Genomic DNA, 57,671 nt, shown 5'->3' with positions numbered 1-57,671 from the left:
GAAAAATTTAACGGAAGGAAAACTTTCCAACGGCATGAAATATGGCTTGATCAACAAGGAAATCAAGGGCGATAAAGTAATGGCGAACTTTAAATTATTGGCAGGAAACGAAAAAGATTTGGCAGGCAAAAACGCCATCGGAAATTTAACCGCACAATTGTTGAATGCAGGAACCAAAACGAAAACCAAGGAACAGATTCAGGATCGTTTGGATCAACTGAAATCGAGCATCGACACAAGAATTAATGGACAAAATCTATACATTTCTCTAAACACCTACAAAAATTCTTATCAGGAAGTGATGGATATTTTAAAGGATATGATGGCCAATTCCATATTCCCACAAAATGAAATCACCAATAAGGTAGCTGAACAAAACACCTATTTGGAGGGACAATTGAAAGATCCGCAAGCAATCGCTCAAAACGAGCTCGAAAGATTTTCTTCACCTTATCCAAAAGAAAGCGTTTTTTATACCGCTTCGTTACAGGAACAGATTGATAACAACAAAAAAATTACTAGAGACCAGATCGTCAATTATTACGAAAACATTTTGGGTGCAAACAATGGCGTGGGAACGGTGATAGGAAACGTGGATCCGAAAATTGCCGCAGCCTCTATCGAAAGTACTTTCGGGAAGTTTAATTCTAAATCGAAATACTCCGAAATTAAACCTACCTATTTTGAGACCAAAAAAGCAGATAAAATCTTTCTGACTCCCGATAAAGAAAATGCGATGGCTTTAGGGGTGGAAAGTTTCAAGATGGATCAAAAAAGTGCAGATTATCCCGCGCTACTTTTAGCCAATGAAATTTTGGGAAGTGGTGGTTTTCTTTCTGCAAGACTTCCGATGAGATTGCGTGAGAAGGAAGGAATCAGTTACGGAGTCGGCTCATTCATTGATGTTCCCGTTTCCAATGATGTGGCAAATTGGGGATATTACGCCTTATTAAATCCTACAAAACGTGACGCGGTGGAAAAAGCCGTAAAAGAAGAAGTTGCAAAAGCTTTGAAAGACGGTTTCACTGCTGAAGAATTGGTGACCAACAAAAAAAGTTACGCCAATATTCAGAAAACCATGTTGGGAATGGACAACACGCTCATTAATATTGTAAACAAGAAATTGCAATACGGCGTTTCTCTCGATGAATACGATGCTTTGAATGCAAAAATTGAAGCCTTGAAATTAGAGGAAGTTAATGCGGCACTTCGCAAGTATTTGAGTTTGGATAAATTGACTTCGGTTTATGCAGGAGATTTCAACAAAAAATAAATTTTTTATAATTGATAATCAGTCCGATGCAGAAATGTGTCGGATTTTTTTGTAGAACCTTTTAAATTTTTTTTCCTATTTTTAGATCAAATTACTCAAGATGAACCGCAAAGATTTTCTTGCCACCACATTTTCCGCAGGTTTAGGATTGGCTTTGATGCCGACTTTCCTAAGTTGTAAAACTACAAAACCTATTAATAGAAGTGTTTTTGAGCCCTTAAATTTAAGTACAGGAAATTTAGAAAGAGTACGAGGAAATGTTTTCCGGTTTACGAACCGTGGAGGAACGGTAGGTATTTTGGAGACGAAAGATGGTTTTATAATTGTGGATTCTCAGTTTCCCGACACTATAAAACCTGTTTTGGATGGAATTTCTGCTAAAGGCAAACCGATTGAATTTCTTTGCAACACCCATCATCACGGAGATCATACTTCGGGAAATATTTCTTTTAAAGATTTAACGAACAAAATCGTCGCGCATCAAAGAGTTCCCGAACTTCAAAGAAAAGCTGCAGAAAAAAGCAACAAGTTGAATGAGCAACTTTACGCCAATATTTTGTTTGAAAAAGAGTACAAAATCAATTTGGGAAATGAAAAAATCACAGCTTATCATTTCGGAAACGGACATACTTTTGGTGATGTGGTGTATCACTTTGAAAATGATAACGTGGTTCATGTCGGAGATTTAATGTTCATCAACATGATTCCTGTGTATCGAACTTCAGACGGAGCCGATTCTTTCAATTGGATAAAAGTTTTAGGAAAAATTCAGGAAAAATTTGATGATGACACGCTGTTTATTTTTGGTCATGCCAACAAACCTGAATTGACGGTGGGAAACAAATCGAATTTGAAAGAAATGTCGGAGTTTCTTGCAGCGAGCAATGATTTTATGATGAAGGCAATCCGCGAGTCAAAATCGAATGAGCAGCTACTTACAGAAAACGCATTCATTCCAGGCTTTGAAAATCGAACTACAAAAGAAAGATTTCCAGATTATTTAAAAGGATTGCGAGAAACTTTGGCGGGCAAATATGAATGAGTTTTTAGTGAATAAATTTTGGCTAAAGCCACGATGCATGAATTTATTTTCCAAATGGGCTAAAGCCCATTCCTATTGAATTTTTCATTTATAGAAACATTTACTGCAAAAAAAGACCAATTGCAACTTTGCACCAATATGCATCAACTGCAACTTTGCAACAATCTGCATCAAATCTTAATCATCTCTTTCCTCAATTCAGCGACCGAACTTTCAATCGCATCCGTTAATTTTTTCACTTCTTTGTGTGGGATGAAAATCGCATCTTTTCCTTTGCTTTCATCGGCAATATTGGACAAAATAATTACGGAAGTTTTGGTTTCGGGATAGTAAATATTCAGCGACGGCGAACCTTTCACGTAACCTGTATGAAAATACGCGACCGGTTTTTGCGGATTCATCATAATTCCAAAACCGTAACCCATTTTTCCTAAAATCGGATGATTTCTACCGGAAGATTTTTCCATGAATTTTTGAAGTGATTCGGGTTTTAGAATTCTGCCGTTGTAAAGCGCATCATTCCATCGGTGAAGATCGGGAACGGTGGATAAAATTCCACCTGCAGCAACTGAAATCTCTTTGTCAGCAAGTCGTTTCGGCATGTTTTCTATCTTCTGAAAATTATTGGAATTTCCTGTGTACGCCCCTGCAAAATCCTTTCCCTGAAATAAATTTGGGGTGGAAGAATTTTTCATTCCCGCTTTTGCAAAAAGTTCTTTGGCATTTTCATCGTAAGATTTCCCTGAAACTTTCTCGACCAACTCCCCTAAGTTCCGGAAACCTTTATTGGAATAATTGAATTCTTTTCCAGGCTTTGAATGCAAGCCGCTTCCGAAATCGTTCAATCCGGAAGTATGATTTAACAGTTGTTGAATCGTGATATTTTCAAATTCTTTCGGCTGAAATTCAACCAAATACTTTGAAACCTTATCGTTAATTTTCAATTTCCCCTGCTCTTCTTGAAGCAAAACTAAAACCGCTGTAAATTGCTTCGACAGCGAACCAATCGCAAAAACCGAATTGCTGTCGATTTTGGATTTTGTCTTAAAATTTTCGAAACCGTTTTCCTTTTCATACAATTTTTCACCATTTTGAAAGACCGAAATGCTTCCGTTAAAATGATTTTTCTCAAAAACCGAATTAATCTCTGTTTTCAATAATTTTTTTTGGAAAGCGATGATCGTGGAATCTATAATTAAGTTTCTTTCTGAAATTTTTTCTGCCTCGGATTTGCAGGAAATAATGAAAATTGGGATTAAAAGCAAGAAAACTCTGTTGAAAATCATATTTGTGTTTTGATTTGTCAAAGATAATTATTAGCAAAAAAATCTCCCGAATTTTCGGAAGATTTTCTGTTTATTTTATTTTTTCACCTCTCTTATTGGTATTGGGGCACCATTCAGGTAATCTAGTTTCATGTCAAATTTTGCACTTGCGTCAGAAGCAATCAAGCCGCCAATAATTCCAAAAAATGCACTCGCCATAACCACATTTCCTGTTTTTGCAGTCGCTTTTGCTCTTGCCTGATAATACAACTCATTTCCCTCACCCCGATTCATTTTAAGAAAACCATTGTCCAAATCCGAATAAATGTACGGTATGCCTTTATCAATCAATGCATAATATTGATCTTTTTGTATTTCTTTATCTTTTCCGGTTTGGTTGGTATATATTTTTACAATTTTGCTGTTATCCGGACCGAATTTCACGCTTGTAAAAGTTTCCGACGCAGGAATTTGGTTTCTGAAACTTTCAAATCCGGTGTAAAGTCCGTCGGTTAAAGTGCTGTTCGCATAAAGTGGATATTTCCCCTTTACAATCTGGTCATAATTTTTAATTTCGGCATAAGTATATTTATCTGCTGTAGCCGGAGTTTTGGTCGCGTTTTTTGCGATGAAGTTGGAAATCATTTCGCTGCCTTTCTTCATCGTCGCTTTCGTTACATCCAATGATGAATGTAAAATAACCTGATCAATTTTATCAAGCGAACTGTATGTTCCGTCGGCATTTTTTCCAAAAAGAAAACCTTGAACGTAGCAATAACCTTTCTCGCTAACTGCGCCCGTTACTTCTGCAAACGAAAATTGTTTTAAATATAGGAGCATTTCACCATTTTGGGCATCAGTTCCGTTTTGGGCATCCAACACGCTCTGCAATTGTTTGCGCAAAGAAACTGTAGGAACAACTTTCGCTTTTGCGTTGAATGCGCCTTTCTGTACAATTCCCATGTTGGTAGAGTCAATTCTGGCATCAACAAGTTTCAAGGTTTTGTAGAGGCTGTTCGGAACTTTTGTTTCGGGTAAAGTTACTTGGAAATCTTCGATTCTGTTTTGTGAAAAGGTAAAACCTGTAATTAATAAGGCAAAAATTAAACTAAATTTTTTCATAAAATCATTTTTTCTTAATCGTTAAAGATAAAAATTATTCCGACATTGTTACAAAGAAGAAATATGATCTTTGGCAGAAAAATCTCCAGAAAATTTTCTGGAGATTTTATCGTAATTAAATTCTATAATTCGAAATTCAAAATTACATGTTACGGCGATACTTTCCGCCCACTTCAAACAGCGCATTGGTAATCTGTCCGAGTGAACAATATTTTCCGGCTTCCATCATCACTTCAAATAAATTTTCCTGATTGATGGCGGCTTTCTGTAACTTTTCCAACATTTCACCCGATTTGTCGGCGTGGGATTTCTGGAAATTTTCCAAATTGGAAATCTGCAATTGCTTTTCTTCTTCGGTAGAACGAATCACTTCTCTCGGTAAAATCGTTGGCGACCCATCTTTTCCAAGGAAAGTATTCACGCCAATGATTGGGTATTCTCCGGTGTGTTTCAGCCATTCGTAATGCATGGATTCTTCTTGGATTTTCGAGCGTTGATACATCGTTTCCATCGCTCCAAGCACGCCGCCTCTTTCTGTAATTCGGTCAAATTCCGCATAGACTGCTTCTTCCACCAAATCTGTTAATTCTTCAATAATGAAAGAACCTTGTAACGGATTTTCATTTTTCGCTAAACCGAGTTCTTTGTTGATGATCAACTGAATCGCCATTGCTCTACGAACGGATTCTTCGGTTGGAGTTGTAATGGCCTCATCGTACGCATTCGTGTGAAGCGAGTTACAGTTATCATAAATCGCATACAACGCTTGAAGTGTGGTTCTGATATCGTTGAAATCAATTTCCTGTGCGTGAAGCGAGCGTCCGGAAGTTTGGATGTGGTATTTTAACATCTGACTTCTTTCGTTGGCGTGGTATTTTTCCTTCATCGCTTTTGCCCAAATTCTACGAGCAACACGACCAATTACGGCGTATTCCGGATCAATTCCGTTGGAGAAAAAGAAGGATAAATTCGGAGCAAAATCGTTGATATTCATTCCACGGCTCAAATAATATTCCACATAAGTAAAACCATTGGCAAGTGTGAACGCGAGTTGCGAAATTGGATTGGCTCCTGCTTCTGCAATGTGATAACCGGAAATAGAAACCGAATAGAAATTCCGAACTTTTTCTTTGATGAAATATTCCTGAACATCGCCCATTAATCTCAAGGCAAATTCCGTAGAGAAAATACAGGTATTTTGCGCTTGGTCTTCCTTCAAAATATCGGCTTGAACCGTTCCACGAACCGTTGCAATGGTTTCAGCCTTTATTTTGGCGTAAGTTTCCACATCTAAAATTTCATCACCGGTAATTCCTAATAATTTTAATCCTAAAGCATTATTGGAAGGCGGTAATTCACCATTATAGGAAGGTCTTTTCAAACCTTTATCATCAAATTTTTCTTTGAGTTTTTGTTCAACTTTATCCCAAAGATTATTTTCTTCGATGTATTTTTCACAGTTTTGGTCGATTGCGGCATTCATAAAAAATGCCAACAACATCGGAGCGGGACCATTAATCGTCATCGAGACCGAAGTCATTGCATTAATCAAATCAAAACCGGAATAGAGTTTTTTCGCATCATCCAAAGTCGCGATGGAAACTCCCGCATTTCCAATTTTTCCATAAATATCGGGCGGAAAAGCTGGATCTTGTCCGTATAAAGTCACGGAATCAAAAGCCGTAGAAAGTCTTTTCGCAGGCATTTCTGCAGAAACATAATGGAATCTTCGGTTTGTTCTTTCTGGACCGCCTTCTCCGGCGAACATTCTCGTGGGATCTTCTCCAGTTCTTTTAAAAGGGTAAATTCCGGCGGTGTAAGGAAATTGTCCGGGAACATTTTCCTGTCCTTTCCAACGGATAAGGTCGCCCCAATCCTGAAATCTCGGCAAAGAAATTTTTGGAATTTTCAATCCTGAAAGCGATTCGGATTTTGTATCCACTTTAATTTCCTTTCCACGAACGAGGTAAGTGAAAGTTTCTTCTTTCATTTCCTCCTTGAATTTATGCCAACCTTGCAGGAAAAAAACATTTTCCTCAGAAAGTTCTTTTTTTGCTTTGATGAAAACTTTTTCAAGTTTGTCGTGCGTATGTTCGTCATCGGTAATTAGCGCTTTTGCTCCGTCGATGAGATACATTTTTTTAGCAACTAAAGCCTGTTCTTCAACTTGTTTGTCATATTGTTTATTATTTTCTACAATTTCAGAAAGGTAACGAACTCTTTTCGGCGGAATAATCGTGGATTCTTCCTGAACATTGTGTTCTACATATTCGTTAAAATATCCTTCGACCTCGCTCAGGATGAGATCGTTCTTATTATCACGCTGAGCGGAGTCGAAGCGTGATTTCCGAATAACTTCATTAACTTTTTTAATCAGCGAATTATACAGTTCCGTAGTTCCCCAATCGTTGAACTGATTTGCTTTTGTGGAAAAAACCGGCATTTCTTCCAAAGTTTTATCAAAAAACAAGTGATTTCTTTGATACTGTTTTCTCACGGCTTGAAGTGCGTCCAAAGCACCGCGTTTGTCTGATTTATTTAAAGCGATTAAATCGGCATAATCCAACATATCAATTTTTTCCAATTGCGTGGAGGCACCGTATTCCGGCGTCATTACATACATCGAAACATCGGCAATTTCAGTTATTTCCGAACCGGACTGTCCAATTCCCGAAGTTTCTAAAATAATCACATCGGGTTTTGCAATTTTTAAAATATTAATGGCGGAATGAATGTAAGGCGAAACCGAAACATTGTTCTCACGTGTCGCCATAGAACGCATATACACACGAGAATCGTTGATGGAATTCATACGAATTCTGTCGCCTAAAAGTGCGCCTCCCGTTTTCTTTTTGGAAGGATCGACGGAAATAATGGCAATTTTTTTATCTGGATTTGAACGCAAAAATCTACGAACTAATTCATCGGTCAATGAAGATTTTCCTGCACCTCCAGTTCCCGTGATTCCTATAATGGGAATCATTGAACCATTTGCTTTTTCATCGATCGCGTTTACCAAATCTGGTTTTTCATCAGAAAAATTTTCCACTGCTGAAATCACTTCTGCGATGGATTTTGAATCTTCAAATTTGATTTTATCTAAACTTTCAACAGTAACATTTTCTCCCGTTGCGAAATCGGATTTTTTCACCAAATCATCAATCATTCCCTGCAAACCAAGTTCGCGACCATCGTCCGGAGAATAAATTCGATCAATTCCGTAATTCATTAAATCTTTGATTTCTTCCGGCAAAATTACACCGCCTCCGCCGCCAAAAATTTTGATTTGTGAAGCGCCTTTTTCACGCAAAAGGTCATAAATATACTTGAAATATTCGTTGTGTCCACCTTGATAAGAGGTTAAGGCAATCGCATTCGCATCTTCCTGAATTGCCGTATTTACGACTTCTTCCGCAGATTTATCGTGACCGAGATGTATCACTTCGCAACCTGTTCCTTGGATGACGCGGCGCATAATATTGATTGCGGCATCGTGACCGTCGAAAAGCGATGCCGCAGTTACGATTCTTACTTTGTTTTTAGGTTCGTATTTTGAGGTTTCCATAAAGAAAATTGAAATTTTTGTGGATTTTTCAAAGATAAGGATTCTTGTAGAAGTATTAAAAATTTGGCTGAAATTTGACTATATGACATTGACGGAAAAGAGTATTTTTGCAGAAACAATACAATAATGCAACGCGCAATCATCTATTTACTATTAGGAACAGCCATCAGTTTTTTACTGAATTATTTTCTTTTGGGAAGCCAAGGCTGGAAACTTGATTTGTACTACGGACTTTCCTTCGGTTCAGCTTGGGGAATTGCTTATTTTTTAGATAATGAGAAATTCTCTTTGCCGCAAAAATTTTTGATTTCCTTTTTAGCGATGGCAGTTTTGGTTGCGGTAGGATTGTTGATTTTTGATTTTGAACAAGTTGTTCCATCGGTCATCAAATTTTCAACCGTTTTTGTTGCGTATTATTTGATTGCGAGTTTCAGAACATCGAAGTCGCTTCGAAAATAAAATCAAAACAATTTTCTAGGTTTAAAAAAAATCCATACCTTTGCACACCCTTAAAGGGAAAATTATGTTTAACCGTAAACGATAAAGTGTGAATACATTAAGTTACAAAACCGTTTCAGCTAACAAAGCTACCGCTAATAAAGAATGGGTTGTGGTAGACGCTGAAGGACAACCTTTAGGAAGACTTGCTTCCAAGGTTGCAAAGATTTTGAGAGGAAAGCACAAGACGAATTTTACGCCTCACGCAGATTGTGGAGACAACGTAATCGTTTTGAATGCTGGGAAAGTTACCCTTTCCGGAAACAAGTGGGCCGACAAAACTTACATTTGGCATACTGGTTATCCAGGTGGTCAAAAGTCAATGACTGCTCTTGAACTTCAGAAAAAAGATTCTTTGAAAGTATTGGAAAAATCTGTGAAAGGAATGCTTCCGAAAAACAGATTGGGATCTACATTGTTCAAAAACCTTTATTTATATGAAGGAACTGAACACAAACATGAAGCTCAACAGCCAAAAGTAATTAATATTAACGAATTCAAATAATTAATATGTCAATAGTTCACAAAATCGGAAGAAGAAAAACTTCTGTAGCAAGAGTTTACGTGAGACCAGGTTCTGGAAACATCACGATAAACAAAAAAGACTCTAAAGAGTACTTCGGAACTGACGTGTTGGTGTACAAAATCAACCAGCCATTTTTGCTAACTGAAACTGTAGGTCAGTACGACGTAACAGTGAACGTTTTCGGTGGTGGAATTACAGGTCAGGCTGAAGCAATCAGAATGGGACTTTCCAGAGCATTGTGCGATATCAACGAAGAATTCAGAGGGTTGTTGAAACCTCACGGATTGCTTACAAGAGACGCTAGAATGGTGGAAAGAAAGAAACCAGGACAGAAAAAAGCAAGAAAGAGATTCCAATTCTCGAAACGTTAATATTTGCAATCGGCTTTCAGCAAACAGCTGTTGGCTTTACAAATATTATTCAAAAATTTTTAAATTATTACGCTCAAGCTGAAAGCAAATTGCCGAAAGCTGAAAGCATTAACAAAATTGCCCCGTTTAGTTTAGCATCCAAACTTTTCTCCCATCTAAAGAAAAGTTGATTGCAAAAAGCGGAACGTAAACTAAAAACAAAAAAGAAACATGGCTAAAGCAAATGTTAAAGACCTTTTAGAGGCAGGTGTACACTTCGGTCACATGACCAGAAAGTGGAATCCAAATATGGCTCCATACATTTTTATGGAGAAAAACGGTATTCACATCGTAGATTTACATAAAACAGCAGTGAAATTGGACGAAGCTTGTAACGCTTTGGAAAAAATCACTTCTGCAGGTAAAAAAGTTCTTTTCGTAGCAACTAAGAAACAAGCGAAAGAAGTAGTTGCAAAACACGCTTCAGAACTGAACATGCCTTATATTACTGAAAGATGGCCGGGTGGAATGTTGACGAATTTCGTTACCATCCGTAAAGCGGTTAAGAAAATGAACCACATTGATAAAATGAAGAAGGACGGAACTTTCGAAACTTTATCTAAAAAGGAAAGACTACAAGTTGACCGTCAAAGAGCTAACTTGGAGAAAAACTTAGGTTCAATCGCAGACATGGTACGTCTTCCTTCAGCACTTTTCGTAGTGGATATCATGAGCGAGCACATCGCGGTAACTGAGGCTAAAAAATTGGGAATCCCAGTTTTCGCAATCGTTGATACCAACTCTGACCCAAGAAAAGTAGATTACGTAATTCCAGGGAACGACGATGCTTCAAAATCAATCGACATGATTTTGAGCGTGGTATCTGATTCGATTAAGGAAGGGCTTTCTCAAAGAAAGGCAGACAAAGAAAAATCTAAAGAAGAAGGAGAAAAAGTAACTGCTGATGCAGATGCTGATTTCGACAACGCAGCGGAATAATCCTCTAGGATATTTCAAAAATAATAGGAAACCGTCTCAAAAGTTTTGAGACGGTTTTTGCTTTTAGCGATGTACGTTAAAAATACCTCTTAATCTTTAAACAACGTAAAAGATGGCGTTATCGACCGGGAAATTATACGTTCCAAACCCTAAAATACATATACCGAACCCCAAATTTGACGTTATGCAACGCTAAATTTAACGTTCGGAACCTGATCGATAATCTAAAAGACCGAACAGGTACAGTAAAAGACTCCAATTTTATACTTCACTGAAAAAGGCTCAGAAAATTTTCTGAACCTTTTTTTATGTAGAGGAATTTGGTTAATTTATTTCTGCCAAGCGGCAGGATTGTTTTTCTGTACATAACTGTTGGGCGAATTTGAAACAACGGGATTATTTAAAATCACCAACATGTTTTTCCCAATATTTTTTAAGGAAGAATACTTTGCGTCACAAACATTGCTTAACAGTTGATAATCCCCTTTCTTTACCACCAACGAGTTTTCACCGTGAGCTGGGACAGCCAGATTATAAAATTCCGCTCCCTGAATTCTTACAATCATATTGCAGTCGGAATTATTTTGAACGAGCAGAATAGCTTCCTTTGAAGTGATATCGTTGTCAAAAAGCTGGTTAAGTAACTTTACCGTTTTTTCTTTATGGGCGGTGGATGACAATGTGATTAGTCTTTTAAATTCCTCGGTCTCGTCGTTATTTTGTTGTTTAACCACGGTTTTCGGAATTTCAAGAATTACGGGTTTTGCCGTCTTGTAGGGGTTTTGTCCGCTTTTCATCCACGACGAATTTTTAAGGGCAATGAGTTTTGATTTCAAAACTATTCTTCTGGGATCATCTGGATGTGAGCTTTTCAGAAAATTCTCAATTTCGGTAATATTGGAGCTTTCTAAAATGTTATTATTTTTTTTCTGTGCAGAAACTGACATCAGAGTCAGAAAAGCTACGGCAAAAAATGTTTTTTTCATGTACGAACGGGACTGGTGTTTCTTGTATTTATTTAATTCTGAATTTAATATAGGTAATCGTTTTTCCTTTTGCGGAAAACAAACCTTCATAGTATGTTTTTATTTCCCTTAAAAGCGGAGTTCCCGGTTCATATTCCGGCGCTCCGTAAATATCGTGGTGTGCTGAAATAATTTCGTGTCCTGCTCCCTGAAGCAAACCCAAAGTATAGCCATGCAGAAATTCGGAATCGGTTTTCAGGTGCATGATTCCATCCTTCTTTAAGATTTTTTTGTAGCGTTCCAGGAAATCGGGATGCGTCATTCTGTGCTTTGTTCTGCGGTATTTGATTTGCGGATCGGGAAAAGTAATCCATATTTCATCCACCTCATCATGATCGAAAAAGCAATCAACAAGTTCTATTTGAGTTCTTAAAAATGCTGCATTATTCAGATTATTCTCAACAGCTTCTTTAGCGCCGAACCAAAAACGGGCACCTTTAATATCAATTCCGATAAAATTTTTCTCAGGGAATGCTTTTGCCAAACCTACAGAATACTCTCCTTTCCCACAACCAAGCTCTAAAACGATCGGGTTGTGGTTCTTAAAGACTTCGCTTCTCCATTTACCTTTTAAATGAAAATTATTGAGTGCCTCATCCCGTGTAGGCTGAAAAACGTTAGGAAGTGTTTTGTTTTCGGCAAATCTTGCCAGTTTATTTTTACCCATTTATTCTTTAAAGAACGTACAAAAATAGAAAAAATTGTTGCTATATGAAAAGCGCAATTGTTAGAAAATTTACTTACCCTTTCCCTCACCTAGGGAAACCATAACCGCCTTCTGTACCGTTTTTTGTGAGGCATATTGCGCTCCGCACACCAAGCTGGAGAAAAGATAATCACCTTTGGTTACAACTACTGTATTATCGCTGTGCGCCGGGATTGCAAGTCTGTACTTTGTGTTGCCCACTCCCTCGATCCTCATAATCATATTACAGTCCGATTTATTTTCAATCATCACAATACTTTCCTTACTGTTTGGATCGTTATCAAACAGTGAATTAAGTACTTTTACTGTATTGTTCTTATGTTCGGTAGGATTTACATTCATCAACATTGCAAATTCTGCTTCTTCGTCGGCAGTCATTCCTGAAGCGGTTAAACCAGTGGCACTGTTTACTGCAGCAACATTTGGATTCGACGCTGTTCCATAAGTTTTTGTTACATAAGTGGTTCCTCCTTCCTTTTTTAATAGTTCTTCCTTAAATTTCGCAATCTGCTTTTGCCGAATAAGATCATTCATTTCATCAAAGGTAATTCTCGTGGATGGTTTCTTTCGTAAAAGCGCAATTTTTTCCTGAAATTCCTTTACTCTCTGATCTGCAGGATGTGCATTTTTGATGTATTCTTTGAGCATCTTAATCAGTCGGGGCTTCAAAATGAGACGTTTCGGATCATCGGGATGTGCATCACGCAAATAAGCATCAATCTCATAAATATTGGTGCTTCTCATGATTTTGGAATAATCTTTCATTTTTTGCTGGCTAAAAAGCATACAAAAACTGGAAAACGTAAGCAGCAGTAAAAATCTTTTATACAAATTCATTGCTTATTTAATTGTTAACAACTGTAAATAATCTGCCAAAATTAAATATATTTTTAGTATTAATAAAGCATTATTTTGCAACATCCATTAAATGAGAATTACGAAGCCTGCGCTGATAAACCGGCAAATATTTTTCTATATAAACCCCAACTGCCTCAAAATTATTGTTCGAAACATATTGGTAAATGTTATCAGACGAATATACGAACTGTAGAAAATTGTCGATAAGGTTCACCGGTATTTTCAAGTTTGCGAAATACTCTGTGCCGTAGTATTTTTTTATTGCCGTGACCGAATTGTTCATTCGCTCATATTCGGTGGCCCTTTCTTTCTTCTTCCGTTCCCCGGAAAGGATATCATAAATGCTTTCCAAACTGAATGTTAAACCTCCGCCAGAAAAACCTGCAACGGGCAATGTTGGAGAAAGACCGTCACCTTTCGGACTAGGAAGACCAATCATTCTTTGTAACGCCATTGTTTTTTCTCCATTTTTGAGTGAGCTCACATCTTTACGGAGATTTCCAGTAGGCTTAAATCTGCTGATTACAACTTCCTGAATATCATAATAAGCAACCTTTAGCTCTACAATATTGTTGGTGCTCTGTAAATTTTCGGCATTTACGGCAACATCTTTTCTGTCTGTAATAATGGAGGTGAAACGTATGATGTCTCCAGGTTTTGCCGGAATTTTGAAGCTTCCATAATAGTCGGTATAAACAGTATTTTGAGAAGTTATATTGGTGACATAAATCTGATTGAGATAATAGACGGAATTGTCCCTAATTAGGATTTGACCAGAAAAATATTGGGCATTAACTTCCGATAACATCAATAAAGTTAACAGTAATAAAAACTTCTTCATATAGTGCGCAAAAATAAAAGAAATAACACAGGAACACATTCTATTGGATGCGCTTTCACGGTTAAAGTTTGGTTAAACTTTACCTATTATTGTTAAAAAAACAAAAAAATCCCCGGAAATTTCCGGGGATTAATTATAGATGGGAAGTAATTTTTATTTTTTGATAAATTTCACTTTCTCCACATTTCCTTTATCTTCAATTGAAATCATGTAAACACCTGACTGCAATTTAGATACTGGAACTTTGTTGTCCGCAATTTTACCTTTAGAAACCATTTGTCCTGCGATGTTATAAATAGTGTAAGTTGCGTTGCCGGAAACTTTAGTAATATTTAATACATCAGTTGCTGGGTTTGGATACACTTGAAGATTTGCCAAAGCATTCTCGCCTGTAGCAAGTACTCCAATATTTAAGGTGTAATCTTCAACTTGTCCGTAAGTTGACGTACCACATGGTGTCGTGTTAGGACCTAATGAACTGTCGTGCAATCTTACTCTCATTCTAGTATTTCCAACAAGAGCATCTACTGGAATTGTAATAGTACCTGTCCAAGGTGATAATTTCTTAGGAGTAACCAATGCAAGTTCACCGGCATCATCAAAATCTTTGTCACCGTTCCAGTCGATCCAAACTCTTACTTCATCAGAAGAGTAAGATGTTCCTGTAAATGATGCAGTAAAGTTATAGGTTTCTCCTTTGTTCACATTTCCAATTTTAGAAGTAAAATCTTCATAACCTGCTGTAGAGGTCGAGTTATTATTAATGTTTGCGAACGTAACGTTAGAAATTTTCTCGAAACTTGTAGAAGTTGCACCCGCTGTACAATAAGTAGGCACTAAAGTGGTAAAGTTAGCTGAAGCGGTGTATGAACCAGTAGTACCTGAACATACCGCAGCTACCTGAACTTCATAAGCAGTACCTTCTACCAAGCCGGTAATGGTGTAACTGTTGGTGGAAACCGGAACTTGAGTCCAAGTTGCATCAGCTGTTTTCTTGTATCTTACGATATAAGTTGCATTAGCAATTGGATCCCAGTTTACCTGTGCAGAAACATTGGTAATTCCGCTCACTGCTAATCCAGCTGGAGCAGTACCATCACAAGCAACAATTGCAGAAACAGTAACAGGAGCTACCGCGTAGAAAACATTTCCAATAGCAGAAATTCTTATTTTTAACGCAGTGTTTGTTGCGAAAGAAGAAAAACTAAAATCTTCTGTTCCATCGTTTGGAGTGGATGCTGCGAGAACAGTCCAGGTTGCTCCGTTATCAGTAGTATAATCAATTTTAACGTTTGCTACATTGAAAGGTGCAGCGTTAGTTCCCACTACATCCCAAGTTAATGGACCAGGAGCGTTGTTGTAAACTTTTGTAGAAGTAATCTTGAATGGTCCGTTTGCATGTACAGTAACTTTCTGTAAAGCTTCCTGTGTTTGTTGCTGAAGCGGATCAGGATTATTATCTCTTACGGTAACTCTGTAGTTTGAAGCTCTTGCAACGGTTGAAACCGCTTCCCAATCATTAAGGTTAACCAAGCTTCCTGACATTACCGTTGAAAATTTAGGGAAATATCTTGTTGGACTTGCTGTTCCAGTAAAAGAACGGAAACTCGCACCACTAGTTGTATTACCTAAATTGGTTTTAGATATAGTTACCGAAGCGTTGTCAACCTGCTCCCAAGTATAGGTTAGTGGATTATTTTCAGCATCCGTGGCTTGAGCTGTCAAAACAAAAGCTGTTCCTTTAGGAATTGTAACATCAGGCATTGCCGTAATTACAGGAGGATTGTTATTAGTAGCCGTTTCAATATCGCAGGTTTTCGCAATTAAATTGTTTTGTACCTGAATAATGGAGTTGATATGGAAGTACGCGTCAGAATGTGGTTGTACATCAGTAGCACCAGTAATTCCCGCATAACCCATAATGGTAGATCCGGATCCTGGTTCAACATTCTGTCCTGTTCCTTCAAGACTCATTGAGAAAGTGTGGTTCCCACCCAATTGGTGACCCATTTCGTGCGCTACATAGTCGATATCAAAATTATCTCCCTGTGGAATTCCATCAGCTGGAGAAGTGATTCCTGAACCTTTTGCATTATTTGTTGGTCCAGTAGGGTTTACACAAACACAACCAATACAGCCTGCATTACCACCACCACCTGATGCTCCGAACATGTGTCCGATATCATAAGCGTCATTTCCAATGGTGTTGGTAAGGGTCTGTTGCAATTGATTATTCCACGCACCAATTGTGGTATATGGATCAGTAGCAGGATCAGTGTAAATTAACTGAGGAAAGTTCTGAAGAATTAATTTCAATGCGAAATCTTTCTCGAACACGAAATTACAACGGGTCAACGTTGCATTTATTGCCGTTAATGCTCCCGCTACTGTTCCTCCAAAATATTGGGTATATTCACCGTTTACCGACATGGCAAGACGCAACGTACGATATTTTTTATCAGAAGATTTGTTGAAATCACTTGGATTATTGGTGAATGATTTTCCACCGGTGTAAAGTTTGTCAATTTGAGCTTTGGTAAGCGGAGTTTCTGCAGTGGAGCAAATGAATGCTTTATCCGCTTCAGACTTATTGGTTTTTGGATGAACTCCGTAAACTGTTCTGGAATGATTTTGTGGCTCAATAAACTCGTACGAACCATTCTTAAGAATCATCGACTGGAAGTCGTTTGGCGCCACACTGAATCTTACATAAGCAGTTGGATCATCAATACCTACTCCCACATAAGAATGCAAATCATACTTATCTGCTAGTGATTTTACTACAACCGGAGAACTGTAAACAGCGAAACGCTCAATTTTCCCATTAAGTGTCGGTAATTTAACTTCAACGGCTACTGCACCTTTTCCAGTTTCTTGCGCATTGGCAAGTTTAGATCTCATTGCATCAAGATCTAATGAATAATAACTAGTGACATTAGATGTCGGACGGATTCTCTCCCCTTGCATTGATGTAGGGCTCCATTGCGCAAATGCAGCTGTACTCATCAATCCACAAAGTAAAGAAGTAAAAATTTTCTTCATAAGATTAATATTAAAGTTTTTTGAATGTCCCAAAAGTAGCTCTTTTTATTTTTTCCACAAAACAAAAACATCAAATATTTTGATAATTTATAAATGAAAAAATATTTTTTAACTGCTTTTAATAAAGAATCATTAATTAAAAAGAGAATTTTTAACTAAAATGTTATTTTAAAAAAATATTGGGAAATTTTTAGCAATAAATTTCTTAAAAAATTATTAAAAAGAGAATTATATTATTTAAAACATAGTATTGATTACCGTTAAAAATAATAGGCAATATTCCATGCAAATCCTATATTAAATTTTCCAGAACTTTTGCCAAATCCGGGCACGATCATTGGCTTAATATCTTCTTGCTTTGTAGAAAAAACCAAATATTTGGGTTGGATATTTACATCGATATAAAAAGGCGATTCAAATAACTGAACTCTTCCACCAACAGTTCCCTCAATCCAGTAAGAACTTTGATTTGAGGAGGGAAAAGCTACAGAAGTCTCACTTCCACCATATCCGCGTACAGGAACTGCTTTATATTCTTGGTTATAAAATGAACCCGCCAATTTTCCGCCGGCATAAAAACCGTTCATTGCATTTTCAGCATCGTTTGCCAACATATAAAAAGCTCCCAACTTTAAAAAAGGTCCGTTTACCGTTGCATCATAACCGTTTTTCTGGTAGACATTTTTTTCAAAACCTGCATTAGCAGCAGCATGAAGATTTTTCTGAATTCTGGACGAAACAAATCCCTGAAAAATCTTTCTGTGCGAAAACAAACCAATTCCCGCATTTAACACATCGAAACCAACCAGAAAATTGGGTTTGTAATTCCATTTAGCTTTTACTGAATCTTGTTTCTGCTGTGCAAAATTGATGATGAACAGAAAACTAAAAAAGAAGGAAAAGATGTGTTTTGCTTTCATCGATAATTTGGGTTTGATTCTGTTCCGTCTCTAAAACAGGATTTGGTGTAATTACGGTAGAACTTACATTCTCATAGATTCGCTTAATTCCACAAGCTGGAGACACATATTCTGATGCGGTGGTGTAGTTAATTTTTATTTTAGAGGTGATCGCTTCTTTTGAAGTTCCCACATAAATCTCGGTAAAAGGATTTTCATCCACTCGAAGCGGAATAAAAACCGAATCGGTCTTCCTTTTATTCGCAATCACGGGAATCTGCCCATTTCCATAATCCACGTTAATGTAGATGGAATCCATGGTTTTGAGTTTTCCGGTGGATTTGGTTTTGAATTTCATTTTTAATCTGGGAGTTGCTTCACCACCTATACAAATGTCGTCATCACTTGTACATGAAAACAGTGAAGTTAAAAAAACACACAGAAAAAATATTTTCAGGAATTTCATCTTTCAAATGTAGTTAAATCTTCACCAAAAGTGCAATATTCTCCACATGATGCGTTTGCGGGAACATATCTACCGGAAGAATTTTCAGTAATCGATAATGCTCTTTCATCAAAGCCAAATCTCTTGCTTGAGTCGCGGAATTACAGCTTACGTAAACGATCTTATCCGGAGAAAGTTTCAGAATCTGTTCCACCACTTTTTGATGCATTCCGTCTCTTGGTGGGTCGGTAATCAAAACATCTGCTTTTGGATGATGGGCCAAAAAATCGTCATTGAAAATATCTTTCATATCGCCGCAATAAAAGGTACAGTTCGAAAGTCCGTTCAATTCAGCATGCTCTTTTGCAGCGTCAATCGCTTCCTGAACTGATTCGATTCCGATGACTTGTTTTGCGTTTCTTGCTACATATTGTGCAATCGTTCCTGTTCCGGTGTATAAATCATAAACTACTTCATGTCCTTTCAAATCGGCAAATTCCAAAGTTTTTCGGTAAAGATTTAAGGCTTGTTTATAATTGGTTTGAAAGAAAGATTTTGGTCCGATTTTAAATTTTAACCCATCCATTTCTTCCATCAAAAATCCGTCGCCAAAGTAGGTTTGAACATTTTGATCATAAATCGAATCATTTGGTTTTGAATTTATGACGAAAACCAAAGTCTTAATTTGCGGAAATTCCTTTAATATAAAATTGAAAAGTTTTTCACGATTTTCTTTTTCCTCACGGAAAAGTTGGAATAAAACCATCCACTCTCCTTTGGAGTTTTGTCGCATCATCAAAGTTCGCAAGAAACCTTGCTGATTTTTCACGTCGAAAAACTCCAATCCGTTTTCCACGGCATACTTCTTAACAGAAGGCCGGATGGAATTGGAAGGTTCTTCCTGAAGCCAACATTCCTTTAGATCAAGAATCTTGCTCCACATTCCGGGAATATGGAAACCGAGCGCATTTTTATCTCCAAAATCTTCACCGGAACTTACCTCATCGAAAGTTAGCCAACGTGCATTGGAAAAGGAGAACTCCATTTTGTTTCTGTAAAAATACTGTTCCTCGCTTCCCAAAATTGGCAACGTTTCGAAATCAACAAGTCCACCGATTCTTTTGATATGGTTGTAAACCTCGTCCTGTTTAAATTCGAGCTGCTTTTCATAGGAAAGATTTTGCCATTTGCAGCCGCCACAAACTCCGAAGTGAATACATTTTGGTTCCACTCTGAAAGGAGATTTTTCAACGATTTCCAAAGCTTCACCTTCTGCGTATTTTGACTTGGATTTTTTGACACGAACATTTACAACATCACCCGGAACTGCGCCAGAAACCAAAACCGTTTTTCCTTCCTCGGTTTTACCTACTGCAACGCCTTTTGCTCCTGCTGAAACGAGTTTGATGTTTTCTAAAACAATATTTTTATTTTTCTTTCTCATTGGAAATTTTAGTGGAACAAAAGTAAGGTTTTAAAATAAAATCCGCAGAATACCCACTTTAATAATGTAAAAACTTTTGAATTTTTCGTGACATTCAAAATTAGAAGCAGCCAGGACAAGCGATGGTAGCGGAAATCCTTTTTTGCGGCGGCTTCGCCGCCGCAAAAAAGATTGCAGTGTACAGCGCGGTCCCGAAAAATTTACCTCGGATGAAGCGTCGGCAAATTTTTTCGGGATGGCCCATAAAAAAACCCCTGAAAATTCAGAGGTTTCAATTTGTTGGTTGTCGAGAATTAAGCTCTCAAGTATCTTGCATAAGCATAACCTTCTTCTCCATCGGCAGTTTTTACTTTCCACCAATCGTCGGATGTTTGCTCTACCAAAGTTACAGACTCCCCTTTTGCCGCTTTTCCTACGATTGCAGCTTCTGTTGAAGGCTCTTGTCTGATGTTTAAGTTAGAATCTTCTGTAGCAACAGTTAAAGCGGCTCCTGCAGCTAAACCTGCAACTTGCACGTCAACATTGATATCGGAAGCAGAATACGTGGAATCGATTGCTCCAAGTGCGTTCCAAACTGCGTCTTTTGCAGCGGTAGAACCTGCATTTCCTGAAACATAAAGAATTCCGTCCTGTTCTGAAACCTGAAGGTTAGAAACTCCTGCAGACTGCGCTGCAGCGATTACGCTTGCGTATTTATCTTGTAATGCACTCATTTTCAATTATTTTACTGTGTAATTATAGTTTACTTTTCCTGCTTTCAAAGCGTCAACCGACATTTTTATTTTTCTTGCTTGCTCTGGAGAAACGTTTCCTGTCAAAGTCAACTCACCATTTACCACTTCTACTTTTACTGAAGGGAAATCTTTAACAGCGTCAGTTACTTTTTGCTGAACAGCTGGATCAACTGCAGAAACTGTTTCTACCACTACAGGAGCAGCGATTGTTGACATATCCATTACATCTTTAATTCCTGGAATTGCCTTCAAAGAAGCAATCATTGCATCTTTAGAAGCTTGGTCAGCGAAAGTTCCGCTCAAGTGAGCTGTTCCGTCTTTTACCTCAACAGAAGCGTTTGGATTAGAAGTTACTACTGTTGTAGCTTGAGTTTGAAGTTCTGCATCAGAAACTTTTTTCTTACAAGCGATTGAACCGAAAGACACTGCAAGTGCCAAAGCTGCCATTGCGATTGTTTTTTTCATAGTTGAATTATTTAATGTTTATAAAAAAATTTATGCTCAAATTTACTAATAAATTATATGCCGATTTCCTAAAAAAATATAAATTTTTCTTAAAATTTTTACAAATGATTCAGAATCAAGAGGAATGTTTTTGCAGGCAATCTTTTCAAATATAATGAATTTAAAATTAAAGAGTTGATGTTTGAAAATTCGTATAATTTTTATTGAGATTTTTCACAAGAAAATGTTTTAGGTGAAAATTCCTTCCTCCATTTTCCCTGATCCTAAAGAGAGCAAAGAAAGGAATTTTCTTAGCGTTAATTAACTTTAAAGTGTGTATTTTCTATAGAGTATGACCGTTGATAAAATTAAAAATTCAAACTCCCTTTAGGGTTAGGGAAATTTTGAATTTTTAACTGATGTTAAACCCTTTATTTAATAGTTTACAATCGTTCGGAAAGTCAGATTTATTCTTGGTGTGAAAACTTTTTTGGTTGGTGGAAGTCGATGCAGCCAAAATGATTGCGTTTCGTCTTTCATGACAAGCAAGCTTCCGTGTTCTAGGATGAGTTCTACTTTTTCCTTCGTTTCTTTATGTTTGAAGGAAAATTTCCTTTCCGCTCCTAAACTTAAGGAAGCGATTGCGCCGTCTTTCTTTAAATCTTTTTCGCCGTCACTGTGATAAGCCATTCCTTCGCTGCCGTCGTGGTAAAGATTGAGAAGGCAGGAATTGAATTTTTCTCCCGTTTTTTCTTCCGCCATTTTTTTTAATTGAAGAAGTTCTTTCGTCCACGGAATTGCTTTTTTGGTGGAGTTGGAATAAGTGTATTCAAAATTTTCGTCACCGTACCACGCGACTTTTCTTTTGGTTAAAATTTTCTTCCCGAAAATGACTGCTTCATCATTTTTCCACTCAATCGTTTCTAAAAGAGTTTGATAAAATTTATCCGATTGCTTTTGGTCTAAAATTTTTCCGTAATAATTCACGGTTCCACCTTTTGGGAGGAGATTTATTTCAGCATCAAAATTTTGGTCGAATAAAGTTTGCATGTTCAAAACTAAAAAAATCGTGCATTTGCGACAGAAAATTTTCTTGCCACTAATGTACGAATTTGCTGTTTTATTTTTTGGAAAAACCTGCGGTTTTGGACAGATCACGATCTGTACTTACAAAAATCGCAATTTGTCCTTACACCAATCACGATTTGTCCTTACAATGATAATACGCCAACATTTTATAATACAGTTTCGCCGCCAAAAACGCAGTCGGTTTGGAATACGGCGAATCCATTAATTCCACAATATCGAATGCGACAACGTTGCATTTTTCGAAAACTTTTCTCAACAATTCCAGAGTTGGATACCATTGTAATCCACCCGGTTCAGGAGTTCCTGTTGAGGGCGCAATTGAAGGGTCGAAAGCATCCAGATCAATCGTGATATAAACGTTTCCTGAAACTTTTGCCAAAACATCATCTATCCAATTGGGATTCGTAGCAATTTCGTGCGCCCAAAAACATTGTCCTTTCGGTACGTATTGCATTTCTTCAACATCGCAAGAACGAATTCCAACCTGAACCAAATTATGTTTTTTGTTCGCCTCAAAGACCGCACATGCATGATTGGAAGTGGAACCGTGAAAATCGGGACGCAAATCAGTGTGTGCATCCAATTGCAAAACGGTAAGATTTTCAAATTTTTCACCAACTGCACGAATCGAACCGATGGAAACCGAATGTTCCCCGCCGAAAAGTGTGAAAAGCTTTCCTTCATGCTGCAACATTTCCTTTGTTTTTTGGTAAACTGCTTCTGTCATTGCTTCGGGTGAAGAATTTTCAGAAACTTCTCCCGCCATCCAAACTCCTTCCAAATAAGGTTCTGTTCCAGTTTCTATGTCGTATAATTCCATATTTTCGGATGCGTCTAGGAAAAGTTCGGGACCTTTGTCGGCTCCTTTTCCCCAAGTTGAAGTTCCGTCGTAAGGAACCGTGACCAACATTACTTTCGAGTTTTCAAGGGTTGCGTTTTCTTCGGGAATTCCTGCGTAAGTGTTCATGAGTGATGATTGATAAAAGATGATTGATATTTGAAAGGCTCAAAGATAAGAAAATGTTGGATTTGATTGGGTTTGAAATTATTTTCAAAAGTTCAAAAAAAATTCCGATTTTTACTAAAATGTATTTAAAAAAATTATGAAAAAAATTCCTGTAAAATACGGCATAGACACATTTATAATTATTTTGCTGCCCTTTTTGTTTATCATTTCTGAAAGCATTCCGAATGAAAAATTTTCGGGGATTTTAGTTTCTTTCGCAGTTTTAGCGTTTGTTTGTTGGGTGATTTTTGGAATTCAGTATTTTGTGGATGGACAACTTTTAATCATCAAAAACAGTTTTTTTGGGAAAACGAAAATTGATATTAATGAAATCACCAAAGTTGAAAAAACTTCAAATATGCTTTCATCTCCCGCTCCGTCGCTTACAGGGAGAATTGAAATTTATTACGGAAACAAAAGCATCGTGATTTCTCCAAATTTTTTTGAGGAATTTAAAAATGAGTTACTGCGAATAAATCCTAATATTAATTTTTAAGATTAAACAAGCAAAAGAAAATTTCAATGATTATGAAAACCAAATTCTTTTTCCTTCTACTTTTAACCTACTTTTTAGTAATTCCCGCTCAAGAAATTACAGGTTCTTGGAAAGGTGAACTCGAAATTCAAGGTGCAAAACTTCCGCTGATTGTTCATTTCTCAAAAAATGATTCAGTTTATAAAGGAACATTGGACAGTCCGAATCAAGGCGCAACAGGAATTCCGATGGATAAAGTAGAATTTAATGACAAGAAAGTTTCATTTGAAATAAAAAGTATTGGGTTGCAGTACAATGGAACTTTAAAGGATAAAAAAGTCGATGGAACTTTTTCGCAAAACGGTTTCAGCACCAATTTAAGTTTCGATTTTTATGAAAATAAAATACCAACAAAAACAGTTTCTTCTCTCGGTGAAAATATTGAACCTCAACTGAACAAAGTCAATAATTTTCTCGACTACCTTGAGAAAAATAATATGGAAGCAGGTGGAATTTCGATTTTTAAAAACGGAAAGGAAGTTTTGAAAAGAACTTTCGGACAAAAAAATCTTCCTGATTATAACACCGAAAATCACCTCTTTCAAATTGGTTCCATTACCAAGACTTTCACTTCGGTAATGCTGCATCAACTTGAGAAAGAGGGAAAACTAAAACTTTCGGATAAACTTTCCACATATTTTCCCGACCTACCAAATTCCGAAAAAATTAGTCTTACTCAATTGCTGAATCACACTTCAGGAATGGCGGATTATGTGAAAAAAGAGGAAGACTATTTTTGGTTAATCCATCCTGCAACCGAAAAACAGATTATGGATAATATGAAATCCCAAAAATTGTTGTTTAAACCTGGAATATCTTATTCTTACTCGAATTCAGGATATTATTTGTTGACCAAAATATTGGAACAAGTCTCCAAAAAATCATTCGCTTCTAATTTGGAAAAGAGAATTTTAAAGCCTTTGAAATTAAAAAATATTTACAGCGTATCGCATAATCCGAACGGAGTATACCCATCTTTTTCGTTTGAAAATGGTTGGAATAAAGTGGAAGATTTTGATTTCAAAAACGTTATCGGAGTTGGAGATATTGCTTCTGAACCGACTGATTTAAACATCTTCATCACTGCACTTTTCGAAGGAAAAATTTTGGATAAATCAACCGTTGAAAGCATGAAACCAGCAAAAGACCAAAAATTCGGAAGCGGAATTGCAACCGTTCCTTTTTATAACAAACCCTTTCTCGGGCACAGTGGCGGAACTTACGGAACCAACTCTTTGATGATTTTCAATGCAGAAGATAATATCGCAATTTCCTGCTCCTTAAATGCGAAAAGAATTACTTCCAACAAATTTATTACAGGAATTTTGAGTTCACTTTACGGTCTGGAATTCGAGTATCCCGATTTTAAAAACAAGGAAATTTCAGCAGCCGAACTTCAGAAATATGTGGGTGAATACGTGTCAAAGGAAATTCCGCTTGATTTGAAATTCTTTGTTGAAAATGGAGTTTTGAAAGCACAAGCAACGGAACAACCTTCATTTCCGCTTGATTACAAAGGAAATAATGAATTCACTTTCGATAAAATTTATGTGAAAGTTATTTTCAATCCTGAAAAATCCACCTTAATAATGGAACAAAACGGGTTGAAATATAATTACACAAAAAAGTAAAAATTTCACGGAAAAAGAATTACAGATAACGCATTCGTATTTCGGATTTCGTAATTCCTAATATCCCAACAATTTCAAAACCTCTTCCGGTTTCTGTTCCTCTCGGAAAAGGGTGTACACAAAATTTCCATCTTCATCTTTGTCGATGAGAATATGTTTCGGTTGCGGCATCAAACAGTGATGAACTCCGCCGTAACCACCGATGGTTTCCTGATAAGCTCCTGTGTGGAAAAATCCGATGTACAAAGGTTTTGTGTCGCTAAAAACAGGAAGATAAATGGCGTTCGTGTGTTGTTCAGAATTATAATAATCGTCGGAATCGCAAGTTAATCCACCCAAGAAAACTCTTTCATAAGTATCGTCCCATCGATTCAATGGAAGCATGATGAAGTGTCGGGAAATCGCCCAAGTATCGGGTAAAGTCGTCATGAATGAGGAATCAATCATGTTCCATTTTTCTCGGTCGTTTTGGCGTTTTTGGGAAATAATTTTGTACAAGTGACCACCACTTTCACCCACCGTAAAACTACCAAATTCGGTATAGATATTGGGTTCTTCAACACCTTCTTCCTCGCAGAATTTTTTGATTTGCGACACAATTTCATTCACCATATATTGGTAATCGTAATCGAAATTTAAAGAAGTTTTTATCGGGAAACCGCCACCAATATTGAGGGAATCAACTTCCGGCGCAATTTTTTTCAAACGTGCATAAACTCGGAGACATTTGTAAAGTTCGTTCCAATAATACGCCGTATCCTTAATTCCGGTATTGATGAAAAAGTGCAGCATTTTCAAACGTGCATTCGGATGTTCCGCAATTTTTTGGCTGTAATAAGGAATGATGTCTTTGTAACCAATTCCTAAACGGGAAGTATAAAATTCAAACTTCGGTTCTTCTTCTGAGGCGATTCTGATACCGATGTTGAAATTCACGTCAATGCTTTCCGTAAGTTTGTCCAGTTCACGGTAGTTATCGAGAATTGGGGTGATATTTTCAAAACCGTTGTTGATTAAATCTGAAATTTTCTGAAGATAATCATCGGTTTTAAAACCGTTACAGATTACTTCAACGTTTTTATCGAATTTTCCTTTGTCATAAAGCGATTTCACAATATCCATGTCGTATGCAGAAGAAGTTTCAATCGAAATGTCGTTTTTCAAGGCTTCTTCCAAAACGAAGGCAAAATGGCTGGACTTGGTGCAGTAGCAATAACGGTAACTCTTCTTGTAATCATTGATTTCAAAAGCTTCTTTAAACCAAGCTTTCGCTCGTTGAATGTTCATTGAAATCTTCGGCAGATAATTAAATTTCAGCGGTGTCCCAAACTGTTCGACAACGTCCATCAAAGGAATTCCATGAAATTGAAGTTGATTTTCCGCCACACTAAATTCTTCGGTCGGAAAATAAAGGGTTTGGTCAATAAGTTCTGAATATTTAATTTTCATTCTTTAAGATTTGAAATTTGAAGTTTGAAATTTGAGATTAAAACTGCGTTGCAAATTTGGGAAAAAAAGTTGGTATTATTGGTGGATGGTTCTTTAATATTTCTTCATAAAATCCAAACAGATTACCTTCCCACAAAAACCACCAAATCACCCTTTTCAAATTCAATCGAAACCTTTTCTGCAACAGCGAAATTTCTTGTTCCGATTCTTGAAGTGACGTCCAAATCTTCTTTGTTTAAGGCCCAATTCAAACCTTTTGTAGCAACGTTTTTACATTTTGGAAAAGGGTAAAGCGAAATCATTTTTCCTTTTACCTTTTCTAAAACTAAAGATTTCGGTGAAAAGAAATAGGTGGAATACTCATCGAAAAAAGTGAGTTCTAAATCATTTTTGAAGCGAAAAGCAACGGTTAAATTTCCGAGAAAGTGATCCATTTCTCCGCCACTTCCGCCGTAAACATCCACTTTTCTACAACCTTTTTGTTGAATGATTTCTAAAGATTTTTCAAAATCGGTTTTGTTTTGGTCGGGTGTGTAAATGAATTTTTCCTGATACACTTTTTCATCATTTCCGGTATGCGAATCAAAGTCTCCGGAAATGAAATCAAGTTTTTCAACTGGGAAATTTTTCTGTTTCAAATAGTGAAAAGCTCCGTCGGAACAGGCGATTAAATCATAGCCATCTGTTTCGGGTAGGTTTTTTGGAGGTAGTCCGTTGATGAATAATATTGCTTTTTTATTGTCCACAGATTTTCACGGATTTTTTTTAAATTCTTTTCTGATGGTTTCACCAACGGCTATTCAAATTGAAAACCTTCGGTTTTCGGACAATTGACTCCGTCGAACCACTTCGTTAGGTTTCACGCTTTGTCCCTACCTGTCATTGGGATTCCAATATTCTTCTTTTTCTTTGTTTAATTTTGAAACATATCTCGCCAAAACAAACAGATAATCAGAAAGTCGGTTCAGATATTTGATCAGTTCTGGACGAACTTCTTCGCTTTCATTAAGGAAAACCAAACTGCGTTCTGCTCTTCTGCAAACGGTTCTGCACACATGAAGAGCCGTTGCAGATTTTCCGCCACCGGGAAGAATGAAATATTGCAAAGGCTCTAATTGAGTTTCATATTCATCCATCCAATTTTCCAATTCTTCGATTTCAGTTTCGGAAATCATTAATGTTAACCGTGATTTTCCGTTTGCTAAAGTGAGTTTGTCGGTTGGTGTAGCCGATTCAGAACCAAGTGTAAATAAATCAAACTGAATTTTTTTGAGCTGATTCAAAACCTTTTCATCGGTGATTTCGCTTTTAGCCAATCCGATAAAAGAGTTCAGCTCATCAATATTTCCGTATGATTCAACTCTTGCAGATGCTTTGGAAACTCTTTTTCCGCCGTAAAGTGCGGTGGTTCCCTTATCGCCCGTTTTGGTGTATATTTTCATTAGAATTTACTTGGATTTTCTTCAACGGTAAATTTAGTGATTTAAAACAAGATGAAATTTTAGAACCTGTTTAAATTTGTATCAAAAATGATTTGTTGCTTTATTTTTCTCGCAGATTACGTAAATCTCGCAGATACATGATGTTAAAATCTGCTAAATCTGCTGATCTGCGAGATTTTATAGATCAAAGACAGAGAAATAGCATTATAAGAGATACAGGATTAATTTAACGAAATCTAAACAGGTTCTTAATACGCATTAATTGACCTCTATTTAAAATCCTTACCTCCAAAAAAATAGCTCTAAAAGCTAAGTTAAAGATTTTAAATTCGACAACGTTAAAGTTCATCCAAAACAATATTCCACAAAATTTTATTAAAACTTCTGAAAAAATTGATATGACCGATTTCCCTTTTTGGTGACTCTGAAACTTTTACTTCACGATAGGTTTTCTTCAAATTAGGATAGCCTTTGTTCATCAAACTTTCCATACCTTTTTTGGTTACCCAAGGATCGTCTTCGGCGTGAATAATAAATGCTTCCTGGGTTAAAGTTTTCGAGTAATCGTTCTCAATTTTTTCAAAAAGTCGGCTGGTTGACTTTTTATTGAGAATCAAAGTTCGCCAATCGTAAGCGACTCCTTTCGGCAAAGATTCGCCCAATCCGAAAAAATGTGCCGGAAAATAACCAAGCAATTTCGTGGTAGCCGGAAGCGCAACTCCAAAACCAAAAAAAGCGGTAACCGCGACTTTCCAGGGGAGATTTCCGATGTAGGCATCTTGAGTACCGACAAAGATGAATTTTTCGAATATGATAGAATCTTCATTCATCCCCAAAATTAAGGCACCGACAGAATGACCGAGACAGAACTTCCTATAATTTTGATAATTTTGTTTAATGAAATTGGTAAGCGTTTTATAACCTTTGGTTCCCCAAATTCTCATAGAAGCATTGAAGCCTTTTAGATTTTGAGGTTTTGATTCGTTGATTCCTCGATAATCGTAAGTGAGTACGGTATAGCCGTTTTCCGCCAGATATTTGGCAAACGAAAAATAAACCTGTTGTTTAACTCCCGTTGCTGAATTGATGAGCAACACTTTTCCATTGGAAATTTCAGGCTCAAAAAGCTTTACAGAAAGTGGAAAGTTGTCTGAAGTTTTTAGCGTTAGTTCTTTCATTTCAGAAAAAATCCACTTCAAATAAAGTGGATTATTATTTTTTTAAAATTAAGAATTTCCCTTTGATTAATAGAAATTTTCGGTATGTGGAAAATAGGATTTAACTCTCAATAAAATCTTTCAGATAAGGCAAACCTCTTTGTGAACCTCTGTTTTTGGCAACTTTTAAAGAGACATCATTTCCAAATTTCACACATTCATCAATGGAGTTTCCGTGACAAAACGCGACTGCAAAACCCGAAGTGAACGCATCTCCCATTCCCATTTTATGCAGCACAGAATCGTGGTCGTTTCGGTAATACTTCATTTCCGAACCGTTGAAATAAGTCGTTGAGTTGGAATCATCCCGCACAAAAAGTTTGTTGGGATATTTTCGCAAAATTTCTTCCCTTGGCTCATCACCAAATACAATGGAAAGTTCGTTGCTTTTAGAAACAATGAAATCTACGCTTTCTATAATTTGCTGTGATAATTTTTTTGCAGGAGCCGCATAAATTCCGATTTTCTTTTCGTGTCGTTTTGCAAGTTTCACGGTATATTCAACCACATCCATCGGAATCTCAAGTTGCAGTAAAACTAAATCTGTAGTTGAGAAAAACTTTTCAGCAACTTCAACGTGTTTTGGTTGTAAGCAATAATTGGAAGCGGGAACTACAACGATACTGTTTTTTCCGTGTGCAGCAGTTACATACGCTGTTCCGGTTGCAGCATCTTCCGTTTCAACAACATAACCAACATTTACGCCTTCATCCACCAAATTCCGCAAAATTTGTTGACCGAGCGGATCCATTCCGACGCAGCCGATAAAATAAACACTTGCTCCAAGTCGCGAAGTTCCCACCGCTTGATTCGCACCTTTGCCGCCGAAGAAACTCTCGGATTTTTGAGCCATTACGGTTTCATTCGGGAGCGGATGATGTTCAGTATTGAGTACCAAATCTATGGAGGAACTGCCTACAACTATGATCTTCGGTTGCTCTGAAGAGATTTTCATTCTTGCTTTTTTAAAGATTTTTCAAGTATAACAAATATATATCTTAAATGCGATTTACAAAATCATTTAACTTTCATCAACTTGAATTTCGATAAACTCGGTGATAATTTTTATGGGTTGATTATCTTTTCCGAAACCGATATAACTTGCATAAAACCCTTCACCATAACCTGTTTCGAACGCAAAAATATTTCCGTTTTTCTCTTCATCGGGTTTTAAAAATGCATATTGGTCAATTGCTCCGTTTTCGTCAAAAAAATGCTGATGGAAAAACTCCTCATAAATCCCCATGAAATCCGCACCCTTCCTGTGAAATAATTTCTTTTCTAAATGGTTCAAACAATCTTGTGTTTCCACGTCCATGAAACAGCCCATCCCGCTTTGTACGGGATAGCCGAAGATTTCTTCTCCTTTCAACTCATCGATATTTTGACCTTCTGTGGTCGCCATATTCCACTCGGAAATTTCGTCGCTTCCGAAAATAATTTCAACGTAAGCAATACAATTTGACTCCCTTTCTTTATGTACAAAAACAGGAAATTCACCCATTGGAAAATTTACTTTGAATGCATTCATTTCGCTTGTAATCAGCGGATCACAAGCAACTAGTTTTCCGGTGGGAAGATTGATTTTCCCGGCTTCAAAGGTTTCTAAAAGTGGTGATTCGATGAAGTTTTTTGAGAATAATTTTGCAATATTATTAATGTGGTTCATTTTTATGAATTTGTAGATTTGTCAGGCTGAGCGGAGTCGAAGCCTTTTTCAATTTTATCTTTTTCAAAATTTTTATGATGACTTTCGTTTTGACAAATTGAAAGAGAAGGCAGCAAATGCCAATTATTATTAATAATAGCTTCCTTCTTCTTTCTACTCCATCCTTTTACTTGTTTTTCAAAAGAAATCGCTTCATTGATATTATTAAATTCACAATAAAAAACCAATTCTACAGGTCTTCTATTGTGAGTATAACTCTCGGGAAAACTTCCAGATTGATGTTGAAACAGCCTATTTTCGATATCACTTGTAACTCCGGTATAATATGAGTTATCTGAACATCTCAATATGTAAACATAATAAGTTTCCATTTTTTTTAGCTCAATATAAAAACGCTTCGACTCCGCTCAGCGTGACACTTTTCAACAACTTTGCACCATTGAACAAGTTGAACAAAATTGAACATTACAGCGTTCTCAATTTTTCTTCAAGCAGCGAAATCTTTTCCATCGCGTCGCGTTTTTTTTTCAATTCTACATCGACTACATTTTGTGGAGCTCCTGCCATGAATTTTTCGTTGGAAAGTTTCTTTTCAACGGAGTTTAGAAATCCTTTTAAATGTTCGAGTTCTTTTTCCGTTTTTTCTTTTTCTTCCGCTAAATCGATATTTTCACTTAAAGGAATGGAAACTTCTGTGGCTCCAACCAAAAAGGTGAAACTTGGTTTATCGGTTTTTTGTCCGAAATTAATGTCAGAAATATTGGCTAATTTTTTCACTAATTCCTCATTGCTGAAATTTGCAGCATTGGTAAAAATTTCCACATTTTCTCTTGGCGAAATTCCTTTTGACTGACGGTAATTTCGCACCCCTGAAATCAGTTCTTTTGAGGTTTCGAAAGCTAAAATAATATCATTGTTAAAAGTTTCTGCTTTTCTTTGTTGTGAAATGACCAAAGCATTTTCTGGTGTTCTTTCCGAGATATTTTGCCACAATTCTTCCGATAAAAACGGCATGAAAGGATGTAGCAATTTCATTAATTCCTCGAAATAGGAAATTGTTTTATCATAAACTTCTTTAGAAATCGGCTCACCGAAATTTGGCTTAATGGCCTCCAAATACCATGAACAGAAATCGTCCCAAATGAGTTTATACACCAAATGCAAAGCATCTGAAATTCTGAATTTCTCAAATTGGTCGGCAATTTCGACAATGGCTTTATCCATCTGATTTCCGAACCATTCTATCGCTTGATTGTCTGAACTGTTTGCTTTTATATTTTCGTCTTTTTTCCAACCTTGAATTAATTTGTAGGCGTTCCAGATTTTGGTGGCAAAATTTCTTCCCTGCAACATCAAATCTTCGTCGAAAAGCAAATCGTTTCCTGCAGCGGAACTCAACAAAATACCTACACGAACTCCGTCTGCGCCGTATTTTTTAATCAATTCAATTGGATCGGGTGAATTTCCGAGTGATTTCGACATCTTTCTTCTTTGTTTATCCCGAACAATTCCCGTGAAATAAACATTTTTGAAAGGAACTTCTTTTCTGTATTCCAAACCTGCCATAATCATTCTCGCTACCCAAAAGAAAATAATATCGGGACCAGTCACCAAATCTGAAGTCGGATAATAGTAATTGATGTCCTTGTTTTCAGAATCGAGCATTCCGTCGAAAACCGAAATCGGCCATAACCAAGAAGAAAACCATGTGTCGAGTGCGTCTTCATCTTGCTTTAAGTCCGAAGTTTGAAGTCCGAAATCCGAAGTCTTTTGCTTCGCCAATTCTAAAGCTTCTTCAATCGTTTCGGCGACTACGAAATCATTTTCGCCATCTCCATAATAATAAGCAGGAATTTGCTGCCCCCACCAAAGTTGACGAGAAATATTCCAATCACGGATGTTTTCCATCCAATGTTTATAAGTGTTTTTGAACTTTTCGGGGTGAAATTTCACCTCATCATTCATCACCACATCCAATGCAGGTTTAGCGATTTCCGACATTTTCAAGAACCACTGAACGGAAACTTTCGGTTCAATTACCGCTCCTGTTCTTTCTGAAGTTCCTACTTTATTGACATAATCTTCAGCTTTTAAGAGCAGACCTTTTTCCTCTAATTCTTTGGCAATTAATTTTCTTACCTCGAAACGATTTTTTCCGTTATAATGAAGTCCGTGTTCATTTAAATTCGCGTCATCATCAAGGGAATCAATCATTTGCAGATGGTGACGCTGCCCGATTTCGTAATCGTTGGTGTCGTGAGCAGGTGTAATTTTCAACGCTCCCGTTCCAAATTCAATATCCACATAATCATCCTCGATAATTGGAATGACACGATTCGCGATAGGAACGGTAACTTTTTTACCCTTTAAATGAGCATATCTTTCGTCATTTGGATTGATACAAACTGCCGTGTCCCCGAAAATCGTTTCAGGACGGGTTGTTGCAACGGAAAGGAAATCTTCAGACCCTTCGATTTTATATTTTAAAAAGTACAGTTTTCCGTTTTGTTCTTTAAAAATAACCTCTTCATCGGAAATGTTGGTTTTAGCTTCCGGATCCCAATTGACCATTCGGTAACCTCTGTAAATCAATCCTTTATTATACAAATCGACAAAAGATTTGATCACTTGCTGTGAAAGTTTGGGCTCCATTGTAAAACGGGTTCTTCCCCAATCGCAAGATGCGCCAAGTTTTTTCAGCTGTTCCAAAATGGTTCCCCCGTATTTATCGGTCCATTCCCAAGCATGCTTCAGGAATTCTTCTCGAGTAATGTCGGATTTGTTGATTCCTTCCTCTTTCAGTTTTGCCACCACTTTTGCTTCCGTCGCAATGGAAGCGTGATCGGTTCCCGGAACCCAACAAGCGTTGAAACCCTGCATTCTGGCTCTACGAACCAAAACATCCTGAATCGTGTTGTTCAACATGTGTCCCATGTGAAGAATTCCCGTCACGTTTGGTGGCGGAATTACAATCGTATAAGGTGGTTTTTCGTTGGGTTCGGAGTGGAAATAATTATTTTCGAGCCAGTAACTGTACCATTTCTGCTCAGTTTCCTGTGGATTATATTTGTCTGAAATCTGCATGAAATATTAAATAAATATTAAAATATGTGCAAAAATAGGGTAAATAAAAATTTTTCTAATGATTAATAAAATAATTTTTAACTTTGTCTCTCAAAATTTATCAAACATTTAATCAAAAACAAATTAAGAATATGAAAAAGATTTTCGCAGGTTTATTTTTAACCGCATCTTTCGCATTGGCTTCGGCACAAACAATTTCATTCGATAAAACGACAATTGATTACGGGACAGTAAAAAACGGTGCTGATGGTCATAGATTTTTCACTGTGAAAAATACCGGTGACAAACCTCTTATTATTTCTAAGGTTCAGGCTTCTTGCGGTTGTACAACTCCCGAGTGGAGCCAAGACCCGATTATGCCGGGAAAAACTTCTCAAATTAAAGTGGGATACAATACGACAATCGTTGGTCCTTTCCAAAAATTGATCCAAGTTTACTCTAATGACCCTGCAAATGTTACCGCTGCAATTAACATTAAAGGAACTGTAGAAGCACCGGGACAAGCTCAAGCTGCAGAACTAAAGAGTGATGTTGCCGTTTCAAAAACTGCAGCAGTAGAAGAAGCTGCAAAAGCAGCTAAAGCAAAAAAGGCAGTTAAGAGAGAGGCAAAAAAGGCAGCAGCTCTATAATTCTCAAGATTAAAAAATAAAATACAAAATCACTTCGTTATTGGAGTGATTTTTTTTATTTTTAATAAAAATTAAATTATGGATTTAGATTTCAGCGACAATTACATAGTGAATAACAAGTTTTCAATTTCTGATGCAGATACAGAATACAAAGGGAACCTTTCCAAAGATGACGGCAAAAAAATTCTTGAGGAAGAAAAAGTAAAACTTCGTGAGCTTCAGGAAAAACTCTATGCAGATGGAAGCAAGTCTTTATTAATTGTCATTCAGGCGATGGATGCGGCTGGAAAAGATTCTTTGATTGAGCATGTTTTCGGTGGCGTAAAATCCGCAAGGATGTGAAGTGACGAGTTTTAAAGCACCGAGTTCAAAAGAATATTCCCACGATTTTTTATGGCGTCATTATATCGCACTTCCTGAAAAAGGCAAAATCGGAATTTTCAACCGAAGTCATTATGAAAGTGTCTTGGTCTGCAAAGTTCATCCTGAATATAATCTGAGTGAGAAAGTTTGGAAGTCGGTTTCAGATTTTGATGACAAATTTTGGGAGAACCGTTATGAAAGCATTAGAAATTTTGAAAAACATTTGGCGGAAAACGGAACCACAATCGTAAAAATATTCCTAAATGTTTCTAAAAAGGAGCAGAAAAAAAGATTCCTCGACCGAATTGACGAGCAGGATAAAAACTGGAAATTTTCTTTGGGCGACTTACCTGAACGTGCATTGTGGGACAAATACATGAAAGCGTACGAAGAAGCCATCAACGAAACCTCAAAAAATCATGCACCCTGGTTTGTAATTCCTGCGGATGACAAATGGTTTGCAAGAGTTGCCGCAATTCAGATTATTATTGATGCTTTGGAAAGAATGGATTTGAAGTATCCTGTACTTTCGGAGAAAGATCAGGCAGCGTTGCAGGAAGCGAAGGCGAAGTTGGAGAGTGAGTAGTTTTTTTGTTTGTATTTTGGTATGTTGGTGAGTTTAATACTGAGTAGAGCGTGAAGAGTGTGAAGTAACTTGAAAGTAAAAGAGAAAAACCCACAAGAAAAACTGTAAGCCGGATTCTGTCTCCCGCCGAAACGGGACGCTTGTTATTTATCTGCGTTTTACATTGCTGCAAAACTTGAGCTGTTTACCCCTCGGTTTTTGGAGCGAGCAACTCCTATTTTTCATTGCTGAAAAAAATCCGATATACTTAACATTGCACCGCAAAGAGTTTACCTGATTTCACTATAAATGAATATACATTCTTTCTGTTGCACTGGTCCTGATCTTGCGACCGACGGATGTTATCCGCTTTGCTGCTCTTTGGTGTCCGGACTTTCCTACCCTCGAAAATTCGAGAATCAACAAGCCATTTTTCTTGTGGAATGCAAAGATACGTTTTTTGTGGGTGTGGTGGTGAGTGGGTGTGTTGGTGAGTTTTTGGAGAGAATTTTGCTGATAAGAAAAACTTCAACAAGAATATTTAAATTTGTGGTATGAATTATTTTAGTGTTGTTTCCTCGGTTCTTGAAAGATGGTATTTGAAATTTGCCCAGTTTACTCCAAAACTGATTGTGGGCCTTATCGTCTTCACTTTCTTTTTAATGGCCAGTACCTTCTTAAGCAAAGTCACTGTAAAACTTTTTAACAAACTTTTTCCAAAAAGCAGAAATTTTGAAACCGTTGCAAGTTTGGCGGGCTTTTTCCGATTCATGATCATTCTTTTCGGAACTTTTGTAACACTGGAAATCATGGGATTGAGCAGCTTTTTCATGAAGCTTTTAGGAAGTTTGGGAGTTGCAGGTATTATTGCGGGTGTCGCGTTAAAAGATTTGGTTTCATCAATGTTTTCCGGAATTTTAGTGGGAATCGACAAGTCTTTTAAAGCGGGCGATGTGGTGCAAATCAGCAATATTACAGGAACTGTTGAAGAAATTGGTTTTCTCACCACCAAAATAATTGCCGACGACGGAAAAAAAGTTTATTTACCCAATCAATTGATTTTCAATTCACCGTTCATTAATTTTTCAGCTTCAGGAAACCGAAAAGTATTTATCGATATTGAAATTCCGAACACTCAAAATCTTGAAAAAGCGAAGGAAGTTATTTTGGATGAAGTAAAGAAATTTGATTTCGTGGATAATTTGAATTCGGCTCAAGTGGTATTATTAAAGCAAAACTTAGGAATTTTCACCGTTGAAGCCCAATTTTGGATGAAACAGGGGAAAAACATTACTTTAATAAGAAGTGAAGCACTTTTGAGGATAAAACAGCGACTGGATGATGAAAAAATTTCGATGGTGAATCCGGATAATAAATCAGGAAATTCTTAACAAGATTTGTCTCAAGTTAAAAAAGGATGCCTAAAACAGACATCCTTCAGAATATTTATAGATTTAAAAATTATTTTTTAATTATGAGTTTTTCAGAGAATTTTTCTCCGTTTTTCAATTCAACGCTCAAAATATAGTTACCGCTGGAAATTTTTTCTAAACTGATTTTTCCATCTGTTGCTAAATCTCCCTTTTTCAACATTCTTCCCGTTGCGTCATAAATCATGTAGATTCCATTTTCTGATTTATTTTTAAGTGAAACATTCACTTCGTTCTTTGCAGGATTAGGGAAAATGGCAAAACTCTTTACATTGCTATTTGATACAGCAAGAGTCTTTTTTATTGAGAAATTGGAAGGATTTACAGCAAAATAAATATTTCCAACCGGTTTTACCATCAGTCTCGCAGATGCGATATCTTCATTTGGCAAAGAAACTGTTGCAGTACCGTTATTTGGTACACTTGCCGCAAGAACGGTATCGAAAGTTGTCCCTCCGTTTTTAGATAATACAACTGAAACGTTTGCGGTATTTATCGTACCTGCATTAGTTCCAGCGACATCCCATGTTACCGTAATTGGCGTTGCAGCATCATATTGCACATTCGTTGTTTGAGAAGTTACTTTGAACGGTCCATCATTCGTTACCGTTACAAGCATTAAATCTCTTGCAGCCTGATTTCCAGTTGCTTTATTATCGTTCACCAATAAAGAGAAGTTTAAAGTTCTCGCCACACTTGGAGTTACTTCCCATTTTGGTATAAGATTGTTTGCCAAAACAGAAGACATTACTGGAAAATATCTTGATGGTGAAGTTGAAGGGAACAATGATCGATAAATAGGACCGCTGGTTGCCGTAGCTACTGGTGGCTGTGTGCTTGTTTGATTGTCCATTTGCTCCCACAGGTAGGTAATTGAATCGTTGTTAGGATCTGTACCAGTTCCTGTAAGGACAAAAGCAGTTCCTTTAGGAATAATATAATCTATACCTGCATCCGCTGTTGGAACTTGATTGTTATTGGAAACTTTTACAGAGCAGTCGGATGCTCTTCTAATCACAGTATACATTTCATTCACACTTGCAGAATGGAAATAGGCGTCACTATTAAGCTGAACATTATTTGTACCGCAAATTCCCGCGTAAGCCATAATTGTTGATCCGCTTCCGGGTTCAAATGCAGTTGAAGAATTTGCATTTCCTGAACACGAACCTGACGATGCACGAAACGTATGATTTGCACCAAACTGATGACCAATTTCATGGGCTACATAATCAATATCAAAAGGGTCGTTTATTGGTGCTGCAGAACCAGTTACGCCTCTTGCTTTGCTGCTTGTACAAATTACACCCAATCCAGCTAAACCACCACTGTTGGTTCCTACAACGTGCCCTATATCATAATTAGCTGTACCAATTACAGTGTTAATATTGGTTTGGTTTTCATTAATCATCGTTCCAGGATTCCCATTAGTGTAAGGATCAGTGGCGGCATTGGTATAAACAATGAGATTATTGTTGGCCACCATTACCATTGTTGCAGAAATGGTTTTTTCGTAAACTCCGTTTACTCTTGTCATGGTTACAGCCATTGCTGCTAAAGCTTTTGCGACAGTACCGCCGTGAAAAGTTGTATATTCTCCTGTTGCAGCCATTGCAAGTCGGTACGTTCGGAATTGCCCATCTGAAACTAAAGGTGCTTTTCCTGTAACATCGACCATCTCATCTTTAAGTCCCTCCACATTACATTCAAAAAGTCTTTGATTTAAAGGTAAATCGCTGCGTTTATAGAAAACATATTGGTTATTGTCGTTGGTAAAACGATCCAAATAGCTCACCTCCCAACCGTCAAAATACATGGCACTCACTCCTACCTCCGGAGTTACACTGAATCTTATGGAATTTTCTGGATTATTTTTCTGCCATCCTACATAAGAACGAATTTCGGGATATTTTGCCTGTAATTCAGCTTCCATTACGGGTGCTTCCTGCACGATATATTCTCTGAATTTCCCATCAGCTGTGGGAAAGGTTATGACGTGACTTTGGTCTTTAGAGAATCGCATGGGAACTTTTGAAAGATCGTCTTTAATCTTTTCAAGTTTGAGGCTGTACAAAGAAAATTCCTTAGGTTGCACTTGTCTGTGAGACAGATTGTCTTTTGGAACGGCGTTCGTCTTGCTCCAAAAGTTCTGACCGAAACCGAATGCTGCAAATAAAATACAGGAAAGGGTAAAGATTTTTGTTTTCATGACTTTTAATTTTGTTTTATTTGTAATTAATGTTTATTTTTTTATCTGTTATTTTTTTTAAGATTTTAACCAAGACATTAGGAGAAATTCTACTTCCAGCTCGCAGGTCTGGGTTTTCAAGAGGTTTTACATTTATATTAAGGATGTTATTTTGCAGATAAATCTCCGTGATTTCGATATCATTTGAGTTTTTGAGTGTTGGTTTGAAAATGAGGTAGGATGAATCATCCATAATTGTCGGAATTGGAGCCAGTCTTAATCCGCCGCTCTGTTTATGAATAATCGAAAAAATTTCATCCATCTTTTCCTGATCATCAATCCAAAGATAATTTTTAGAGGTTAGAGAATAAGGATAATGATTAACTTCCTCAAAGCTTAAGATTTCCTTGGTTGCAGAAACAGTACTTGTCACTTTGCTTACCTTATCAACTGAAGTGCTAAAATCAACAGTTGATGCATTTTCAACCGGTTGCGCACTATTCTTTTCAGATTTTAAATCTTCTTGTTTTCTATCCTCATTTTCTTTTATTGTTATACTTGGTTTAGACTCGTTTAATGATGCCGATGACGCTGGATTTTTCATCTGTTTGGTACAGTTGAGGATGAAAACAAATACTGAAATCAGAAGAAACTTCATCATTGAAAAATAGGTTATGGTAAATATAATAAATTTTATCGGAAGTGTTATTAAAAAAAAATCCGCCCAAAAACTGAGCGGATTCATTATACTATTTTTAATAAATTTTAGTGTCCTAAAACCTCTTTCACTTTATTCGCAGCTTCTTCCAACGTAATTGCAGAATGAACAGGCAAACCAGAATTATCAATCAACTGTTTAGCTTCCACGGCATTTGTTCCCTGAAGACGAACGATCAATGGAACCGGAAGTGAACCCATCGCTTTGTACGCATCCACAACACCTTGAGCAACTCTGTCGCAACGAACGATTCCACCAAAAATATTAATCAAAATCGCTTTCACATTAGAATCTTTCAATATAATTCCAAAAGCTTTCTGAACTCTTTCTGCATCTGCAGTTCCACCCACATCCAGGAAGTTTGCGGGATTACCACCAGAAAGTTTGATGATGTCCATCGTCGCCATCGCCAAACCAGCGCCATTTACCATACAGGCAACATCACCATCTAATTTCACGAAGTTTAGACCAGCTTCTCCTGCCTCAACATCAGTTGGATCTTCTTCTCTTGTATCTCTCAACGCCGCCAAATCTTTGTGACGGAACAGTGCGTTATCGTCCAGAGAAACTTTCGCATCAACTGCAATAATTTTATTGTCAGAAGTTTTCAAAACCGGATTGATTTCAAACAAAGAAGCATCAATTCCTACATAAGCGTTATATAGGTTCGTGATAAATTTTGTGAAATCTTTGAAAGCATCACCGCTCAAACCAAGATTAAAAGCAATTTTTCTCGCCTGGAAACCTTGCAAACCAACTCCCGGATCAATCACTTCGTTATGAATCAAATGTGGAGTTACTTCGGCAACGTGCTCTATATCCATCCCACCTTCCGTAGAGTAAACAATCATATTTTTACCTTTCGCTCTGTCCAAAAGAATGGAAACATAAAACTCTTTCGTTTCAGTTTCACCAGGATAATAAACATCTTCCGCAACCAAAACAGAATGTACTTTTTTACCTTCCGCAGAAGTTTGAGGCGTTACCAACTGCATCCCGATGATATTGTTCGCGTTTTCTTTAAGTTTGTCCATGTTTGGGGAAAACTTTACACCGCCACCTTTTCCACGACCACCTGCATGAACTTGGGCTTTCACCACCCAACCTTCGTTTCCGGTCATTTCCTTTAATTTATCGGCTGCAGCAACTGCTTCATCCACATTGTTTGCAACGAAACCGCGCTGAATATTAACGCCATACTTTGCTAAAATCTCTTTTGACTGATACTCGTGAAGATTCATAATATTTAATTAGATTTAATTTTTCAATAAGATTTACAAATTTACGAAAAGTTTGGAAGATGGACGATGGGAGATGGAAGAAATTTATTGAGGTGTGTCCCTTTCCTTTGCAAAACCTTATAGGTTTCCGAAACCTATAACGTTTACCAACAGCGTCGGGTCGCTACGTCCGCTCCTACTCCTCGCTCCAACGCTATTGCATGGGCTTGCTGTGGCGTATCCGCTACCATCGCTCACACAAATTTAACGCGCAATCAAAATTTTGGTTTGAAATCAAAAATCAACATCATTTGGACAAAAAATGATCTGAATGCACTTGGAACATCAGTAGGAGCGGGCTTTAGACTGCTTAAATAAGGATGAATTAATTTGGCTTTAGCCGAAATTTATTAATGAAAAGCCACTTAATGCCGTTTGAACTTGTATTTTTTTGGTAAAATATTAATTCAAACACATCTCAAAAAAACGTTCGGCTCCTACCGAGCCGCCTTTCGTCATGGTAACATTACGCTACAAACTTTGCGCTCCTACGGAGCGCCCTCAGAATCCTCCCCCAAAATCCCAAAATAGAAATTCAATTTTCAAATCCTTTTTTCTCATAAAACGTCGTCGCAATTCCAATCATGATAATTATTCCTCCAACAATCTGCGGAACCGTAATTTCCTCATTCACAAAAATCGCGGCCAAAATTGCGGCAAACAAAATTTGGCTCAGCAAACTCAAAGAAACCCTTGTAGCTTTCATTCGCTTCGTTGCATAACTGATTAAAATCCACGCAATCAACTGACAAACAATCCCTTGAATAAATAAAGAAATCCACGCGCTCTGAGAATAGCCTAAAAATTTTTCTCCGTTGATCCAACAAATCACGAAAAGAAAAATACTGCTCACCAACATGCTGTAGCTGAGAAAAGTAATAACGTCGATTTTTTGCAAAGAATTTTTGCTTACCAAAATATAGAGCGCATAAAAAATTCCATAAAGTACACCTAGGAAAAATGCGAAATCAAAATTCAATTCTAATATAGTTTTCATCCCCACAAAAACTATCATTCCGAATATGACAATCAAAGTTCCCAACCAAAAAGATTGCTTTGGACGAAAATTTAGAAAAAGAAAAGAAATCACTCCGACCCAAACCGGCGAAAGATTCGTCAGCAAAGTCGCCTGAGTAACAGAAGAATTTTGAATCGCAATATTCCAAACCGCAATACGATTCCCATCAATTCTTTTCCTTTAACAATTTTGATTTTACCTAAAAGTAAAGCGAACGGAAAAATCAAAGCCGTCGCAATCGCCATTCGGTAAAATGCGGATATCAAACTTGAAGTCAAATTCATACGAACGATGACGGGAAAAATCGAAATACACAGAATTCCGAGAAAAAGGGCGGTTTTTGCTTTGTTCATCAGTAGTTTCTTCCGACTTGTTTGCAAATTTCCAGTAAATTTTCCGGCATTTTGGAGAATGCTCCTTGCTCAAAATATTCATCAGAATGCGGAATATAGACGGAATAACTTTTCCCTAGTGGAATTAATGGAATAAAAAACAACTCGAAATACCTTTTGTAAACCGTAATCACAGCATTCACCTCAAAACCGTTTCTCATGATTTTACGATTATTTTTTCCGATTGATTTTTTATTGAATCCAAAGATGAAGAAAAACATTTGAAGTACGAATTACGAAGTTAGAATTACGAAATTTTAGAATCTGGTTTTCACGAAATAGAAAGTCAACATTGCCCAGGAAATAATCATCAACAAACCGCCAATCGGTGTTATTGGTCCGAGAAATTTCAAATTCGTATTCCAAACTTCGCTGAAGCTTAAAAAATAAATACTCATCGAAAACAGGAAAGTTCCGGCAATCATTAATATGGAAATCCATTTTTCAGACGGACTTTCAAACTTCAAAATATATCCCACAATCAGCAAAAACAACGCAGAATACATTTGATATTTCACGCCGGTTTCAAAACTTTGTAATTTTTCAACGGACAATACTTTCTTCAAAGCATGTGCTCCAAACGCTCCCAAAATCACGGAAAGCAATCCGTAAACCGCACCGATAATTAATGTAAAATTTTTCATTTATAATTCTCCTTTTTGATACATGATAACTAACTTCCCTATTAAAGTTATTGCTCCAATTGCTATAAATAACCAAGAAAATTTCTTCGAACTTGCAAAACCTGGATTGTTGGTAGTTTTCAGAAAGATTCCGAAAAACAAAATAACAAATGCCAGTGAAATACCAAACATAACTTTATTTTTTTTTTAATTTTTTCTCAACTTATTAAACTCATTAATCACCTCATGATGACTCACCGTCTTGTCTTTAAAATAATTCACAAAATAATTCTTCTCCTCTTCAGTCGCGCCGAGTTGGTTTAGAATATTCAAAAGATGCATTTTCATGTGTCCTTTCTGAATTCCAGTCGTCGTTAATGAACGCAATGCCGCAAAATTTTGAGCCAATCCCGAAACCGCCAAAATACTCATCAATTCCTGTGCGGAGGGTTTTCCCAACAAAGCCAACGAAAATTTCACGAGCGGATGAAGATTCGTCAAACCGCCCACAACTCCAACAGAAATCGGCAAATCAATCCAAAATCTAAAAATTCCGTTGTCAATCGTGCAATGCGTCAAACTCGAATATTTTCCGTCCTTCGCGGCGTATGCGTGCGCACAGGCTTCGGTCGCGCGGAAGTCGTTGCCTGTTGCGATTACCACCGCATCTACTCCGTTCATAATTCCTTTGTTGTGCGTCGTTGCACGGAATGGCTCAATTTCGGCGATGGTTACGGCTCTTTTAAATTTCATGGCAAATTCTTCGTTTGAAATTCCACTGTCGTCATTCAGTTCCTCGATTTTGCAGGAAACTTCGGCTCTTACGATACAGTCGGGAGTATAATTTGAGAGGATATTCATCACAATTTGCAACGAATCTTTTTCCTCTTGAGTGAAATCTTGTTCTTTTTCAACTTCCTCTCTCAAAGTTTTCCCGAACTTTTCCAAACAGGAATTGATGAAATTCGCTCCCATCGAATCTACCGTGTCAAAACTCGCCTTGATTTGGAAATAATTTTCCATTTCCGCAGTTTTGTCGATCAAGCGGATGTTCAAGATTCCACCGCCACGATTTCTCATGTTCTTGGTGATGTCTTCTGTGGCTTCAAATAATTTCTGCTTTAATTTAAAATTGAAAAAATGCTGAAGTTTATGAGATTCGACTTTAAATATAAAATGGGTATGACCTAATTTTTTGGTGTTGATAATCGTTGTTTTAAAACCTCCTCTTTCGATCCAAAACTTGGCAGATTTTGAAGCAGCTGCAACTACAGAACTTTCCTCAACTGCCATTGGTAAAGCGAAAAGTTTTCCGTCGATCAAAAAATTCGGTGCAATTCCATACGGCATGTAAAAATTGGAAATCGTGTTCTCCGAAAACTCTTCGTGGAGTTTTTGCAATGCTGCGTCTTCGTTCCAATATTGTTGTAAGATTTGTTCGTAACTACGGTCGTCATTGAGATATTCCTTGATCAGCCAGTCAATTTTTCGCTGTTTTGAAAGTTTGGAAAATCCCTCAATCGGTTGATGATTCATTCTTCAAAAATTTTGTAATGTAAAGGTAGGGAATTTGACGGGAAGATGGATGCTGGAAGTTAAAGATAAGGCTTCTGCTTTTGCTAATTGTATTTAACAAAGAAACCAAAAACATTACTACTAGCGATTTTGGTTTAGGAGTTATACTTTGTCCTGCTGAGGTTCTCGAAGAATATAAGCAAACAAAAAATCCAAAACCCTTGTTTCTTTGAATAAAAAAAAGGTTTTGGAAGAAATAATATTAAAACGCTTCGAGAACCTCAGCGTGACAAAATTTCGTCAATTTTAAGAGAACTATGACAAAAAAATCTGCGCAATCCGCAAATGCAGCGAGAAAATTTATTAATTCTAATTTTCCAACTGCGTTCCCAAATATTCCCATTCCTGCAGAGCCAGATCCAGTTCCTCTTTTTTGAAATTGTATTTTTCTAAAGTTTCCGGCGATGGATTTTCTCTCGTGAAACTGGCTTCAAAATCTTCAATTTCCAATTCTAATGCAGAAATTTTCTCTTCTACTTTTTTGATTTTATTTTGAACGTTTTTTTGCTCTTTCGTTTGAAATGAGTTTGTAGTGGTTTGAACTGGTTTGATGTCGTTTGATGGAACAATTTCTTTTTCAACAATCGGTTCGTTGCGCATTTCCGAGAGTTTGGATTTCTCGGCAGAAATTTCTCTGATGCTTTCCTTTTGTCGGAATTCTAGATATTCGTTGATGTCACCCAAAAATTCTTTCATCCTTCCATCACGAAATTCGAAAATTTTATCGCAGAGTCCCTGCAAAAATTCCCGGTCGTGGGAAATCACGATTAAAGTTCCCTCAAATTTCTGTAACGCCAGTTTGATGATTTCTTTCGACTGAATATCCAAGTGGTTCGTCGGTTCGTCCATAATTAGCGTGTTGAACGGACGAAGCAACAATTTACATAAAGCCAGTCGGTTTCTTTCACCACCGGAAAGAACTCGGGTTTTCTTTGTCACATCATCGCCCTGAAAAAGGAAACTTCCCAACAAATCACGAACTCTTGGTCGCGTTTCTTCTGTTGCGGCGTCTTCTGCTTCTTCCAAAACGGTTTTGTTCGGTGAAAGAACCTCTTCTTGATTTTGTGCAAAATAGCCGATGTTGACGTTGTGTCCCAAATTCCACTCACCAGAATAATCTTTGATTTCTCCAGCAAGAATTTTTGCCAAAGTCGTTTTTCCCTGTCCGTTTTGTCCGAGTAGGGCGATTCTGCTTCCCCTTTCCACAAAGAAATCCACCTTATCGAAAACCTCTTTTTTACCGTAAGCTTTTCCTAAATTTTTTGCCTCAAAAATGACTTTTCCAGGAATAACTGATTGAACGAAACGGATATTGAATTTAGAAACATCGTCATTATCAATTTCGATGCGTTCTATTTTTTCTAATTTTTTAATTAAAGACTGCGCAAAAGAGGCTTTCGTCGCAGAAGCACGGAATCGGTTGATGTTGTCTTCCATCTGTTTGATTTCCGCATCCTGATTTTTCTTGGCTTGAGTGAGTTTCTCTTTTCTTTCCTTGCTCAATTCCAAATATTTGGAATAATTGGCCTTATAATCGTCAACTTTTTTGTTGTTGATATCGAAAGTTCTGTTACAAACCGAAGTCATAAACTGTTTGTCGTGACTTACCAATACGATCGAACCAGGATATTCTTTCAAGAAAGTTTCCAGCCAAATGATGGATTCCATATCCAAATGGTTCGTAGGCTCATCCAGAAGCATCAAATCATTTTTCTGCAAAAGGAGTTTGGCGAGTTCGATCCTCATTCTCCAGCCGCCGGAAAATTCATCCGTAATTTTATGAAAATCTTCGGCTTTAAAACCTAAACCTAACAGCACTTTTTCAACATCGCCTTCCAAATTGTAAGCGTCGTGATGCATCAACAAATCATTTAATTCCGTCATTCGATGGATCAAATTTTCGTAGTCATCGCTTTCGTAATCGGTTCTTGTCGCCAACTGATGATTTACTTCATCCAGTTCATTCTTCATCGCATTAATTTGCTCAAATGCCTGCAAGGTCTCATTCCAAACCGTTCTTCCTTTCACGAAATCCAAATCCTGTTTTAGAAATCCAATCGTGATATTTCCTTCAGGCACAATGCTTCCTTCAAAGAAATTGATTTCTCCTGAAAGCATTTTCAGCAAAGTGGATTTCCCGGCGCCATTTTTGCCGACCAAACCGATTTTATCATCTTTTTTGATGGTAAAATTCACGTTTTGAAAAAGATAATTTCCTGAATGGTGAAGTCCTAAACCTTGTACTGAAATCATAAATAATAAGCAATTAGCAATAAGTAATTTTCGAGGTGCAAAAGTAAAGAAAGTAAATGAATTGATGACGACGGAAAATAAGAGGTTTTTAGGATTTCCAGAAATTTGAAGGTTTTGTTTTTTAAAATTTCTACCTTTAAAAAACTTTTTTAAATCCTTATCCAATGAAAATTTTAGAGTTTATTTTTTCGGTATTCTTTTTACTGAATTTTCAGGCGCAAAATTTAAAGGTGATGACCTACAATATTCGGCTTTCTTTAGAATCTGACAAAGAGAATTCCTGGGACAACCGAAAAGCTGAAGCCATTCAGCTGATGGATTATTATCACCCAGATTTTTTCGGAGTTCAGGAAGCTGTGCCCCAACAAATGGTCGATATAAAATCCGGATTAAGAAACTATGATTTTGTGGGAGTTGGAAGAGATGATGGAGCGAATAAAGGTGAATATTCCGCCATTTTTTATGATGCCGAAAAACTGAAAGTTTTAGAATCCGGAACTTTTTGGTTAAGCGAAACACCACAAAAACCTTCAAAAGGTTGGGACGCAGCATATAACAGAATCTGTACTTATGCTTTGTTTAAAATGAAAAAAGATGGCAGGAAGTTTTGGGCTTTTAACGTTCATTTGGACCATGTTGGAATTGTTGCACGGGACAATTCGGTGCAATTAATCCTAAAGATGATCAAATCTTTTAATACAAAAAATTTTCCTGTGGTTTTAACGGGAGATTTCAATCTCACGGAAGACACCAAGCCAATCAAGATCCTTTCAGAAAATCTTTCTGATGCTTATTATCATAGTAAAAAAACACATTACGGACCAAAAGGAACTTTCCAAGCATTCGATATTTCTAAGCCCGCTAAAGAACGTATTGATTATATTTTTTTACAGAAATTTTTATGCGAAAACATCAGAACTATCAATGACAGAAGGGAAAACCTGCTCTATCCATCGGATCACTTTCCCGTGATTGCAGAAATTAGATTTCCAAGATAAAATAAAAAAACCTACCGAATAAATCCGGTAGATTTTAAAAACACAAATGATGAAAAAAAATTAGTAATTAAACGGAGGTTTAACTCCGATATTATGTTAATGAAAGTTAAACTTCACTTTTTTTTATTCTGTAGGACGAAAAACCAAACCGCTTTCATCGAAATAATCCAGCGTTATTCTTTCGTTATCGTTGATGTTTCCGGCAAGAATTTCTTTGGATAATTTATTTAAAACTTCCTGTTGAAGCACTCTTTTCAATGGTCTTGCTCCAAAACTTGGGTCGTAACCTTTGTTGGTTAAATAATTGATCGCGTCTTCGGTTGCAGTCATGATAATTCCACGTTTTTCCAACATTTTATTGAAACTGCGTAATTGGTAATGAACGATTTTTTCGATTTCTTTTTTGTTTAAAGGCCGGAAAAGAACGATTTCATCAATTCTGTTCAAAAATTCTGGACGTAAAGTCTGTTTCAGCAATCCGAAAACTTCTTCTTTGGTTTTTTCAATGGTTTCAAAATCTACATTATCATCGCTGTCACGCTGAGCGGAGTCGAAGCGTTCTTGAATTAAATGTGAACCAAGATTGGAAGTCATTATAATAATTGAATTTTTGAAATTCACCACTCTTCCTTTATTATCGGTTAATCTTCCATCATCCAAAACCTGCAATAAGGTGTTGAAAACATCGGGATGCGCTTTTTCAATTTCGTCTAAAAGCACCACGGAATAAGGTCTTCTGCGAACTGCTTCCGTCAATTGTCCGCCTTCATCGTAACCAACGTAACCAGGAGGAGCACCGACAAGTCTGGAAACCGAATGTTTTTCCTGATATTCGCTCATATCAATTCTCGTCATATTATTTTCGTCGTCGAACAAAAATTCGGCGAGTGCTTTTGCGAGTTCGGTTTTTCCGACACCGGTTGTTCCCAAAAATAGAAAACTTCCGATTGGTTTTTTCTCGTCGTTCAAACCTGCTCTGTTTCTGCGGATGGCGTCTGCAACGGAAGTGATTGCTTCGTCTTGACCGACAACTCTTTTGTGGAGTTCGTCCTCCAAATGCAATAATTTTTCGCGTTCAGATTGCAAAAGTTTCGTCACCGGAATTCCTGTCCATTTTGAAATCACTTCAGAAATATCTTCGGCGGTAACTTCTTCTTTAATCAACTCGTTTTGATGATTTTGCATTTCCAATTCGAGTTTTTCCAATTCGGCTTCTTTCTCCTTGATCTTTCCGTACTGAATTTCGGCAACTTTTGCGTAATCTCCAGCTCTGGAAGCGCGTTCTGCTTCTAATTTCAAGGCTTCAATTTCTTTTTTAAGGGCGGTTAAATCTTCGGATTTTTGCTTTTCAGCCAACCATTTTGCATTTAAAGCGTTACGCTCTTCTTGAATTTTGGCAATATCTTCTTTTAAGTGATCAATTTTAGTCTGATTACCTTCTCGTGAAATCGCAGCGAGTTCAATTTCCATCTGCATTAATTTTCTATCCAAAACGTCCAATTCTTCGGGTTTTGAATTGATTTCCATTCTCAATTTTGCGGAAGCTTCATCAATCAAATCAATCGCCTTGTCGGGTAAAAAACGGTCGGAAATATAACGTTGCGACATTTCTACAGCGGCGATAATTGCCTCATCTTTAATTCTTACTTTGTGGTGGGCTTCGTATTTATCTTTAATTCCACGCAAAATTGAAATCGCACTTTCTGTATCCGGTTCTTCCACCATCACTTTTTGGAAACGTCTTTCTAAGGCTTTATCTTTTTCAAAATATTTTTGATATTCGTTCAAGGTTGTGGCTCCAACGGCGCGAAGTTCGCCTCTCGCCAATGCAGGCTTCAAAATATTGGCAGCATCCATTGCGCCTTCACCACCGCCTGCTCCAACCAAAGTATGAATTTCATCGATGAATAAAATAATTTGTCCGTCAGATTTAATAACTTCATTGACAACGCTTTTCAAACGTTCTTCAAATTCACCTTTGTATTTTGCACCGGCAATTAAGGCTCCCATATCTAAGGAATACAATGTTTTATCCATGAGGTTTTCCGGAACGTCGCCGGAAATAATTCGGTGAGCAATTCCCTCTGCAATGGCGGTTTTTCCAACGCCTGGTTCTCCAATTAGGATGGGATTGTTTTTCGTTCTTCTCGATAAAATTTGTAAAACTCTGCGGATTTCTTCATCACGACCAATAACAGGATCTAATTTTCCTTCTGCAGCAAGTTCGTTGAAATTTTTTGCATACTTATTTAAACTTTGATAAGTTTCCTCTGAACTTGCAGAAGTCGCTTTGGAACCTTTGCGAAGTTCCTTAATTCCGCCTTCCAAAAGGGATTTGGTAACACCCATATCTTTCAACATTTTTGAAACTGGGGAGGAAACTTCCAATAAAGCCAACCATAAATGTTCAATCGTTACATATTCGTCGCCCATTTTTTTGGCGATATTTGGAGCTTCCAATAAAACTTTGTTGGCGCTTTGGCTTAGATAAATGTTTCCGCCTTCCACTTTCGGAAGGTTTTCGATGCTTTCCCGGTTTCTGTCGCGAACAAGGGTTTCGTCCACTTCAGATTTTTTCAATAAAAATTTCGATATATTTTCATCACTTTGGAAGATGCCTTCCAAAAGATGTTGCGGCTCAATACTCTGGTTGCCAAATTCCATCGCGATTTGTTGCGCTTTTTGGATGGCCTCCTGTGATTTTACGGTAAATTGATTTAAGTTCATATTTTGTTGTAATTTTTTAAGTTAGAAAAACATTAAGAACCCACACAAATTTAGCACTGAATTCTTAATGTTCTATCAATCATTTATTAATTCTGAAATCTTTAACACAAACATTGTTCTAGTTTAAAAATTGTTAAAATTTCGGTCAAAATTTCCGATTTAGCAATAGTTTGTAAAGATTTGACAAGACAAAATTTCCGAATTTCTGCAATCTCTGTTTCTTTCCCTAAAATCTAAAAAAACATTATATTTGTTAGCAGTCATTTATAAGATTGATATTAATAGAAACATGCACCATTTTCATCATTTAAAAACCACCAAAGTTGCGAAGGAAACCAACGATTCCGTACACATCGCCTTTGAAATTCCACAAAATTTAAGACATGAGTTTTCTTTTAAGCAAGGACAGTATCTCAATGTGAGATTTGTTTTTGGGGAAGAAGATTTGCGACGAAGCTATTCCATCATCAACGCTCCAACCGAAGGAAATTCCGAATTAGAAATCTTGGTGAAACATTTGGATGGCGGAAAAGTTTCAACTTTTTTAAATAATGAATTGAAAACTGGCGAAACCCTGGAAGTGATGGCTCCAATGGGACATTTCTACACCAATTATCACGCATCCAACGAGAAAACCTACATCGGACTTGCTGCGGGAAGCGGAATTTCACCCGTTCTATCCAATTTGAAAGAAGCGCTTTATCAGGAACCGAAAAGTACAGCCTACCTTTTTTTCAGCAATAAAAGTTTGACCGACATTATCTTTAAAAAAGAAATCGATGAACTGGTGCAAAAATTTGAGGGAAGATTTAAAGTGATTTATCTTCTTTCCAGAGAAAAACATTTTGAGGACGAACTTTTTGAAGGCAGAATCTCACCTGAAAAACTCGATATTTTATTTGAAAGATTTACAGAGATTCCAGTTCAAGAAGCAACTTACTTTATTTGTGGTCCTTCGGAAATGATTAAAGGTATTGCGGATTACCTTAAAAAAGACAAGAAAGTTCCTTCGCTGCAAATCATGTACGAATATTATGCTGCTCCCGACGACGAGGAAAATGCGGAAATGAGCGACGAATTCAAAGCCATCCCAAATCTTGAAAGCATGGTGACCTTGATCATTGATGATGATGAATATTCCTTTCACCTCAATTCGAAAAAAAATAGTATTTTAGACCAGGCTTTGCAAGAGAAACTTCCGGTTCCTTTCGCATGTAAAGGCGGTGTTTGCTGCACGTGTAAAGCACAGGTAATGGAAGGCGAAGTTTACATGGAGAAAAATTTTGCTTTAACAGAAGATGAAGTGGAAAAAGGATTTGTCCTCACTTGCCAATGCCACCCCACAACAAATGTGGTGATGCTGAATTACGATGTTTAATCTAATGCAACAATGTGTAAATTTACGATGTAACAATTATGGAATTTGAAATTTGGCAAGTTAAAATTTTAACAAGATTGGTAAATTGCTGCATTGATAAATTGGTAAATTAAAAAAATAAAATCATGGCGGACTGGAAATTTGCTTCATTGATTGAAGTTGACAAAGAATATAAAGTGGACGGATTGAATATCTGGAACCACTATTGGAATTGCTCCGACCGAAAAATTGAAGTGAGAGGTCCTTTTGAAGGACAGGTTTATTTCTTCAATGAATATGAAATAAAGACTCCTGAAAAGACTGTTACCTTTGTAGCGGGAGAATTCTCGAATCAGAAAATTGGGATTTATTTGAAGGATGATTTGAGCGGAAAGAAACTTTAGTCTTTTGCTTTCTGCTTGCGGAAATAAGCTTTCCGCAGAAGCAATCATCAAAACGAACGGACTTTAACCCTATTTATAAAAATCAACATTCCGTTGACTTTAGCCAAAATTTAATTCACTAAAAAAGCCGAAAGCAGATTGCTGAAAGCTAAAAGCAATTATGGATACAGAAAAATTTTTACAATACGTTCAGGCAGAAAATAAAGTCGAGCCCAAAGATGTAATGCCGGAAGATTACCGCAAACTCCTTGTTCGTCAAATTTCGCAACACGCCCATTCAGAAGTCGTGGGCATGCTTCCTGAAGCCAATTGGATCACAAGAGCTCCTTCTCTCCGCAGAAAAATGGCACTTTTAGCAAAAATTCAAGATGAAGCAGGACATGGACTTTACCTTTATGCCGCAACAGAAACCTTGAACGACGGAACAATCTATGCAGACCGTGATTCCACTTACAACGACATGCTTTCTGGAAAAGCAAAATATTCAAGTATTTTCAATTATCCCGCACTTTCTTGGGCAGATATTGGTGCAATTGGTTGGCTCGTTGATGGCGCCGCCATTATGAACCAAGTAATGTTGATGGGAAATTCTTACGGACCTTATTCAAGGGCGATGGTGAGAATTTGCAAAGAGGAATCCTTTCACCAAAGACAGGGTTACGAAATTTTGATGACGCTTTGCCGCGGTACAAAAGAACAAAAAGATTTGGCACAGGAAGCTCTGAACCGTTTTTGGTGGCCTGCTTTAATGATGTTCGGTCCAAACGATGATGCTTCACCGAATTCACAAAAATCTATGAATTACAGAGTTAAGCGAGAAAGCAACGATTCCTTGAGACAAAGGTTCGTAGATGTAACCGTTCCGCAAGCTGAATTTTTAGGACTGAAAATTCCTGATGAAAATTTAAAATGGAATGAAGAGCGAGGACATTACGACTTCGGCGATTTACCTTGGGATGAATTTATGGAAGTTTTGAAAGGAAACGGACCATGCAACAAAAAACGCCTTGAAACCAAAAGAAAAGCACAGCAGGAAAATGCGTGGGTAAAGGAAGCGGCGATGGCGTATGCAGAAAAAATGAGCAAGGAACTCATTAATAATGAATAATTCTGTTTCATAAATCTTCAAATTTCAATTGCGGAGTAATCACGAACTCCATTAAAAATAAGAAAAACCAGTGAGTAAATCTCAAATTAATCAATGATTTGGCAAGGACGCAACGACGGCGACGATATTTTAGCTCAAAGAATTTTTCAAAAAGTTTTTTTGGAAAATGATTACGCAAAGATTTCGCCGAAAGATTTCGTTTTACATGGCTTCGCCGTAGATGAAGGCGTGCGAAGAAATAAAGGAAGAATCGGAGCAAAAGATGCACCCGATATCATCCGAAAAAACATGTCGAATTTTCCCGTTGTCCATCCCGAATTTTCATTAAAAGATTTTGGAAACGTTTATTGTGAAGATGGAAATCTTGAAAATTCTCAAAACAAACTTGCTGAAAAAGTTGCTAAAACTTTAGAATATACGGGAAAATCCATCGTTCTTGGTGGTGGTCACGAAGTTACTTTCGCCCATTATTCAGGAATTAGAAAAGCGTTTCCAAATAAAAAAATCGGAATTATTAATATTGATGCACATTTTGATAACCGAGAACCCGAAAATGGATTAGCAAGTTCTGGAACAGGTTTTTGGCAGATTGCGCAGGAAGGAAACATTCACTCTTTACATATCGGGATTCAACGAAATTCAAATACTTTAAGACTTTTCGACTCCGCACATCAATTTGGAATGAAGTATATTTTGGCGGATGAGCTCTTTTTTGAAAACCTTACACATCTATATAAGGAGATTGATTATTTTTTAGAAAATTGCGATATCCTTTATCTCACCATTTGTATGGACGTTTTCAATGTGGCGATTTCTCCCGGCGTTTCCGCTTTAGCTTATAATGGAATTTTTGCTGATTCAACTTTTATGCATTTTTTTAAGCATATTCTTAAATCCCGAAAATTATTAGCGATGGATGTTGCAGAGGTGAATCCAGTTTATGATATCGGTGAAAGAACCTCCAGATTGGCCGCAAGCCTTGTTAATGAGTGGTTAACAACTTAAAGGAATTACCTCCTGTAATTTTATTTGGCCCTTTAGAAAGACGCCATAAAGCCCTATACCGAAAAAACCTTACCCTTAAACTTGTACCTAGAACAATGCTTAATTAGAATCAATTTTTAACAATTGTTTAAATAAAAATAGTTTTTTTTAAGAAATATTATATTTTTATTAAATTTTGTCATACATTAGTGACGAATTATTTTTTAACCCAAATTAAAGTTATTATGAAAACAAAATTACCCTTGCTAATGTTGATAGCAATGCCAATTCTTGGCTTCGGTCAGTCGAATGCAAAAAGAGCTGTTCATCAACCTAATGTAAAAAAAATTGCAACAGCGTCAACTTTAGCACCTGCTAAATTTCCACTCGCTTACTGTACCCCTGCACTGGATTGTACAGATGGTGATTTAATAACCAATGTAACAATTGGAACAATTAACAACACCAGCAATTGTGGAGTAAATGGCTATTCAGATTATACAGCCATAACAACGAATGTTCAAGCAGGACAAACTTATCCGATCTCTGTAACCGTAGGAACGGGATGGGCATATGAAAATGTTTCAGTTTGGATTGATTACAACAAGAACGAAACATTTGAAGCTTCTGAATTCACCCATATTGGAAATAGAAACGGAAATCCAACTGGGGTTGTAATCAACAACAACATTACTATTCCTGCAGGAACTCCTTCCGGTAATTATAGAATGCGTGTAAGAGTTGCCGCAGATGCAGCGAATGCAGCTTTAGATCCAACATTTGCATGCGACCAAACTCAAGGATATGGCGAAAGTGAAGACTACACGTTAGTAATTCCTGTAGTAGGCTGTCTGAACGCAACAAATGGACAGTGGCCATCTTTAACCTTCACTCCAAATTGCAACGGAAGTCCTGCTAACATTACCACTGCAGCCTATTTAAATGAATATTCAAAAGTTAATGTTACAAGTGGTGTTCCTTATACGTTCAGCACGTCAAACGTATCTTATTTCATCACCATTTCTGATGAAGCAGGGACCACTTCATTAGCGGCAGGTGTAGGAAGCGTAACATGGACACCTACAGCTTCAGGGGTTGTTCGTTTTTATTCTCACTTAGACAACACGTGTGGTGGTGGAAACACTATTCACAGCCGAATTATTAAATGCGGAACACCTCCACCTCCGGCGGTAAACTGCGCTGATTTCAAAGTACCTTCAAATAATCGTGAAAATGGAGGTTTCTTTGGTGGTTCAACCGCACAGAGACTTGCTATAGATTTACCAGTAAATTCTAGTGCACTCACTGTTTACGGTATAGAACCAATTGTAGCCGGAACAGCAACTTCTTTCAGCTTTAAAATTTATAATGACAGTGGCGATTTACCTGGAACAGAACTCGCAACCCGTACCGGAACAATTGTCGGAAGTACAGTTACAGGAAATGCATTTGGGTACGATTTCATTAAATATACCGTTGCGTTTGACACTCCTTTAAATTTAGCAGCCAATACAAAATATTGGATTGAAGTTGTTTCTGACGCTGTAGCTTGGGAAAGTACTACCGCAAACAAACTTGGCTCATTTGACGTATTTATAAATAGTAATACTGCAGGAGCTTGGACGCACGGAACAAGTGAATACGTATTCAATCTAATCTGTAACAGCTTGGGTGTAAATGATTTAAACAAAGCTGGATTTAGTTATCATCCTAATCCTGTAAAAGATTATTTAACTATTACCTCGAAGAAAGCAATTGAAAGTGTTTATATTTATAACGGTGCGGGACAAAAAGTTCATACTTCTGTGAAGCTCGTTGATGGTAAAATTAACATGAGCAAAATGGTACCAGGAGTTTATCTTGTGAATGCTATACTTTCTGATGGAACTAACCAGTCTTTCAAAGTAATTAAACAATAAACAGCTATATTTTTACCCAACAATAGATACAGTCCGGAATTCTTCCGGACTGTTTTCAATTATTGTACTTTAGGCAATTTAAAATTCATTAAACCGTTTAATCCCATGTTAAAATTATACTCTAAAAAATAATAAAAAAATACTTTATCCTAAAGAATTTTATATATTTGCATCAACTAACAATTAATCAAAAAATAAATTACTATGTCAGACATTGCATCAAGAGTAAAAGCTATTATCGCTGATAAACTCGACGTTGAGGAAACAGAAGTAACTCCAGAAGCTAGCTTCACTAACGATTTAGGAGCTGATTCATTGGATACTGTTGAATTGATCATGGAATTCGAAAAAGAATTCAACATCCAGATTCCTGATGATCAAGCAGAAAAAATTACAACTGTAGGACACGCTATTGCTTATATTGAAGAAGTAGTGAACAAATAATATTCTATCAACAGAAACTAAATTTATGGAATTAAAAAGAGTAGTTGTTACCGGTTTTGGCGCTATAACGCCTATTGGGAATAATGCCAAAGATTACTGGGAAAGCCTTGTAAAAGGTGAGAGCGGAGCCGCTCCGATTACTCTTTTTGATGCCACAAACTTCAAAACCAAATTCGCCTGCGAAGTAAAAAACTTCGATCCATTAAACCACTTCGACAAGAAAGAGTCTAAAAAGATGGACCGAAATACACAGTTCGGACTCGTTGCAGCAAGAGAAGCGGTGGAACATTCCCGCATCATGGAGGATAATGTAGACAAGAACAGGGTCGGCGTAATTTGGGGTTCCGGAATTGGTGGTTTAGAAACTTTCGAGACCGAAGTTTTGGGTTGGGCAAATACGGAAATTCCGCGTTTCAACCCGTTCTTCATCCCGAAAATGATTGCCGATATTACACCTGGACACATTTCGATAGAATATGGTTTTCATGGGCCGAAT

At 37.1% G+C, this 57,671-nt stretch carries 51 protein-coding genes, 1 other RNA gene and 2 pseudogenes (2 of these 54 only partly in view); 19 read left to right on the top strand and 35 right to left on the bottom strand.

The genetic code is table 11. The features are described 5' to 3' along the window. Together J4771_RS11250 and J4771_RS11245 are read left to right on the top strand one after the other, a co-directional pair. Positions 1 to 1,273, top strand: partial view of a M16 family metallopeptidase gene (locus J4771_RS11250; protein WP_224135096.1) — the 3' end only. The gene continues 1,460 nt to the left of window position 1, outside the view; the window shows 1,273 of its 2,733 coding nt (coding positions 1,461-2,733); its start codon lies beyond the left edge, outside the window; it ends in the stop codon at positions 1,271 to 1,273. A 100-nt stretch (positions 1,274 to 1,373) separates the two neighbouring features. Then, the gene (locus J4771_RS11245) at positions 1,374 to 2,315 is read left to right on the top strand and encodes an MBL fold metallo-hydrolase (RefSeq protein WP_224135095.1); all 942 of its coding nucleotides are present in this window, start codon (positions 1,374 to 1,376) and stop codon (positions 2,313 to 2,315) included. Positions 2,316 to 2,485: 170 nt separating this feature from the next. Here J4771_RS11245 and J4771_RS11240 read toward each other — a convergent pair whose 3' ends face one another. The 3 genes from J4771_RS11240 to J4771_RS11230 form a co-directional block, all read right to left on the bottom strand. Beyond that, complete coding sequence (locus tag J4771_RS11240; RefSeq protein WP_224135094.1) at positions 2,486 to 3,601, bottom strand: serine hydrolase domain-containing protein; 1,116 nt, start codon at positions 3,599 to 3,601, stop codon at positions 2,486 to 2,488. A 75-nt stretch (positions 3,602 to 3,676) separates the two neighbouring features. Next, entirely contained in the window at positions 3,677 to 4,702 is a 1,026-nt protein-coding gene (locus J4771_RS11235) for a hypothetical protein (protein ID WP_224135093.1), read from the bottom strand. Between the two features lie 142 nt (positions 4,703 to 4,844). Next, positions 4,845 to 8,267, bottom strand: coding sequence for a methylmalonyl-CoA mutase family protein (locus tag J4771_RS11230; protein ID WP_224135092.1), 3,423 nt, complete (start codon positions 8,265 to 8,267; stop codon positions 4,845 to 4,847). A gap of 126 nt (positions 8,268 to 8,393) precedes the next feature. Between J4771_RS11230 and J4771_RS11225 the strand changes: the two genes are divergently transcribed. From J4771_RS11225 to rpsB, 4 genes are all read left to right on the top strand, one after another. Then, positions 8,394 to 8,726, top strand: coding sequence for a hypothetical protein (locus J4771_RS11225; RefSeq protein ID WP_224135091.1), 333 nt, complete (start codon positions 8,394 to 8,396; stop codon positions 8,724 to 8,726). An 88-nt stretch (positions 8,727 to 8,814) separates the two neighbouring features. After that, a complete protein-coding gene (rplM, locus tag J4771_RS11220) occupies positions 8,815 to 9,270 on the top strand; it encodes a 50S ribosomal protein L13 (RefSeq protein WP_224135090.1) in 456 nt (151 codons plus the stop codon). 5 nt (positions 9,271 to 9,275) lie between these two features. After that, positions 9,276 to 9,662, top strand: coding sequence for a 30S ribosomal protein S9 (gene rpsI / locus J4771_RS11215; protein WP_224135089.1), 387 nt, complete (start codon positions 9,276 to 9,278; stop codon positions 9,660 to 9,662). A gap of 210 nt (positions 9,663 to 9,872) precedes the next feature. Beyond that, positions 9,873 to 10,640, top strand: a complete 768-nt coding sequence (gene rpsB, locus J4771_RS11210) for a 30S ribosomal protein S2 (protein ID WP_224135088.1) — start codon at positions 9,873 to 9,875, stop codon at positions 10,638 to 10,640. Between the two features lie 329 nt (positions 10,641 to 10,969). Here rpsB and J4771_RS11205 read toward each other — a convergent pair whose 3' ends face one another. The 12 genes from J4771_RS11205 to speB all read right to left on the bottom strand — a co-directional run bounded on the left by J4771_RS11205 (position 10,970) and on the right by speB (position 23,134). Then, the gene (locus J4771_RS11205; RefSeq protein WP_224135087.1) at positions 10,970 to 11,626 is read right to left on the bottom strand and encodes a DUF6759 domain-containing protein; all 657 of its coding nucleotides are present in this window, start codon (positions 11,624 to 11,626) and stop codon (positions 10,970 to 10,972) included. A gap of 28 nt (positions 11,627 to 11,654) precedes the next feature. Then, positions 11,655 to 12,332 (bottom strand): tRNA (guanosine(46)-N7)-methyltransferase TrmB, encoded by a 678-nt coding sequence (gene trmB / locus J4771_RS11200; RefSeq protein WP_224135086.1) that lies wholly within the window; start codon positions 12,330 to 12,332, stop codon positions 11,655 to 11,657. Between the two features lie 69 nt (positions 12,333 to 12,401). After that, positions 12,402 to 13,136, bottom strand: a complete 735-nt coding sequence (locus tag J4771_RS11195; RefSeq protein WP_224135085.1) for a DUF6759 domain-containing protein — start codon at positions 13,134 to 13,136, stop codon at positions 12,402 to 12,404. Between the two features lie 142 nt (positions 13,137 to 13,278). After that, positions 13,279 to 14,070, bottom strand: coding sequence for a hypothetical protein (locus J4771_RS11190; protein WP_224135084.1), 792 nt, complete (start codon positions 14,068 to 14,070; stop codon positions 13,279 to 13,281). A 153-nt stretch (positions 14,071 to 14,223) separates the two neighbouring features. Further along, positions 14,224 to 17,112 carry a reprolysin-like metallopeptidase gene (locus J4771_RS11185; RefSeq protein ID WP_224135083.1) on the bottom strand — a complete coding sequence of 963 codons (2,889 nt, stop codon included), beginning with the start codon at positions 17,110 to 17,112 and terminating at the stop codon, positions 14,224 to 14,226. A 260-nt stretch (positions 17,113 to 17,372) separates the two neighbouring features. Continuing rightward, positions 17,373 to 18,032: a DUF6048 family protein gene (locus J4771_RS11180; RefSeq protein WP_224135082.1), complete on the bottom strand. Its 660-nt coding sequence runs from the start codon at positions 18,030 to 18,032 to the stop codon at positions 17,373 to 17,375. Next, positions 17,998 to 18,369, bottom strand: coding sequence for a DUF6452 family protein (locus J4771_RS11175; protein WP_224135081.1), 372 nt, complete (start codon positions 18,367 to 18,369; stop codon positions 17,998 to 18,000). The genes J4771_RS11180 and J4771_RS11175 overlap by 35 nt, the downstream gene beginning before the upstream one ends. A 121-nt stretch (positions 18,370 to 18,490) precedes the next feature. After that, positions 18,491 to 19,900, bottom strand: a complete 1,410-nt coding sequence (rlmD, locus tag J4771_RS11170; protein ID WP_224135080.1) for a 23S rRNA (uracil(1939)-C(5))-methyltransferase RlmD — start codon at positions 19,898 to 19,900, stop codon at positions 18,491 to 18,493. A 293-nt stretch (positions 19,901 to 20,193) separates the two neighbouring features. Then, entirely contained in the window at positions 20,194 to 20,613 is a 420-nt protein-coding gene (locus J4771_RS11165; protein WP_224135079.1) for an SH3 domain-containing protein, read from the bottom strand. A gap of 6 nt (positions 20,614 to 20,619) precedes the next feature. Next, positions 20,620 to 21,099 carry a BON domain-containing protein gene (locus J4771_RS11160; RefSeq protein ID WP_224135078.1) on the bottom strand — a complete coding sequence of 160 codons (480 nt, stop codon included), beginning with the start codon at positions 21,097 to 21,099 and terminating at the stop codon, positions 20,620 to 20,622. Positions 21,100 to 21,513: 414 nt separating this feature from the next. Further along, positions 21,514 to 22,128: an alpha-ketoglutarate-dependent dioxygenase AlkB family protein gene (locus tag J4771_RS11155; RefSeq protein WP_224135077.1), complete on the bottom strand. Its 615-nt coding sequence runs from the start codon at positions 22,126 to 22,128 to the stop codon at positions 21,514 to 21,516. Between the two features lie 148 nt (positions 22,129 to 22,276). Further along, positions 22,277 to 23,134, bottom strand: coding sequence for an agmatinase (gene speB / locus J4771_RS11150; protein WP_224135076.1), 858 nt, complete (start codon positions 23,132 to 23,134; stop codon positions 22,277 to 22,279). A 136-nt stretch (positions 23,135 to 23,270) separates the two neighbouring features. Here speB and J4771_RS11145 point away from each other — a divergent pair, with 136 nt between their 5' ends. Continuing rightward, positions 23,271 to 23,669, top strand: coding sequence for a PH domain-containing protein (locus tag J4771_RS11145; RefSeq protein ID WP_224135075.1), 399 nt, complete (start codon positions 23,271 to 23,273; stop codon positions 23,667 to 23,669). 32 nt (positions 23,670 to 23,701) lie between these two features. Next, on the top strand, positions 23,702 to 25,339 hold the full coding sequence (locus tag J4771_RS11140; protein ID WP_224135074.1) for a serine hydrolase domain-containing protein: 1,638 nt from the start codon (positions 23,702 to 23,704) through the stop codon (positions 25,337 to 25,339). 57 nt (positions 25,340 to 25,396) lie between these two features. Here the strand turns inward: J4771_RS11140 and J4771_RS11135 are convergent, their stop codons facing one another. From J4771_RS11135 to J4771_RS11100, 8 genes are all read right to left on the bottom strand, one after another. Next, positions 25,397 to 26,788, bottom strand: coding sequence for a type III PLP-dependent enzyme domain-containing protein (locus J4771_RS11135; protein ID WP_224135073.1), 1,392 nt, complete (start codon positions 26,786 to 26,788; stop codon positions 25,397 to 25,399). 122 nt (positions 26,789 to 26,910) lie between these two features. After that, positions 26,911 to 27,534: a thiamine diphosphokinase gene (locus J4771_RS11130; protein WP_224135072.1), complete on the bottom strand. Its 624-nt coding sequence runs from the start codon at positions 27,532 to 27,534 to the stop codon at positions 26,911 to 26,913. A 126-nt stretch (positions 27,535 to 27,660) separates the two neighbouring features. After that, positions 27,661 to 28,230: a cob(I)yrinic acid a,c-diamide adenosyltransferase gene (locus J4771_RS11125; protein WP_224135071.1), complete on the bottom strand. Its 570-nt coding sequence runs from the start codon at positions 28,228 to 28,230 to the stop codon at positions 27,661 to 27,663. Positions 28,231 to 28,568: 338 nt separating this feature from the next. Continuing rightward, positions 28,569 to 29,408: an alpha/beta hydrolase family protein gene (locus tag J4771_RS11120; protein WP_224135070.1), complete on the bottom strand. Its 840-nt coding sequence runs from the start codon at positions 29,406 to 29,408 to the stop codon at positions 28,569 to 28,571. Between the two features lie 100 nt (positions 29,409 to 29,508). Next, a complete protein-coding gene (locus J4771_RS11115; protein ID WP_224135069.1) occupies positions 29,509 to 30,402 on the bottom strand; it encodes a ribokinase in 894 nt (297 codons plus the stop codon). A 66-nt stretch (positions 30,403 to 30,468) separates the two neighbouring features. Further along, entirely contained in the window at positions 30,469 to 31,116 is a 648-nt protein-coding gene (locus J4771_RS11110) for a DUF4241 domain-containing protein (RefSeq protein ID WP_224135068.1), read from the bottom strand. Between the two features lie 2 nt (positions 31,117 to 31,118). Further along, positions 31,119 to 31,487: a GIY-YIG nuclease family protein gene (locus tag J4771_RS11105; protein ID WP_224135067.1), complete on the bottom strand. Its 369-nt coding sequence runs from the start codon at positions 31,485 to 31,487 to the stop codon at positions 31,119 to 31,121. Positions 31,488 to 31,581: 94 nt separating this feature from the next. Further along, on the bottom strand, positions 31,582 to 34,200 hold the full coding sequence (locus tag J4771_RS11100) for a valine--tRNA ligase (protein WP_224135066.1): 2,619 nt from the start codon (positions 34,198 to 34,200) through the stop codon (positions 31,582 to 31,584). 131 nt (positions 34,201 to 34,331) lie between these two features. On the opposite strand from J4771_RS11100, the gene J4771_RS13330 reads away from it, so the two are divergent. Further along, positions 34,332 to 34,829 (top strand): DUF1573 domain-containing protein, encoded by a 498-nt coding sequence (locus tag J4771_RS13330; protein WP_224135065.1) that lies wholly within the window; start codon positions 34,332 to 34,334, stop codon positions 34,827 to 34,829. A 78-nt stretch (positions 34,830 to 34,907) separates the two neighbouring features. Beyond that, positions 34,908 to 35,778: pseudogene (locus tag J4771_RS11090) on the top strand (polyphosphate kinase 2 family protein). Between the two features lie 89 nt (positions 35,779 to 35,867). Here J4771_RS11090 and rnpB read toward each other — a convergent pair. Next, an RNA gene (gene rnpB, locus J4771_RS11085) (RNase P RNA component class A) lies at positions 35,868 to 36,196 on the bottom strand. A 115-nt stretch (positions 36,197 to 36,311) separates the two neighbouring features. Between rnpB and J4771_RS11080 the strand changes: the two genes are divergently transcribed. Then, complete coding sequence (locus tag J4771_RS11080; protein ID WP_224135064.1) at positions 36,312 to 37,148, top strand: mechanosensitive ion channel family protein; 837 nt, start codon at positions 36,312 to 36,314, stop codon at positions 37,146 to 37,148. Between the two features lie 70 nt (positions 37,149 to 37,218). Here the strand turns inward: J4771_RS11080 and J4771_RS11075 are convergent, their stop codons facing one another. The 10 genes and pseudogenes from J4771_RS11075 to J4771_RS11040 all read right to left on the bottom strand — a co-directional run bounded on the left by J4771_RS11075 (position 37,219) and on the right by J4771_RS11040 (position 47,234). Next, positions 37,219 to 39,396 carry a reprolysin-like metallopeptidase gene (locus J4771_RS11075; RefSeq protein ID WP_224135063.1) on the bottom strand — a complete coding sequence of 726 codons (2,178 nt, stop codon included), beginning with the start codon at positions 39,394 to 39,396 and terminating at the stop codon, positions 37,219 to 37,221. Positions 39,397 to 39,412: 16 nt separating this feature from the next. Further along, positions 39,413 to 39,979, bottom strand: coding sequence for a hypothetical protein (locus J4771_RS11070; RefSeq protein WP_224135062.1), 567 nt, complete (start codon positions 39,977 to 39,979; stop codon positions 39,413 to 39,415). A 161-nt stretch (positions 39,980 to 40,140) separates the two neighbouring features. Continuing rightward, positions 40,141 to 41,334, bottom strand: a complete 1,194-nt coding sequence (sucC, locus tag J4771_RS11065) for an ADP-forming succinate--CoA ligase subunit beta (RefSeq protein WP_224135061.1) — start codon at positions 41,332 to 41,334, stop codon at positions 40,141 to 40,143. A gap of 574 nt (positions 41,335 to 41,908) precedes the next feature. After that, a complete protein-coding gene (locus tag J4771_RS13265) occupies positions 41,909 to 42,370 on the bottom strand; it encodes a DMT family transporter (protein WP_317196381.1) in 462 nt (153 codons plus the stop codon). A 63-nt stretch (positions 42,371 to 42,433) separates the two neighbouring features. Then, positions 42,434 to 42,496 (bottom strand): annotated as a pseudogene (locus tag J4771_RS13260) (hypothetical protein); the annotation flags it as partial. Further along, positions 42,490 to 42,744 carry a hypothetical protein gene (locus J4771_RS13255; RefSeq protein ID WP_317196341.1) on the bottom strand — a complete coding sequence of 85 codons (255 nt, stop codon included), beginning with the start codon at positions 42,742 to 42,744 and terminating at the stop codon, positions 42,490 to 42,492. The pseudogene J4771_RS13260 and the gene J4771_RS13255, both read right to left, overlap by 7 nt. Next, a complete protein-coding gene (locus J4771_RS11055) occupies positions 42,744 to 42,944 on the bottom strand; it encodes a zinc ribbon domain-containing protein (protein WP_224135060.1) in 201 nt (66 codons plus the stop codon). The genes J4771_RS13255 and J4771_RS11055 overlap by 1 nt, the downstream gene beginning before the upstream one ends. A gap of 96 nt (positions 42,945 to 43,040) precedes the next feature. Beyond that, positions 43,041 to 43,427, bottom strand: a complete 387-nt coding sequence (locus J4771_RS11050; RefSeq protein ID WP_224135059.1) for a DUF423 domain-containing protein — start codon at positions 43,425 to 43,427, stop codon at positions 43,041 to 43,043. A gap of 186 nt (positions 43,428 to 43,613) precedes the next feature. Further along, positions 43,614 to 44,942: a hydroxymethylglutaryl-CoA reductase, degradative gene (locus J4771_RS11045; protein WP_224135058.1), complete on the bottom strand. Its 1,329-nt coding sequence runs from the start codon at positions 44,940 to 44,942 to the stop codon at positions 43,614 to 43,616. A 348-nt stretch (positions 44,943 to 45,290) separates the two neighbouring features. Continuing rightward, positions 45,291 to 47,234: an ABC-F family ATP-binding cassette domain-containing protein gene (locus tag J4771_RS11040; RefSeq protein WP_224135057.1), complete on the bottom strand. Its 1,944-nt coding sequence runs from the start codon at positions 47,232 to 47,234 to the stop codon at positions 45,291 to 45,293. A 164-nt stretch (positions 47,235 to 47,398) separates the two neighbouring features. Here J4771_RS11040 and J4771_RS11035 point away from each other — a divergent pair, with 164 nt between their 5' ends. After that, the gene (locus J4771_RS11035) at positions 47,399 to 48,232 is read left to right on the top strand and encodes an endonuclease/exonuclease/phosphatase family protein (protein WP_224135056.1); all 834 of its coding nucleotides are present in this window, start codon (positions 47,399 to 47,401) and stop codon (positions 48,230 to 48,232) included. Positions 48,233 to 48,355: 123 nt separating this feature from the next. Here J4771_RS11035 and clpB read toward each other — a convergent pair whose 3' ends face one another. After that, positions 48,356 to 50,959 (bottom strand): ATP-dependent chaperone ClpB, encoded by a 2,604-nt coding sequence (gene clpB, locus J4771_RS11030; RefSeq protein WP_224135055.1) that lies wholly within the window; start codon positions 50,957 to 50,959, stop codon positions 48,356 to 48,358. Positions 50,960 to 51,209: 250 nt separating this feature from the next. Between clpB and J4771_RS11025 the strand changes: the two genes are divergently transcribed. The 7 genes from J4771_RS11025 to fabF form a co-directional block, all read left to right on the top strand. Continuing rightward, a complete protein-coding gene (locus tag J4771_RS11025; protein WP_224135054.1) occupies positions 51,210 to 52,337 on the top strand; it encodes an FAD-binding oxidoreductase in 1,128 nt (375 codons plus the stop codon). A gap of 125 nt (positions 52,338 to 52,462) precedes the next feature. Further along, positions 52,463 to 52,720, top strand: a complete 258-nt coding sequence (locus tag J4771_RS11020; protein ID WP_224135053.1) for a hypothetical protein — start codon at positions 52,463 to 52,465, stop codon at positions 52,718 to 52,720. Positions 52,721 to 52,880: 160 nt separating this feature from the next. Further along, on the top strand, positions 52,881 to 53,828 hold the full coding sequence (paaA, locus tag J4771_RS11015) for a 1,2-phenylacetyl-CoA epoxidase subunit PaaA (RefSeq protein ID WP_224135052.1): 948 nt from the start codon (positions 52,881 to 52,883) through the stop codon (positions 53,826 to 53,828). Between the two features lie 93 nt (positions 53,829 to 53,921). Further along, complete coding sequence (gene hutG, locus J4771_RS11010; protein WP_224135051.1) at positions 53,922 to 54,833, top strand: formimidoylglutamase; 912 nt, start codon at positions 53,922 to 53,924, stop codon at positions 54,831 to 54,833. 224 nt (positions 54,834 to 55,057) lie between these two features. Further along, entirely contained in the window at positions 55,058 to 56,731 is a 1,674-nt protein-coding gene (locus J4771_RS11005; protein WP_224135050.1) for a T9SS type A sorting domain-containing protein, read from the top strand. A 204-nt stretch (positions 56,732 to 56,935) separates the two neighbouring features. Next, positions 56,936 to 57,175 carry an acyl carrier protein gene (locus J4771_RS11000; protein ID WP_002976354.1) on the top strand — a complete coding sequence of 80 codons (240 nt, stop codon included), beginning with the start codon at positions 56,936 to 56,938 and terminating at the stop codon, positions 57,173 to 57,175. A 25-nt stretch (positions 57,176 to 57,200) separates the two neighbouring features. After that, positions 57,201 to 57,671, top strand: the beginning of a protein-coding gene (gene fabF, locus J4771_RS10995) for a beta-ketoacyl-ACP synthase II (protein ID WP_224135049.1). 774 nt of this gene lie beyond the right edge of the window; the window shows 471 of its 1,245 coding nt (coding positions 1-471); it begins with the start codon at positions 57,201 to 57,203; its stop codon lies off the right edge, out of view.

The sequence above is a fragment of the Candidatus Kaistella beijingensis genome (genome assembly GCF_020084865.1).
In the GTDB taxonomy this organism is placed as follows: domain Bacteria; phylum Bacteroidota; class Bacteroidia; order Flavobacteriales; family Weeksellaceae; genus Kaistella; species Kaistella beijingensis.
Note: the sequence above shows the minus strand (reverse complement) of the source record. Positions and strands in the feature narration are given on the sequence as shown.

Bases quoted from the DNA above. Each gene is read 5' to 3' on its own strand.
- J4771_RS11205 (WP_224135087.1), bottom strand. From the start codon at position 11,626: ATGAAAAAAACATTTTTTGCCGTAGCTTTTCTGACTCTGATGTCAGTT.
- J4771_RS11100 (WP_224135066.1), bottom strand. From the start codon at position 34,200: ATGCAGATTTCAGACAAATATAATCCACAGGAAACTGAGCAGAAATGG.
- J4771_RS11080 (WP_224135064.1), top strand. From the start codon at position 36,312: ATGAATTATTTTAGTGTTGTTTCCTCGGTTCTTGAAAGATGGTATTTG.
- trmB (WP_224135086.1), bottom strand. From the start codon at position 12,332: ATGGGTAAAAATAAACTGGCAAGATTTGCCGAAAACAAAACACTTCCT.
- paaA (WP_224135052.1), top strand. From the start codon at position 52,881: ATGGATACAGAAAAATTTTTACAATACGTTCAGGCAGAAAATAAAGTC.
- clpB (WP_224135055.1), bottom strand. From the start codon at position 50,959: ATGAACTTAAATCAATTTACCGTAAAATCACAGGAGGCCATCCAAAAA.
- J4771_RS11045 (WP_224135058.1), bottom strand. From the start codon at position 44,942: ATGAATCATCAACCGATTGAGGGATTTTCCAAACTTTCAAAACAGCGA.
- rlmD (WP_224135080.1), bottom strand. From the start codon at position 19,900: ATGAGAAAGAAAAATAAAAATATTGTTTTAGAAAACATCAAACTCGTT.
- sucC (WP_224135061.1), bottom strand. From the start codon at position 41,334: ATGAATCTTCACGAGTATCAGTCAAAAGAGATTTTAGCAAAGTATGGC.
- J4771_RS11075 (WP_224135063.1), bottom strand. From the start codon at position 39,396: ATGAAAACAAAAATCTTTACCCTTTCCTGTATTTTATTTGCAGCATTC.
- J4771_RS13330 (WP_224135065.1), top strand. From the start codon at position 34,332: ATGAAAAAGATTTTCGCAGGTTTATTTTTAACCGCATCTTTCGCATTG.
- J4771_RS11000 (WP_002976354.1), top strand. From the start codon at position 56,936: ATGTCAGACATTGCATCAAGAGTAAAAGCTATTATCGCTGATAAACTC.
- J4771_RS11160 (WP_224135078.1), bottom strand. From the start codon at position 21,099: ATGAAAAAAACAATCGCAATGGCAGCTTTGGCACTTGCAGTGTCTTTC.
- J4771_RS11175 (WP_224135081.1), bottom strand. From the start codon at position 18,369: ATGAAATTCAAAACCAAATCCACCGGAAAACTCAAAACCATGGATTCC.
- J4771_RS11190 (WP_224135084.1), bottom strand. From the start codon at position 14,070: ATGAAGAAGTTTTTATTACTGTTAACTTTATTGATGTTATCGGAAGTT.
- J4771_RS11135 (WP_224135073.1), bottom strand. From the start codon at position 26,788: ATGAAAATTAAATATTCAGAACTTATTGACCAAACCCTTTATTTTCCG.
- J4771_RS11155 (WP_224135077.1), bottom strand. From the start codon at position 22,128: ATGCAAACTTTATTCGACCAAAATTTTGATGCTGAAATAAATCTCCTC.
- J4771_RS11035 (WP_224135056.1), top strand. From the start codon at position 47,399: ATGAAAATTTTAGAGTTTATTTTTTCGGTATTCTTTTTACTGAATTTT.
- J4771_RS13265 (WP_317196381.1), bottom strand. From the start codon at position 42,370: ATGAAAACTATATTAGAATTGAATTTTGATTTCGCATTTTTCCTAGGT.
- J4771_RS11165 (WP_224135079.1), bottom strand. From the start codon at position 20,613: ATGAGTGCATTACAAGATAAATACGCAAGCGTAATCGCTGCAGCGCAG.
- J4771_RS11055 (WP_224135060.1), bottom strand. From the start codon at position 42,944: ATGAGAAACGGTTTTGAGGTGAATGCTGTGATTACGGTTTACAAAAGG.
- J4771_RS11180 (WP_224135082.1), bottom strand. From the start codon at position 18,032: ATGAAAGCAAAACACATCTTTTCCTTCTTTTTTAGTTTTCTGTTCATC.
- J4771_RS11235 (WP_224135093.1), bottom strand. From the start codon at position 4,702: ATGAAAAAATTTAGTTTAATTTTTGCCTTATTAATTACAGGTTTTACC.
- J4771_RS11140 (WP_224135074.1), top strand. From the start codon at position 23,702: ATGAAAACCAAATTCTTTTTCCTTCTACTTTTAACCTACTTTTTAGTA.
- J4771_RS13255 (WP_317196341.1), bottom strand. From the start codon at position 42,744: ATGAACAAAGCAAAAACCGCCCTTTTTCTCGGAATTCTGTGTATTTCG.
- J4771_RS11040 (WP_224135057.1), bottom strand. From the start codon at position 47,234: ATGATTTCAGTACAAGGTTTAGGACTTCACCATTCAGGAAATTATCTT.
- J4771_RS11070 (WP_224135062.1), bottom strand. From the start codon at position 39,979: ATGAAAAATCCAGCGTCATCGGCATCATTAAACGAGTCTAAACCAAGT.
- J4771_RS11005 (WP_224135050.1), top strand. From the start codon at position 55,058: ATGAAAACAAAATTACCCTTGCTAATGTTGATAGCAATGCCAATTCTT.
- J4771_RS11185 (WP_224135083.1), bottom strand. From the start codon at position 17,112: ATGAAGAAAATTTTTACTTCTTTACTTTGTGGATTGATGAGTACAGCT.
- J4771_RS11240 (WP_224135094.1), bottom strand. From the start codon at position 3,601: ATGATTTTCAACAGAGTTTTCTTGCTTTTAATCCCAATTTTCATTATT.
- J4771_RS11225 (WP_224135091.1), top strand. From the start codon at position 8,394: ATGCAACGCGCAATCATCTATTTACTATTAGGAACAGCCATCAGTTTT.
- J4771_RS11120 (WP_224135070.1), bottom strand. From the start codon at position 29,408: ATGAAAGAACTAACGCTAAAAACTTCAGACAACTTTCCACTTTCTGTA.
- speB (WP_224135076.1), bottom strand. From the start codon at position 23,134: ATGAACACTTACGCAGGAATTCCCGAAGAAAACGCAACCCTTGAAAAC.
- J4771_RS11050 (WP_224135059.1), bottom strand. From the start codon at position 43,427: ATGAAAAATTTTACATTAATTATCGGTGCGGTTTACGGATTGCTTTCC.
- J4771_RS11020 (WP_224135053.1), top strand. From the start codon at position 52,463: ATGGCGGACTGGAAATTTGCTTCATTGATTGAAGTTGACAAAGAATAT.
- J4771_RS11105 (WP_224135067.1), bottom strand. From the start codon at position 31,487: ATGGAAACTTATTATGTTTACATATTGAGATGTTCAGATAACTCATAT.
- rpsI (WP_224135089.1), top strand. From the start codon at position 9,276: ATGTCAATAGTTCACAAAATCGGAAGAAGAAAAACTTCTGTAGCAAGA.
- J4771_RS11145 (WP_224135075.1), top strand. From the start codon at position 23,271: ATGAAAAAAATTCCTGTAAAATACGGCATAGACACATTTATAATTATT.
- rpsB (WP_224135088.1), top strand. From the start codon at position 9,873: ATGGCTAAAGCAAATGTTAAAGACCTTTTAGAGGCAGGTGTACACTTC.
- J4771_RS11230 (WP_224135092.1), bottom strand. From the start codon at position 8,267: ATGGAAACCTCAAAATACGAACCTAAAAACAAAGTAAGAATCGTAACT.
- hutG (WP_224135051.1), top strand. From the start codon at position 53,922: ATGATTTGGCAAGGACGCAACGACGGCGACGATATTTTAGCTCAAAGA.
- J4771_RS11125 (WP_224135071.1), bottom strand. From the start codon at position 28,230: ATGAAAATATACACCAAAACGGGCGATAAGGGAACCACCGCACTTTAC.
- J4771_RS11110 (WP_224135068.1), bottom strand. From the start codon at position 31,116: ATGAACCACATTAATAATATTGCAAAATTATTCTCAAAAAACTTCATC.
- J4771_RS11195 (WP_224135085.1), bottom strand. From the start codon at position 13,136: ATGAAAGATTATTCCAAAATCATGAGAAGCACCAATATTTATGAGATT.
- J4771_RS11115 (WP_224135069.1), bottom strand. From the start codon at position 30,402: ATGAAAATCTCTTCAGAGCAACCGAAGATCATAGTTGTAGGCAGTTCC.
- J4771_RS11245 (WP_224135095.1), top strand. From the start codon at position 1,374: ATGAACCGCAAAGATTTTCTTGCCACCACATTTTCCGCAGGTTTAGGA.